We start from the raw sequence: 55,860 nt of genomic DNA on the forward strand, positions 1-55,860 counted from the left end.
ATCGACGCCGAGCCGCACGGCGCGCTGCCGGACGGCGTGCTCGACTCGGTGAGCCTGCCCGCCGAGCGGGACTGGTTGCGCGACACCGATTCTCGCCTGCACCTGGATCGGCTGTTGTTCTGCGCCAAGGAGGCCACCTACAAGGCGTGGTTCCCGCTGACCACCCGCTGGCTGGGTTTCGAGGAGGCGCACATCACCTTCACCGTCGAGGAGAAGGCCGACGGCACCGGTTCGGGCACCTTCCACAGCAAGCTGCTGGTGCCGGGCCAGACCAACGACGGCGGGCTGCCGCTCACCGCGTTCGACGGACGCTGGCTGATCACCGACGGGCTGATCCTGACCGCGATCGCGCACGGCTGATGACCGAACCGACCACCCAGGCGCAGCGCCCCGACGTACTCGGCGGCCTGTTGATCGTCGACAAGGACGGCGGCTGGACCAGCCACGACGTGGTGGCCAAGTGCCGGAAGTTGTTGCGCACCAAAAAGGTCGGGCACGCGGGCACCCTCGATCCGATGGCGACCGGCGTGCTCGTGCTCGGCGTCGAACGGGCCACCAAGCTGCTCGGTCTGCTGACGCTCACCACGAAGGCCTACACCGCCACCATCCGGCTCGGCCAGTCCACCACCACCGACGACGCCGAGGGCGAGACCCTGGCGACCGTCCCCGCGCTGCACCTCACCGACGCCGACATCGCCGCGCGAATCGCGGAACTGACCGGCGACATCGAGCAGGTGCCCGCCACCGTCAGCGCCATCAAGGTGAACGGCGAACGGGCCTACGCCCGCCACCGCGCGGGCGAGGAAGTGCGCCTGACCGCCCGACCGGTGACCGTGTCGCGCTTCGATGTGCTTGCCCGGCGCGATGTTTCGGACGGCTTCGTCGATCTCGACGTCGTCGTGGAGTGTTCTTCCGGCACCTACGTGCGGGCGCTGGCCCGCGACCTCGGCGCGGCGCTTGGCGTCGGCGGTCACCTGACCGCGTTGCGCCGCACCAGGGTCGGCCCCTTCACGCTGGAACACGCGCGAACGCTGGATCGGCTCGCCGAGGATCCCACGCTGAATCTCGGCATCGACGAGGCGGTCCGAATCGCCTTCCCGCACCGGACGATCGACGACCGCGAGGCCGAATCCCTGCGCGACGGACGGTGGTTGGATCCGATCGGCATCGCGGGCGTGCACGCCGCGCTGACCGCCGACGGCACCGCCATCGCGCTGCTCGAGGAGAAGGGCAAGCGCTCCTCGCCGGTCTTCGTCATCCGCCCCCGCGGACTCGTGGACTGACGGTCTCGATCAACCGGGCGAGCAACGTCACGACCGGAGATGTTAGTTGACGCGTGTCTACTAGGGCTCGTACAGCCAGAGTCGCTTCTTCGGCGCCATCTCCGTCGGCCGTTTCCTAGCGGCGCAGGCCGACAACGCGATTCGGGCCGAACCGTACAGTGGTCGTGGGTTCGCCGTCCGAAATCGGCGGCGGCCGTGGGAAGGCAGTGGGCATGAGTGAACATTCGGTCGACACGTTCGAGCTGTGGGACCGCGACAGTGACGGACTCGTCTCCGTCCAGGACATCACCGACGGAATCCGCGCGCTCGGGCTCGAAGTCGACACCGACGCGGTCGAGCGCCTGGTCGCCGCGGCCGATACCAACGGCGACTTCTTGGTCTCCAAGGCCGAATTCGACGCGGCACTGGTGACCGGACGCCTCGAGGTGACCGACGCCGACGCCGCGTTCCGCGTCTTCGACACCAATGGCGACGGGCGGATCTCGGTCGAGGAACTCGAATCCCTCATCCGCCACGTCGGCGCGGGGCTCATCGACGTCCCCGCGGCCGACCTGCTCGCCGCCGCCGACCGAGACGCGGACGGCTATCTCTCCCCGGCCGAATTCCGAGCTCTGCTGGACGAACTCGCGCGCTGAGCTCGAAGGGGACCGATCAACCGCCGAGCAGTGCCCGGGCAAGTCCAGCCGCCTCGGCGGCCAACCCCGGTGGATTCGTGGCGATGAACATCGAGTCGGCCGCGAGATTGCCCAGGACGTGCCAGCTCGGATCCGGTGCGCCGCCGACCACTAGGCGACGGGAACCGGGTTCGGCGCGCAGACCGCCCGCCGGATGCGTTTCGGCCGCGCCCGCCGCGAGCAACGCGCTGATCAGCGATTGGGATTCCGGGGGCGTGGTGTAGGCGGGCGGGTTGACCGCGTTGAACACGGTGTCCGCGGTCCAGCGCCGCCCGTCGTGCACGGTGAAGCCGCCGCCGGAGCGCGCCTCGATCTTGGTGAGACCCGCGCGCAACCGCAGTTGACCGGAATCCAGCAGCCGCAGCACGATACGCGCGTTGTGCGGGACCATCGGCGAGCTCAGGCTGTTGATCGTGCGGAAATGCCCGGTGCGCAGCATCTCTCGGTCATCGTCCGCCAGCAGCGGCCAGGCGATCGGGCCGACGGTGCGGATGACCATGGCCAGCATGCGTCGCCCGAGGTGCGGTGCGTCGACGGCTTCGAGGTGGCGGCGCAGCAGGGCGATCGGATCCCCGTCGTCGGTGATCTCGGCGGCCAAGGTGTCGAAATCCTGTCCCAGGGAGTCGAGTTCGGCGCGCATGAGCGAAATGAGCTGGGCGAAGCGGAGTTCGCCGTGCCCGGCCTGCTCGCGCATCGCCGCGGGCGTCAGGTGTACCGGCTGGAGCCGGACCGGACGCTGCTGGACGAAGGGGAGTCGACCGCTGCGCGAGAGCAGGCTGATCGGTCCGGTGTGTCCGTTGGCGCCCAGTGCGACGGCGATGTCCACCGCGGTCAGTCCGCTGCCGATCACGGCGATGTGCCGGTCGGCGGGGAGTCCGGCAAGGGTGCGGGCGAGCGGGTAAGGCTCGTTCACGTATCCGGGTGCGCCGGTGAGCCCGTAGTGGTCGCGCGGACCGCCGCCGCCGACCGCCAAGACGGCACGGTCGACCGGGACACGGTCGCCGTCCGCGGTGTGCAGCACGGTCTGGAGACCTGCTGTATTCGGCACGGTTCGAGAGATGCGGTCACCGCTCGCGTTGTGCGGCAAGGTTTGTGGAATGCGATCGCCGCTCGCGGTGTGCGGCACGGTGCGTTCGTCGCGGGAGAATCCGGTGACGGCCGATCGCACGACACGAACCGGGCAGCCGGCACGATCCAGCCGCGCGATCGCCTCGCGCGCGGTGTCCTCGAGATATTCGCCGTAGACCGCGCGGGGAACGAGCGGCTGACCAAGCCCTTCGTCGAGGTAGCCCGCGACGTCGCGTCCCGCCAGCCAGCGCTGGTAGTGCCCCGGATCGCCCGCCCGCACCGACATGATGGGCGGCGGCGCGTTCACGCGAACCGCGTCGAGATCCGGCTGGTACGGACGACCCCGCCACGGCACGGGTGCGCCGTCGAACACGGTGACACCACTCGGTTTGTCGTCGGCTGCGGCGAGCGCGTCGAGCAGCGCGACGGCGGCCGCGCCAGCTCCGATGATTCCGATGTGCATGGGGCTCCTTCGATTTCGTGATCGGGACACCCAGCGTCGCGGGGTTTGGGCGGTGCGAACCATCCCGCGATCGAGGGGTTCGCGGTGCCGGGCCCGGAATTTCACCGACCTGCTCGACGCTCACCCCTCATATGCGGGATGGCGGACATGCGACGGACAGCGGACGATGACACCCATGACCGGCACACCCGCCCTCGACGCGCTGCTCTCGAGCATCGCCGCCGCGCCCGACGCGCACGCGCTGTTCGCCGACACCTCGGCTCGCCTGCGGCGGATCACGCCGTTCGACGCCGCCGTGTGGGTGGCGACCGATCCGGTCAACGGGCTCACCACGGCCCCCGTCCGGGTGGAGAACCTGCACGAGGGCGGCTGCGGAACCTATTGGGAATCGGAGCTTTTCGCCGAACACGTGAATCTGTTCCGGGATCTGGCGGTGGCGAAGGTCCCGGTCGCCGGACTGCGCGAGGTGACGGGCGACCGGCCGACACTGAGTGCGCTGTACCGCGGGTTCATGCGTCCGCGCGGTTTCGACGACGAGTTGCGTGCGGTGTTCCGGGTGGACGGCCAGCCGTGGGGCCAGCTGAGCCTGTTCCGCGAGCGCGGACGGTCGCCGTTCGGCGCCGCGGACATCGCCTTGGTCCGAGCGCTCTGCACGCCGATGGCGCAGCGGCTGCGTGCCTTCGCGCTCCCGGCTGTGACGCCACCGTCCGCCGCCACCGCCCCCGGTCTGCTGCTGTTCGGCGCGGGCGGCGAACTGCTCTCGCTCAACGACGAGGCCCGCGACCTGCTCGCCGAGATGCCGCCCGGTCCCGCCGCGCCGACGCCGCTGGGCATCGATCTGCCGCTGCCGATCTGGATCCTCAACACGGCGGGCCGCGCCCGGCTCACCGGCGCTGCCTCGCGGATCCGGGTTCGCACGACCGCAGGGCGCTGGCTGGTGTGCCACGCGACCTGCCTGCGCGACGCCGAAGGGCGAACCCGCACAACCGCTCTCGTGATCGAACCCGCGAAGCCCGCGGAAGTGGCCGAACTGATCGTCGCCGCCTACGAGCTCACGCCGAGGGAACTGGAGGTGACCGAGCTCGTCGCTCGCGGCCTGCCGACCGCCGACATCGCCGCCCGCCTCTTCCTCTCCCCGCACACCGTGCGCGACCACCTGAAGTCGATCTTCGACAAGGTAGGCGTCACCAGCCGCGGAGAACTGGTAGCCAAACTCTTCACCGAACATCGCGAACCCCTCGCCGCCCCCACTACCGTGCGAGTCCTCGACGCGGCGAGCTGACGGTTCTCCCCGCATCGTCCACGCGGGCCGCCGCCCGTCGTCCGGCCGCACGGTGCGGTGGGCTTGCTCGGCTTTGTCGGCTCGGTCCGGTCGCGCCACCGACTGCCCGCTCGATGCGGAGCAGGTTCCTTCTCGGTGGAAGCGTGGGGCCAGACGGCACGGTCCGGTCACGGCTTCGACACGCGGGAGCAACACCCCCGTACACCCGGCTTGACCTGCGTTAACGCGGTTCCCTTGCGGTCGATACTTGGGTAACAGTTGCTCGATTCGGAGGCTTGGCGATGCGTGCGGTGGGAATCGTCGGGGTGATGTGCGCGGTGTTCGCGCTCGTGGCGGGGTGCGCCGGGGAGGCCGAGGAAGCGGAGCGCCCGCGGGCGAGCGCCACCGTCGCCGCGACCACCGTCGACGGCACACCGGAGATCGCCGAGGAGCCCGCCGCCACCAGGGCGCCGCAGCCGCGACCCGCGCCCCCTGCGCCCGCTCCGGCGCCGCAACCGCCCGCTTCACCGGTGCTCGGCACCGCGATCATCGAGACGGTGACCCTCGGCGGCGTCGCGGTGCCCGACGTGCCGGTCAGCGTGTGGCAGATGCGGCCGTGCGATATGGCCCAGCTCGATATTCCCTTGGGCGCCAGCGAAATCGCGCGCTGGGATGCGGTGACCGGTGCCGACGGGCGCGCGGTGTTCGTGGTTCCGGTCGGCTGCTTCCGATTCCGGATGGACCCGCCGCCCGGCACCGATCCGGTGCCCGAGGGCATGCACACGCTGTTCGTGACGGCGGCCGGTCAGGTCGTGACCGGTCAGCTGCGCTTCAACGATCCGGCCCCCGCGGACTGCGCCGCCGAGACCATCGTCGGCGAGCTGGACGACGCGGGCGATCTGACCGCCGAGGGGGCGACGGTCACCGAATGCGACGGCTCCTGGGCGGTGATCGTCTGGGACATCCCCGGCGACAGCCAGCGCATCGTCCACCGCACAGCCGACGGTTGGCGCACCTACGTCGCGTTCCCGCACGACGTCTGCTGGTCCACGGCCGCCGCCGACGGCGTTCCCGCCCGATTCGAGTCCTACTTCCAGCCCTGCTGACCGTCGCGGAACACCGGGCGAGGCGTCGAACCGGATCTCAGGTCGTGAGCCAGATGGCTTCCGCGGCGGGGCGGCCGAGGTCGGTGGTGGCCTCGCCGTCGCCGATGCGGATGGCGATGGTGCCCGCGAAATCGCGGCGTTCGACGACGGCGATGGCGGTGTCCAGCGCGATGCCGACGGAATCGAAGTAGCGCAGCATGTCCGGGTCGGAATCGGAGATGCGGGCGACGCGCCCGGCCTGGCCCGCCTCGAAATCGCTGAGCTGGCGCGCGGGCGGCGTCGGCACCGCGCCGTCCACCGACGGGATGGGGTCGCCGTGCGGGTCGCGGTCCGGGTAGCCGAGCTTGGCGTCGATGCGGGCCATGAGCAGTTCGGAGACCGCGTGCTCTAGCACCTCGGCCTCGTCGTGCACCTCGTCCCAGCCGTAGCCGAGCTCGTTGACCAGGAACGTCTCGATCAGCCGGTGCCTGCGCACCATGGCGACCGCGGCGCGGCGACCGTGCTCGGTGAGGGTGATCGATCCGTAGCGCGCGTGCTCGACCAAGCCCTGATCGGCGAGTTTGCGGACGGCTTCGGAGACGGTGGAGGCCGAGACGCCGATCCGCTCCGCGAGCAGCTTCGTCGAGACCTTCTCCTGCGACCACTCCTGTGCGGTCCAGATGACCTTCAGGTAGTCCTGGGCGACCGAGGTCAGCTCCGGCGCCAGAGTGGCGGTGCTGCCGTGCGGTTCGCCCGGCGCGGAGCTGTCGGTCAGCTCGCGGCGGGTGGCGATGTCTCGTTTACCGGGCACATATCCGAGCTTATGCACATCCGACGCGATTCACACAGTCGGACACCGGGATGCGGCGAACTCGTTCGCCACTCGTGTTCCGCCGGTCGCGGACCGGCCATCCCGCTGCCACTTCGCGCGTTGATCCGCAGGTCGCGGGCGCGGTCGTCGGTGCGGTTCGACGGCGGGAGCGCGGACGAAATCCAGCGGAAGCTCGCGCCGACTCGGCCCTGCGTACGACGAGAGTCCGAGACCCTCGCTTCAGAAGCGCGGCGAGCGCTCGAGGTCGTAGCGTGGACGGTGGTCTTCATCGAAAACCCCTGTCGCGCGGGGTCCTTGCGCGTGGCGGAGGTGCGCCGAGAACCGTTCGGTCGCAGGCCGCGCGCGAAAGTCGCGAGCGAATCGGACCCCGGCCTGGTGGACGGCGGGCAAGCGTTCTGTGACATCTGGTACGCCCGAATACTGTTCGGACCTCGACTTGCGTAGGCTGCGAACGTGCAGAGATGGCGATCGCTCGACGAGGTGCCCGCGGACTGGGGACGGTGCGTACTCACGATCGGTGTGTTCGACGGAGTGCACCGCGGCCACGCGCAGTTGATCAGCCGCGCCGTGAAGTCCGCGGCCGCGCGCGGCGTCCCCTCGGTGTTGATGACCTTCGACCCGCACCCCATGGAGGTGGTGCGGCCCGGTTCGCACCCCGCGCAGCTGACCACCCTGACCCGGCGCGCGGAACTGGTCGAGGAACTGGGCGTCGACGTGTTCTGCGTGATGCCGTTCACCCAGGAATTCATGAAGCTCACCCCCGGCCGCTACGTGCACGACCTGCTGGTCGAGCGGCTGCATGTCACCGAGGTCGTGGTCGGCGACAACTTCACCTTCGGCAAGAAGGCGGCGGGCACCGTCGAGACCATGCGCGAACTCGGTGAGCGCTTCGGTTTCGAGGTCGACGGCGTCAAGCTGCTCGGCGAGCACGCGGTGACGTTCTCCTCCACCTACATCAGGGCCTGCGTCGACGCGGGCGACATGGCCGCGGCCGCCGAGGCGCTCGGCCGACCGCACCGCGTCGAGGGCGTGGTGGTGCACGGCGACGGCCGCGGCCGCGAACTCGGTTTCCCCACCGCCAACGTCGCCCCGCCCATGCACGCGGCGATTCCGGCCGACGGCGTCTACGCGGGCTGGTTCACAGTGCTCGGCCCCGGACCGACGATCGGCACGGTGACCCCCGGTGAGCGGGCGATGGCCGCCATCTCGGTCGGCACCAACCCCACCTTCTCCGGCCGCGCGCGCACCGTCGAGGCGTACGTCATCGACGGCGAGGCCGACCTCTACGGCCAGCACGTCGCGGTCGACTTCGTCGAGCACCTGCGCGGCATGCGCAAGTTCGACACGATGCACGACCTCATCGAGGCGATGGGCCGCGACGTCGAGAACGCGCGCAAGGTGCTCACCGCCGCCGACACGGGAGCCCGGCCCGGCACCGAGTCCTGAGCTCGTAAGCCGCCGGAACACGATTTCAGTTGGGCACTGTGTCCTGGGTTCGGCCGGGCGCTGCGCCCCGAGTTCGGTCGGCAGTCGAATCCCGAGTTCTATCCGGCGCTGCGCTCCGACTCCGGTCGGTCGCCGATTCCTGAGTTCGGTCGGCGCGGCGTCCCGAGTTGGATTGGCCGCTGGGCCGAGCGTCGGGCTCGGCGCTGTGTCCTGGATTCGGGCGGGTGCTGCGTCCCGAGTTCGATCGGCTGCCGGACCGCGAGTCGAGCCGGGCGGCGCATTCTGAATTCGGAGGGGTGCCGCGCCGTGCGTTCGGCCTGGGTGCTGCGTCCCGAGTTCGATCGGCTGCCGGACCGCGAGTCGAGCCGGGCGCCGTATCTCAGAGTTCAGCTGGGCGCTGCATCCTGAGTTCGGTCGGACGCGGTGTCGGCGGCATCCTGATCCTCGGTCGGGACCGTCCACCGGTAGATCTGACCGTCGCGCAGCTCGTAGGAGACCGGTGGTGCACTGGTCGGATTCGCCGCGATGTGCGCGAGGACCCTGGTGCGTCCGCGGATCGTGTCGGGGCCGTCGGTCCACCGCAGATACGGGTGCAGCAGCGGGCGCAGAGCGGCGTAGTCCTCGCGGGCAAGGGTGTCCAGCACATCGCGTACGGCGGGGTCCATCGCTCGATTGCAACACGTCGATCCGGCGTCCGCACCGCGATTGGGTTCGCGCGAGACGCTCCGGTAGGGTGGATCCTCGGGTTTGCTGCGGTCCGCGGTGGCGCCCGCCCCGGGTAACCGGAACCTTCGAACGCGGAACTGAGAAACAGGAGTGGATGCCACGTGGCGCTGACCACCGAGCAGAAGTCGGCGATTCTCGCCGAGTACGGCCTGCACGAGAAGGACACCGGTTCGCCGGAGGCGCAGATCGCGCTGCTGTCCAAGCGGATCGCCGACATCACCGAGCACCTGAAGAAGCACAAGCACGACCACCACACCCGCCACGGCCTGATGGCGCTGATCGGTCGTCGCAAGCGCCTCTCGAAGTACCTGCAGGACAACGACATCGAGCGTTACCGCTCGCTGATCGAGCGCCTGGGCCTGCGCAGGTGATCTCCCGCCGCGCCAACGGCGCGGCATGATTCCCGGCTTCCGCGCCCCGCGATCGAACGACCGCGGGGCGCGGACCGCGAAGCACCGGCCTCCCGCGACTTCGGGATGAGCTCGGTGCTCGACGGCCGCGAGCGAGGCGGCGGGTCCACGCGACACGCTGCCCACCAGAGGCGGTCGTCGTATCGCCAACGGCGAGACGTACAATCTCCCCGTTGGCTATTTGTGTATGAGGGGTGGAGAGCATCCCGTCGTACGACAACATGGACAGCCGTATGCACCCGCCCGCGTGGCGTCGGTCTTCGGTAGTGGCCTCCCGGCGCGTCGCCGGCGGGCTTCGATCGATGACCGCCTCCGCGTCGCCGCGTCCAAGGGGATTCGGCCGGGTGTGCGCGTCGCAGCCAGGAGGGTTGCCGCGCGTCCGTATCCGGATACGGCTGACGACAGCCGGTTCGCGCCTCCGCGCGCTCGAGCCGGCGAGACGAGAGGTTGAGAGAAGAGAATGTCCGAAACAACTGAACGCAAGTCCTCGGCCGTAGAGGTCGAGCCGGGTGTGTTCGAATCCGTCGCGCTGATCGACAACGGTTCCTTCGGCACCCGCACCGTGCGTTTCGAAACCGGTCGGCTGGCCCGCCAGGCCGCCGGTTCGGTCGTCGCCTACCTGGACGACGAGACCATGCTGCTGTCGGCGACCACCGCGAGCAAGTCGCCGAAGGATCAGTTCGACTTCTTCCCGCTGACGGTCGACGTCGAAGAGCGCATGTACGCCGCGGGCCGCATTCCCGGCTCGTTCTTCCGCCGCGAGGGCCGCCCGTCCACCGACGCGATCCTGACCTGCCGCCTGATCGACCGTCCGCTGCGTCCGTCGTTCGTCGACGGCCTGCGCAACGAGATCCAGGTCGTGGTCACCGTCATGAGCCTGGACCCGAACGACCTGTACGACGTGGTGGCGATCAACGCCGCGTCCGCGTCCACCCAGTTCGCGGGCCTGCCGTTCTCCGGCCCGGTCGGCGGCGTGCGCGTCGCGCTGATCGATGGCCAGTGGGTCGCGTTCCCGACCGTGGAGCAGCTCGAGGGCGCTGTGTTCGACATGGTGGTCGCTGGTCGCGTTGTCGAGTCCGGTGACGTCGCGATCATGATGGTCGAGGCCGAGGCCACCGACAAGGTCATCGAGCTGATCGAGGGCGGCGCGCAGGCGCCGACCGAGGCCGTGGTGGCCGAGGGCCTGGAGGCCGCCAAGCCGTTCATCGCCCGCCTGTGCCGCGCGCAGGCCGACCTCGCCGAGCTGGCCGCCAAGCCGACCGGCGAGTTCCCGCTGTTCCCGCCCTACGAGGCCGACGTGTTCGAGGCCGTGGAGGGCACCGCCAAGCGCGAGCTGAACGAGGCGCTGTCCATCGCCGACAAGCAGGAGCGCGAGGCGAAGATCGACGAGATCAAGCTCGACGTGCTCTCCCGCTTGGGTGACGACTTCGCGGGTCGCGAGAAGGAGCTGGGCGCCGCCTTCCGCTCGGTCACCAAGAAGCTGGTGCGCCAGCGCATCCTGACCGACGGCTTCCGCATCGACGGCCGCGGCCTCGCCGACATCCGCGCGCTGTCCGCGGAGGTCGCCGTGGTGCCGCGCGCGCACGGTTCGGCGCTGTTCGAGCGTGGCGAGACCCAGATCCTGGGCGTCACCACGCTGGACATGGTGAAGATGGCGCAGCAGGTCGACTCGCTCGGCCCGGAGACCTCCAAGCGCTACATGCACCATTACAACTTCCCGCCGTTCTCCACCGGTGAGACCGGTCGCGTCGGTTCGCCGAAGCGTCGCGAGATCGGCCACGGCGCGCTGGCCGAGCGGGCGCTGATCCCCGTGCTGCCCAGCCAGGAAGAGTTCCCGTACGCGATCCGTCAGGTCTCGGAGGCGTTGGGCTCCAACGGTTCCACCTCGATGGGCTCGGTCTGCGCCTCCACCCTGGCGCTGCTGAACGCCGGTGTGCCGCTGAAGGCCCCGGTCGCCGGTATCGCGATGGGTCTGGTCTCCGACACCATCACCAACGACAAGGGCGAGGACGAGGTCCGCTACGTCGCGCTGACCGACATCCTCGGCGCCGAGGACGCGTTCGGCGACATGGACTTCAAGGTCGCGGGCACCCGTGACTTCGTCACCGCGCTGCAGCTCGACACCAAGCTGGACGGCATCCCCTCGCAGGTGCTCGCCGGCGCGCTGAGCCAGGCGCACGACGCGCGCACCACGATCCTGGACGTGATGGCCGAGGCCATCGCCACCCCGGACGAGATGAGCCCGTACGCGCCGCGCGTCACCGCGATCAAGATCCCGGTCGACAAGATCGGCGAGGTGATCGGGCCCAAGGGCAAGGTCATCAACCAGATCACCGAGGACACCGGCGCCAACATCTCCATCGAGGACGACGGCACCGTGTTCGTCGGCGCGACCGACGGCCCGTCGGCGCAGGCCGCGATCGACGCGATCAACGCCATCGCCAACCCGCAGCTGCCGAAGGTCGGCGAGCGCTTCCTCGGCACGGTCGTCAAGACCACTGCCTTCGGCGCGTTCGTCTCGTTGCTGCCGGGTCGCGACGGTCTGGTGCACATCTCGAAGCTGGGCAACGGCAAGCGCGTCGCCAAGGTCGAGGACGTGGTGAACGTCGGCGACAAGCTGCGCGTGGAGATCGCCGACATCGACAACCGCGGCAAGATCTCGCTGATCCCGGTCGACGAGAGCGCCGAGGAGTCCGCCGCCACGGATGCCGTCGACGCCGAAAACGAGTAGTACTTGTCGGTGTGACGAAGAAGAAGACGGCAACCCCCCTGCTCCCGACCGGGCAGGGGGGTTCGTCACTACAGCGGCGGGTGGACGAGGCTCGGATGGCGGATACCGGGGTGCGGCGCACGGTGCTGCCGGGCGGGCTTCGGGTGGTCACCGAGCACGTGCCGGGCGTCCGATCGGCTTCGATCGGCGTCTGGGTGGGCGTCGGCTCACGCGACGAAGGGCGCACGGTCGCGGGCGCGGCGCATTTCCTGGAGCACTTGCTGTTCAAGGCGACTCCGACCCGCAGCGCGCTGGACATCGCGCAGGCCATGGACGCGGTCGGCGGTGAGCTGAACGCTTTCACCGCCAAGGAGCAGACCTGCTACTACGCGCACGTGCTCGACGAGGATCTGCCGCTCGCGGTCGATATGGTCTCCGACGTCGTGCTCAACGGGCTGTGCCGTTCGGTGGACGTGGACGTCGAACGACAGGTGGTGCTCGAGGAGATCGCCATGCGCGACGACGATCCCGAGGACCTGGTCGGCGACGCGTTCCTCACCGCGCTGTTCGGCGACCATCCGATCGGTCGCCCGGTGATCGGTTCCGTGGAGTCCATCGAGGCCATGCAGGCCGGTCAGCTGCGGGGCTTCCACCTGCGCAGGTACCGGCCGGATCGGATGGTCGTCGCGGTCGCGGGCAATGTCGAGCACGACCACACGGTGGAGCTGGTGCACCGCGCGTTCGAGAGCCGCTTGGATCCGGAGGCGCAGCCTGCGCCGCGCCGGGAGGGCAGGTTTCGGCCGCACGGCAACCCGGAATTGCAGTGGAGCCACCGCGACAGCGAACAGGCGCACCTCGCGTTCGGTGTCCGCGCGTTCGGCCGCCACGAGGGCGATCGCCGGTGGCCGCTGTCGGTGCTCAACACCATCGTCGGCGGCGGACTGAGTTCCCGTCTGTTCCAAGCCATCCGGGAGGAGCGCGGCCTGGCGTACTCGGTGTACTCCAGTGTGGACACCTTCGCCGACACCGGCGCGTTCTCGGTGTACATCGGCTGCCAGCCCGAAAACCTCGGCAAGGTGGCCGGTTTGGCGCGCGGTGTGCTCGAGGAGGTCGCCGAGCACGGCATCACCGACGCCGAATGCGCCCGCGCCAAGGGCTCGTTGCGCGGCGGATTGGTGCTGGGACTGGAGGATTCGGCGTCGCGGATGAACCGGATCGGGCGCAGCGAACTGAGCTACGGCAACCACCGCAGCGTCTCGGAGACGCTGGCCAGGATCGACGCGGTCACCACCGACGAGGTCACCGCCATCGCCCGCACCCTGCTCGCCCGCCCGTTCGGAGCATCGGTCGCCGGACCGTACCGTCGCACCCGCGACCTCCCCGCCGCGGTGCGCCGCCTCGTCGACCACTGAGCCGCGCGTAAGATCTCGCGCGGTCGGGTGAACGGGGGAGGACAGTGCCGGAGATCGAGCTCGCCGTCGAACGGGCGGGTGTGGCAATGGAATTGGGGCGACTCGACGAGGCGCGCCGGATGGTGCGACGTACGGGCTGGAACTATGCGCAGGCAGGCGCGGCGTTGGCGGCATTGGGCACTGTGCTGATCGGCGTGGTGCTCGCGGTGCTGCGACCGTGGTCGGTGCAGCCGGTGGCCGCGAATATCTTCGTGGTGCTCGGCTGTGGAGTGGCGATCGCCTTCGAGCTCGAGTCCCGCTTGGCGTTCCTGCTTCCGCCGCGGATATGGCTTCGTGGTGGTGTCGGCGTTCTGCGGCTCGTCCTGTTCTCGGTGTTGTTGCTCGGAACGTGTTGGAGCGTCGTCCAATTGGCGGCCGGGTCCTGGTGAGCGCGACCGCGATTGCCGACTGTCGCCGGTGCTGGTTGCGGCTGTGGATCTCGTGCGGGTAGCGGCGCACTGGTGACTTGGCCTGGGGGCGTCGCGGCGGTGGGCAAGCGCCGACTGTTGCTCGTGCCGACTGCGGTTCTGGTGTGGGTATCGTCGATCGGCGGTTTGCAGCTCGTGAACGCGGGCGGTTGGCTCGTTCCGGCCTGTGTGCGCTGAAGTAGAACGGGTAGCGTGCGGTCGATGCATTGCTGTGGGGAGGGGAGTTGATGCGTACAGCGTGGGAGGCGGTCACCCGGGCCAGGGCCGCGCGGGATCTGGATCGGTTGCCGGAGGCTCGGCGCATTCTCGGGGAGGCGTTGGCCGCGGCGCCGGAGGATCCGTTGGTGCTCGCGGAACTGGCCGATATCGAGTACCGGCTGGACGAGCACGTCGCGGCGCTGAGCCATGCGCGGGCGGCGATCGCCGCTGACCCGGATCGGATCGACGCCTATCTGACGGCGGCTTTGGTCCAGCACAGCGAGGACGAACGAGACGAGGCGTTGCGGTATGCCCGCACTGCGGTGCGGATCGCGCCGCACAGCGTCAGCGCGCTGCTCACCCTCGCCAGGATCATCGTCGGTGGGCAGATGACGGACTCGTTGCGCGCCGAGGCACGCACGGCATTGGAGAGCGCGCGTGCGCGGCCGCACCCCTGGACGCGGGCGTTCTCGCCCATGCCGCCGAAAGCTATCGGAAGCTGCCCGATCGTGCCGAGGCGCGGCGCCACGTGGAGCGTGGGCTCGCGGAGGATCCGTTGCACGTCGAACTGCTGGAATTGCGCGCACGCCTGGAGTTCGAGGACTTCTCCACCCGCGACAAGGCGGTCGCGACGCTGCGCGGACTGCTCGGCGCGAGCCCGAACCACGCGCCCGCGCGGCGGCTGCTCGCCGAGATCATGTGGCGGGCGCTGCTGCGGCTGGCCGTTTGGGTGTGGTTCTTCGCGGGCGCGGTAATGGCGCTCTCGATGTGGGCCGGTCCCGGTGTGCTGCGGGTCGTGACGCCGGTGCTGTTCTGCGTCGTGTTCGTCGCCTGGTTTCGCGTCTTCCGTCATCTGCGCAAACAGTTGCCGCCGCGCTATCTGCGCAAGCGGCTGCTGCGCCGTCCCGAAGCGCTGCTCGGGTTGTGCGGGCTGGTCTTCGCGAGTTTGATCGCCGATCTCGGCGCGGTGGTCTTGCGCACCTCGCTGGTCGGCGCGGGCTACGCGCTGCTGCTCCTCGGTCTGTTCGGTGCGAGCCTCGCGCACCTGATGCTGTTCGTGGCGTGGCTGCGCCGCTTCGGCGACGAGACCGATCGCGACGCCGCCGAGGAATACGCGCTGCTGAGCGTCATCGCGGTGGTGTGCTTCGGGCTGGTGGTGCTCGGCGTGCTGGGCGCGCTGCGGTCTTGGTCGCGGGCGCCGGAGGCCCTTCCGGTGCTCGCCGGACTGCTCGGCATCGTGGTGGTGACCTTGCTGCTCGAGCTGCTGCTCGTCTTCGCGGTGGGGCCGAGGTACTGGCGGTGGCCGGTGACCTACTGCACCACCCTGCTGGTGCTGCTCGTGCTCGCTGTCCTCGGCACGAAGTGGAGCTTCGCGTGGATGGCGGTGGAGACGTTCACCGGGTCGGATTGACGGGTCCGGCGCGGGCGGTCAGCGGTGGGCGTTGGCCGTGGCGCCGTCGTAGGCGCGATTGGCGGCGTCGACCACCACGTCCAGCAGTCCGGGAAGCGCGGCGTCGAGGTCTTCGGCGCGTAGCCGCTGACAGGTCTGGCCGTCGACGTTCATGCGCTCGATGACGCCCGCCTCGCGCAGGATCTTGAAGTGGTGGGTCGCGGTGGATTTGTTGATCACGTCGTAGAGCGCGCCGCAGCGCACGGGGGTACCGGCGTTCCGCAGTCGGCGCACCATCTCCAGGCGCACCGGGTCCTGCAAGGCGCCGAGCACCGTGGGCAGCGGTGCGATGGGCGGAGCGGCTTCGGTGGCATCGGTCATGATCTACCTCACTCGGGGGTTTGATGATCATCGAACCGGTTGTATGGTCGATGGAGTTCGATCAATATCAAACTTACCTGATCGGGGGATCGATGGCAGCGACAATGGCGGTGGCCGCCGACGAGCAGACCACGCAACGCTGGGCCTACGCCCTGGTGCTGGTCGCCAGCGGCGTGGCGCTCGGCGTCTCGGGGGTGCCCGCTCCGCTGTACGGGATCTACGAAACGCAGTGGCACCTTTCGCCGCTGACCACCACGATCGTCTTCGCGGTGTACGCCGTCGCCGCGCTCGGCGCGGTGCTGGTGTCCGGTCGCATCTCCGATGTGGTCGGCCGGAAGCCGGTGCTGCTCGGCGCTTTCGCCACTATGATCGCCGGCCTCGTCGTGTTCGTGCTCGCCGACTCGGTCCCGATGTTGTTGCTGGCCAGGGCATTGCACGGGATGGCCGTCGGCTCCACCGTGGTGGCGGGCGCGGCGGCGCTGCTCGACCTGCGTCCGCACCGCGGCGCGCGGTCGGGGCAGCTCAGCGGCGTTGCCTTCAATGTCGGTATGGCCGTGGCGATCCTGGGTTCGGCGCTGCTCGCCCAGTACGCGCCGCATCCTTTGCGCACGCCGTACGTCGTCATCACGGTCGTCTGTTTGGCGATCGCCGCGGGTGTGCTCGCACTGCGCGAACCGCACGGCGCCAGGCAGGCCGGACGCATCCGCATCGCGAAACCCGCCGTGCCGCAAGAGATCCGCGCGGACTTCTGGTTCTCCGCGATCGGTGTGATGGCCGCCTGGTCGGTGCTCGGGGTGCTGCTCTCGCTGTACCCGTCGCTGGCCGCGCAGCAGACCGGTATCCACAATCTGGTCTTCGGTGGCGCGGTCGTCGCCTCGACAGCCCTCTCCGGCGCGACCGCGCAATTGTTCGCGACCGGCATCCCGGCCCGCAGGGCCGCCATCCTCGGCGACACCGGCATGGCGCTTGCCCTGCTGCTCACGGTGCCCGCACTGGCCACCCACAGCTGGGTCGCGGTGCTCGGCGCCGGTGTCGCCCTCGGCGCCACCTTCGGCCTAGGCTTCGGCGGATCGCTACGGCATCTGTCCAACGTGGTGCCACACCACAAGCGCGGGGAGACGATGTCGGCGTACTACCTGCTGGCCTATTCGGCGATGGCATTGCCGACGATTCTGGCCGGGTGGGCCGCGACGACCTGGGGTTTGAAGACCGTGTTCCCGTGGTTCGTGGGTGTGGTCGCGGTGGCGTGTCTGGTGGCCGCGGGGCTGGGACTGCGCGGAAGCCACGAGGAAGCGATCGAGCCCGAGATGGTCTCGAAGTAGACCTCGCCCAGCGTCGGCCGCGCTCGGCGCTCCGGAAATCGACGGTAGTCGAATGGCGGCTACTTGATCTTGAAAAGCCACCAAATGACTACCGTCGAATCCATTTCACTATTGACGGTAGTCAAATGGTGGTCGAGCCCTTGACAGGCCTCCCGAGATCAACCGGTCAAGGACTCCGGCCCGAACCCGTCGAATCACTCCTCCACGGGTGTCTCGTGCACCGTCAGCCAGCGATACCCGAGTTCGAACCCCTCGACAGCACTCAACACAGCGGTCACTCGCCGCGCGGAGTTCTCGTCCTCGGTGAGGTGCCGCTCCAAGAACCGCACCACCACGTTCTCGCCGAAGCGGGCGAGCTCGGTGATCCCGGAAATCTCGATTCGCAACCCCGGCCGCGCGTTTCGCGCTTCCCGCAACCCGGCCAGCAGTGCGTCACGTTCGAGGACCGCGCCGGAAACGCTGACCATGGAGAAACGCTCGTGCTGCGCCGCGGCGAACCGCTCGAAGACTTCGAACGGCGCGGGCGAGCCGAGCCACGCGGCGAGATCGGCGTGCAGCGATGCGATCGAGTCCTCGATGTCCATACCCGTATCCTACGAAAGACGCTGCTTCGCAGCGCTTTCCCATGCTGCGCGGTAGCTCTGCCAGCTGTGCCGCGTACCGCGATCGGGCTACCATGCAGCTCATGCGATGGTGGGGGAGGTCGGTGCGCAGGTTGCACCGTGCGGCGTTGTTGTTCGCGGTGCTCGCCGCGGTGGTCGGCGGATTGGCCGTCGCGGGGTTCACCTGGTGGTTGTTGTGGTTGGGGCTCGGCGCCAAGGCCGAGACGCCGAATCAGCTGGATCTCACCAAGATCGCGCTCTCGGTGACGGCGGGTGTCGGTGGTGCGGTGGCGTTGGTCGTGGCATACCGGCGGCAGCGGGACCTGGAGCGCGGCCGGTTCGCCGAGCTGTTCGGGGCGGCGGCGAGGCAATTGGGTGACGAGGATCCGGCCGTGCGGCTCGCCGGCGTGTACGCGATGGCCGGTGTGGCGGACGAGTTCTCGGCGCCCGTGCGACGGCAGCAGTGCGTCGACGTGCTGTGCGGGTACCTGCGCCTGCCGTACGAACCGGACGACGGAGCCAACCACCTGATCTCGCGCGCCGAGACCGCGCGGGAATCGGATCGCGAGGTCGAGCGCGTCTATCGGGTGCGGCACAACGATCGAGAGGTGCGCGGCACCATCGTCCGGGTGATCGCCGATCACCTGCGGCCGTACGGCGAAGCGTCCTGGTCGCGGTGCGATTTCGACTTCACCGGCGCGGTCTTGGAGAACGCGGACTTCGAAGCGACCGAATTCGGCGGGCGCCGAACCACTTTCGCCAGAGTGCGGTTCGTCGGCGACCGGTTCGCGGATTTCAACCGTGCCCGCTTCACCGGCCACCACGTGACCTTCCGCGACGCGGTCTTCGTCACCCCGATCACGAACTTCGAGAACGCCGAATTCCGCACGGAACGAACCACCTTCGACGGCGCGACCTTCGAGAGCCCGCGGACCTGTTTCGACGAAGCGACATTCGCGGGCGTGCGCACCGGCTTCGTCGCCGCCAAATTCCTCGGTGCGCGAACATCGTGGCGCAGCGCCGTCTTCCGGGCCGAGCTGACTTCCTTCGCGCAGGCGACCCTGGACGGCGAGCACGTGTCCTTCGAGCAGTCGGTCTTCTCCGGCCAACGGCTCGCGTTCACCTCGGCACAGCTCTACGCCACGACCGTCGGCTTCGAGGAGGCCAAGCTGGGTGCCGCCGTTCGCCTGCGCGGCCGCGGTACCCGCGAGATCGATTTCGTCGGAGCGGAATTCCACGGCGCGGTGAGCTTCGCCCGCAGCACCATCGCCGGACGGGCCGCCCACTTCCGCGAGGGCGACTTCTTCGGCGAGATCTCCTTCGTCGCGACTCGCTTCATCGCGGGCGAAACGGATTTCGCCCGGCCGAAGGCGTGGGTGGGCGTGCGTTTCGATTGGGACGACAATCCCACCGCCAAACCGACTTCCGTCAAACCGAATCCCTGGCCACCCGCCCCGGAGCCCGCCCCCGCACCCAGCATTTAGTACTGCCTCAACCGGTACCAAGGACGCCGCCGAGCCCCGAGCATCCCCTCAGCGCAGCGGCGTCCACGGCTAGCGCAGCGCGCGGGACGCTATGGCCCTCTCGAAGTTCCATCCGGCACCTCTGCAGCCATCTTGGCCGTGTCGCCGTCGCCGAGACAAACCGGTATCGGCTTGCCAGAGGCGATGTGGGGCCAGGGATGCCTCCGACCGGACTTCGATTCTGGACCTAGCGCTACGGACTGAGCGCCATGCGCAGCGCGGAAGGAGAACGCAGCGCGGCGGGCGGCGACTCGATGGTCGCCGCCCGCCGCTGTGTGCCGTTGCTCGCGCGGCTCCCCGCTACTCCGGCCAACCGCCGTACGGAACGGTGATCAACTCCAGGTAGTGACCGCTCGGGTCCAGGAAGTACACCCCGCGCCCGCCGTCGTTGTGGTTGATCTCGCCGGGCGTCTGCTGGCGCGGATCGGCCCAGTGCTCCAGCCCGTAGCGCTGGATCTTGGCGTAGGCCGCGTCGAACTCGGCCTCGGAGACCAGGAAGGCGTAGTGCTGGGGTTGGATTTCAGGGTTCTCGCCCGGCACGACCGCGAAGTCGAAACCGACTCCGTTGCTCATCCGTAGCTCGATGAACGGACCCCACTCCTTGCCTACTTCCAGGCCGAGGATGTCGGCCCAGAACTCCACCGAGACGCGATTGTCGCGGCAGCCGACGATGGTGTGATTGAACTGAATGGACAGTGGATTTCTCCTCGAATCGTGACGGTCCCGACCCTGGGCTCGGTACAAGGCGGCCTACAGGAGCACCGTCACGTCGATCGACGATAGCGGTCGATCACCGGTCTCGCCAACCCCCGGTTACCGGAAAATTTTCGGGCGGCGCCAGTTTCGGCGGTGTCGGTTCCGCTCGACGCCGTGCCCGGTAGCGTCGCAGCCATGAAGATTCGTGGGGCGGTCCTGGAGCGGATCGCGGCGCCGGTACCGTTCGCCGAGTCGGCGCCGATCAACGTCTGTGAGCTGGAGCTCGGCGAACCCGGACCCGGCGAACTGCTGGTGCGGATCGAGGCCGCCGGGCTGTGCCATTCCGACCTCTCGGTCGTGGACGGCAACCGGGTCCGGCCGGTGCCCATGCTGCTCGGCCACGAGGCCGCGGGCCGCGTCGAGGCGGTCGGCCCCGGCGACGGCGATATCGCGGTTGGTCAGCGCGTGGTGATGACCTTCCTGCCGCGCTGCGGCGAGTGCGCGGGGTGCGCGAGCGAGGGCCGCACACCGTGCGTGCCGGGCAGCGCGGCCAACAACGCCGGAGAGCTGCTCAACGGCGGACGGCGGCTGCGGCGCGAGGGCGCGGAGGTGCACCACCACCTCGGTGTCTCGGCGTTCGCGACGCACGCGGTGGTGGACCGCCGCTCGGTGGTCCCGGTCGACGACGACGTGCCGCCGGAGGTCGCGGCCGTGCTCGGGTGCGCGGTGCTCACCGGCGGTGGCGCACTGCTGAATTCGGCTCGTCCGGGGCCTGCGGACCGGATCATGGTGGTCGGGCTCGGCGGTGTCGGCATGGCGGCGGTGCTCGTGGCGGTCTCGCTGGGGGCGAAGGACGTGATCGCCGTCGACACCGTCCCCGAAAAGCTGGACCTGGCAAAGGATCTCGGAGCCACCGCCGCTTATACCCCCGCGGAGGTCGCCGAGCAGGGCGTGCAGGCCGAGGTGGTGATCGAGGCGGCGGGCAACGTCCGCGCGTTCGAGACCGCGGTCGCGGCGACCGCCGCGGGCGGGACCACCGTCACCGTCGGTCTGCCCGCCCCCGAAGCCCGCGCGAGCATTTCACCGCTGGCCCTGGTCGCGCAGGGCCGCTCCATCGTCGGCAGCTATCTCGGCTCCGCGGTGCCCTCGCGTGACATCCCGGAGTACGTGCGGATGTGGCGGGAAGGCCGGCTTCCGGTGGAACGGCTGGTGTCGGCGCACATCGGGTTGGACGAGATCAACCGCGCCATGGACGAACTCGCGGCCGGGCACGCGCTGCGGCAGGTGATCGTCTTCGACTGAGCGGTGACGGTCGTCACCGCCTCGTCGCCGGTAGCTCGTTGCTTACCCGGACGTGCGTATTCGACCGAAAAGTAGGTACTTGTCGGCCACCGCCGCCCCGCGCAGACTCGCCTCTTGCACACCCCGCACGGGGACGAAACGGCTTGGGAGGCAAGATGACCGACGACACACGCGTGTCCGTGACCGTGCTTGGTCTCGGTTCGATGGGCAGTGCGGTGGCCGCGGCGTTCGTCGCGGCCGGGCACCCGACCACCGTGTGGAACCGCAGCCCCGGCAAGGCCGCGCCGCTGGTGGCGCTGGGCGCGACGCACGCGGCGACGATCGACGAGGCGGTCGCGGCGAGCCCGTTGATCGTCTCGGTGCTCACGGGATTCGAAGCCACCCTTGATGCGCTCGCCCCCGCGGGGGCGGCGCTGGCCGGACGTACGCTGATCACGCTCAACAGCGGTGCACCGGCGGGCGCGCGCGAGGTCGCCGTGTGGGCCGACGCGCACGGTGCGCGGTTCCTCGGTGGTGCGATCAAGAACGTGCCCGCGGCCGTCGGCGCCGCCGACACGCTGCTGTACTACGGCGGCGACCGCGGCGTGTTCGACGAATACCGTTCCGCCCTGGGCGTTCTCGGCGGCGAGAACGTTCACCTCGGTGACGAACCCGACCTCGCCGCGCTGTACGAGGCGGCCGTCGGCGCGACCCTGTTGCCGACCCTGCTCGGGTTCTTCGAGGGCGCAGCGGTGCTCGCGTCGCGCGGTATCGAGGCCCGCGCGATGGTGCCGTACTCGGCCAAGTGGCTGCGCATGATCGAGTCGCTGCTGCCGCTGCTCGCCGAGGAGATCGACACCGGCGACTACACGAAGCTGGGTTCCTCGGTCGGGCTGTTCCACGATGCCGTCGACAGCGACATGCGGGTCGGTGTCGAAGCGGGCGTCGACATGTCGTGGCATGCGCCGATGGCGGAACTGCTGCACCGAGCGATCGCGCGCGGGCATCGCGAACACAGCGTGACGGCGCTGATCGAGGTGCTCAAGAACCCGGCGGCGTAGCCTCCGCGGCATCCATCGCGTCCACGAAACGGCCGAGCAGCCGGGCGAATTCGGTGCGTTCGCGCTCGGACCAGTCGGCCATGGCGGCCGCGGTCGCCATGGCGCGACGCCGGTGGGCTTCGGTGAGCATTCGGTCGCCGAGTGCGGTCGGCCGCAGCACCGCCCTCCGGCCGTCGCGCTGGTCGGCGACCCGCTCCAGCCAGCCCTCCGAAACTGCTTGGGCGACAAGTCGACTCGCGCGCGGCTGATCGACACCGAGAGCCGGGGCCAGCGCTCCGACGGTGGGATCTTCGAGGGTCGATACGGCGTCGAGCACGCGGAAAACCGCAGGGGGAACTCGACTCTCGCCCGCCAGCGCACCGCGCGTCTGCCTGCGCCGGATGCGGACCATGGCGGCAGCGACCGCCTCGGCGGACGCGTCGCGCTCTTCCATCGGCCTCATCTCCATGTCAGACTACACATAGATGTAATCGTACATGTACATGGAGGCTCGATGGCCGAGCGCAGAATCGGATACCTGCTGAAGGAACTCGACCGCCTGATCGAAGCGCGGTTCGACGACGACCTCGCGGCGGGCGGCCTGAGCCGACGGCACTGGCAGCTGCTGCATTTTCTGTCCGAGGGCCCGCGCTCGGCGGAGGAGTTGCGCGAGGCGCTCTCGCCGTTCTGGAAAACCGAGGGGGAGTGGGGGATCGAGATCGACCGCTTGTCGTCGGCGGGACTGATATCCGCGGACGTCGACGCGCTCGACCTGACCGCCGCGGGCCGGGCCGCCCACGACGAAACCTTCGTCCGCATCGCCGAACGCCGCCGCGCGATGGCGCGCGGCATCGAACCCGAGCAGTTCGAGACCACGTTGCTCGCCTTACAGCGGATGATCGGCAACCTCTCGGCATGATCCCGGAGGTGTGCCAGTGCCCCATCCACAAAGGTTGGCCAACCAACGCCGACCGAAGGTCACCATTGATCGCCCCACCGCACTAAATGTCACCCTCGGTCGGTTCACCGGTGCACGCAGGTCGGGTGAATGAAGGTGACATCCAGTCTGTCTGGCGGGATGAAGGCGGCCTTCGGTCGGTTACCGCGCCAACCATTCGGACGCGGCGCCAGCCGTCGGGCTGGGCGGAGGTCGGCAACCTGCCGGCCCGACGCGAGAGGTCGGCTGCCTGGTGGGCGCGGTCGAAGCGGTCGGCTGCCTGCCGGGCGCGAGCGGGCGAATCGGCTGTTGCCGGACTCGAGCAGGGTCGGCTGTTTGCCGGGCGCGAGCGGGGAGTTCGGTTGTTTGCCGGGCGCGGGCAGGGAAAGTCGGCGTTGTTGCTGGGCGTGGGCGGGGAAGTCGGCTGTTTGCCGGACGTGGGCGACGAGTTCGGCAAACAGCCGGACGCGGGGTGACTTGGGCAGACCAGCTGCTATAGGGCGCGATCGAGGTGAAACCCTGACCAATGCTCGCTTGCGGGCGCGAATGGCTGACTCGGCATAGTCATATGTTGCTATGCGCATTAATCGGGACGTGCGCGCGATGGATAGGGGAATGTATCGCGGCAGCCCGGTCTACGGCCAGCTAAGGACGGGCCCCCGGGCCGCCCTGCCGCAAGCCCGCCCGGACGCCCGGCGAACCCCGCGCACCGCACCCCTCGATAGGCTTGCCGCAACACCAGCGGAACGAGGAGGTGCGGTGACCATTCGGGTCGGAGTGCTCGGAGCACGCGGGAAAGTCGGTCAGGCGATCTGCGCGGCGGTGCAGGCGGCGGACGACCTGGAACTGGTCGCGCAGGTCGACAAGGACGACGCGCTGGAGACGTTCACCGAGAGCGGCACCCAGGTCGTCGTCGACTTCACCCACCCCGACGTGGTGATGGGCAACCTGAAGTTCCTGGTGGAGCACGGTATTCACGCGGTCGTCGGCACCACCGGCTTCGACGAGGCGCGGCTGGCCGAGGTGCGCGGCTGGCTGGCCGAGCGGCCCGAGACCGGCGTGCTGATCGCCCCGAACTTCGCCATCGGCGCGGTGCTGTCCATGCGTTTCGCCGAGCAGGCCGCGCGGTTCTTCGAATCCGTCGAGGTCATCGAGCTGCACCACCCGAACAAGGCCGACGCGCCGTCCGGCACCGCCTACCGGACCGCGAACTTGATCGCCGAGGCCAGGGAGCGCGCGGGCGTTGGCCGCAGCCCCGACGCGACAACCACCGAACTGGAGGGCGCGCGCGGCGCCGACGTCGACGGCGTGCGGGTGCACTCGGTGCGGCTGGCCGGACTCGTCGCGCACCAGGAGGTGCTGTTCGGTACCCAGGGCGAGACGCTGACCATCCGGCACGACTCGATCGACCGCTCCTCCTTCGCGCCGGGCGTGCTGCTCGGCGTGCGGGAGATCGCCGGTCGGCCTGGTCTGACCGTCGGGCTCGATCCGTTCCTCGACCTGTGAGCGAGCGAATCGTCGGCACAGCGGAGACGGCCGCATCGAGCCGCATGTGCGCCGCGACCGCGTCGAAGGCGCGCCCGTGAATGCCGAGGCCAACGCCAGCCGCGGCCAGATCTTCCGCGTCGTGGGACTCATCGCGGCGCTGGTGTTCGCCCTCGGCTTCTATTTCCTGCTGCTCGGCCGAATCGCGTTCGCGCTGATCGGTTCGGGTGAAGCCGCCGGGATCGCGCTGGGTGTCGGCGTGCTGCTGCTGCCGATCCTCGGTGTGTGGGTCACGGCCGCCACCGTGCGCGCGGCGTTCGCCCACCAGCACCTGGCCCGCCGCATTCACGAGGAGGGTCTGGAACTGGACACCTCCACGCTGGCGCGGCGACCATCGGGCCGCATCGAGCGCGGCGCGGCCGACGAACTGTTCGAGCAGGTGAAGCGGGAATGGGAGGCCGACCCGGACAACTGGCGGGTCTCCTATCGCCTGGCCCGCGCTTACGACTACGCGGGCGACCGCACCAGAGCCCGCGAGACCATGCGCCGCGCGGTGGCGCTGGAGAAACTGGAACGCGAGCAGCGCGAAGGGTAGCGAAACGTGGCCCGACTGTTGATCATTCACCACACTCCGTCGCCGCACATGCAGGCGATGTTCGAGGCGGTGGTGTCCGGCGCGACCGATCCGGAGATCGAGGGCGTCGAGGTGGTGCGCCGCGCCGCGCTGGCCGTCACCGCGCCCGACGTGCTCGAAGCCGACGGCTACCTGCTCGGCAGCCCCGCGAACCTCGGCTACATGTCGGGTGCGCTCAAGCACGCGTTCGACACGTTCTACTACCCGTGCCTGGACTCCACGAAGGGTCGCCCGTACGGCCTGTACCTGCACGGCAACGAGGGCACCGAGGGCGCCGAGCGCGGTGTCGACCGCGTGACGACCGGTCTCGGCTGGGTGAAGGTGGTCGCGCCGGTGGTGGTGTCGGGGCCGCCGTCGAAGGAGGACATCGAGCGCTGCTGGGAGTTGGGGGCGACGGTCGCGGCCCAGCTGATGGGCTGACGGCATGAGGTCGGCCCCGATTTTTGGTGTCTGACCACCGGGCGCCGCGGCGGTCATACTGCGTGGTGACGTTGTAGCGGGGGGATTGTGGACGAGTTGCTCGGGATGGGAGTGGCGAGGGTGACGTGGGCCGACGGCGGCGAGCGAGCGGTGCGACGGATCGGGTTGGTCGAAGACCACGAATCGGTCGCGATCGGTCTGGCCGCGATGCTTGCGCCGGAACCTGATCTCGATCTGGTGTGTACGGCCGGAACGGTGCCGGAGCTGCTCGCGGCGGCCGGACCGGCGCCCGCGATGGACCTGGTGGTGCTGGATCTGCGCCTCGCCGACGGCTCCGCGCCGGAGGACAACGTGCGCGCGCTGCGCGAACGCGGCATCGAGGTGCTGGTGTTCACCGGCGCCGACAACGCGTTCCTGGTCCGTTCCGCGGCCCGCGCAGGCGTGCTCGGGGTGGTGCGCAAATCCGAGGACGTTCCGACGGTCGTGGCGGCCGTGCGGCGCGCGGCCTCGGGTCAGCAGGTCGTCACCACCGACTGGGCCGCCGCCATCGACGGCGACCCGCAACTGTCCGACGTGGGCCTGAGCCCGCGCCAGGAGGAAGTGCTCACGCTGTACGCCTCGGGCGAGAAGGCTTCTCGCGTGGCGCGCCTGACCGGCCTGTCCGAGCAGACCGTCAACGACTACCTCGGCCGCATCCGCCAGAAGTACGCCGACGCGGGCCGTCCCGCCCCGACCAAGACCGACCTCTACAAGCGCGCCGTGGAGGACGGATGGCTACCGGTTCCCGAGCGGCATCCGCGCGGATGATCCCGTCCAGCGCGCTGGACACCGCATCGACCGCACTCGAACCCGGACCCGACTCGACGTCGTGCCGGTGGCGTCGACTGCTGCGTGCGGTGGGCGGAAACGACATCGATGAGGCCGCCTCGGACCGGATCCTGCGCAGACTCGGCTTGACCTTCGGCATCGCCGGGATGATCGCGGCGGTGGTCGAGCTGCCGGAAATCGCCGATCAGAGTCGCTTCGCCCCGTTCGGCTGGACCGTGCTCGCGTTCGTGCTGGCGTTCGGGCTGTTCCCGGTGCTCGCCGTCGTGTCGGTCGGCATGAACAGGTATGTCATCCAGTCCGTCGCGGGCGCCGCGGCGGTCGGCTACGTCGTCGCGATGGCGTTGATCCCGTTCGCTTACCGACAGCCCGCGACCGACGCCACCTCGGTGTGGCTGTACCGCGTGTTCGCGCTCGGCGTGCTCGCGGCGGCGCTGGCGTGGCGGCCGGCGGTCGCGGTCGGGTATCTGATCGTCGGCGGCGCGGTGGCGGCTGTCGCCAACAAGTACGTGGTGCCGGACGGGTCGGCCTTGGCGCTGCTCGGTGATTTCGCGCGATCGGTCGGGTTGTGCGCGCTGTTCCTGTGGTGCGCGGTCTATGCCAGGGCGGCGGCCGCTCGCGTCGACCGGGAGTCGGCGATCGCGAGCAGCCGCGCCGCCGCCGTGGCGGGCGCCGCGGCGCGGGACCGGGAGCGGGCCCGTTTCGCGGCGCTGATCCACGACGCGGTGCTCTCCACGCTGCTGGACGCCTCGCGCACCGGCACCGATTCGCCGGTGCTGCGCAAGCAAGCCGAGCGCACCCTCGCCCAGCTCGACCAATTGCGCGGCGGCGAGACCGAACCCGACCGGCTGAACGCGCAGGCGGCGGTCGGCTTCCTGCGCGCGGCGGTGCACGAAGTCAATCCGGGCATCGCGTTCAGCGCGCGGCGCTGGTCCGGGGTGGACGATCTGCGGCTGCCGGTGGACGCGGCGGGCACCATCGCGGCGGCGCTGGCCGAGGCCGTGCGCAACAGTCTGCGGCACGGCACGGTGCCGGGACGCACCGTGCAGCGCTCCGTCACCGTCACCGTGAGCGCGGGCGGGATCCGAGTGGTCTTCCGCGACGACGGCGCGGGTTTCGATCCGGGCGGGGTTCCCGCGGACCGGCTCGGCATCTCGGTGAGCATCCTGGGTCGCATGCGGCAGCTGCCCGGCGGCGCGGCGTTCGTCGAATCGCAGCCGGGGGAGGGCACGTCGGTGACGCTGGTGTGGGGTAGCGATGGTTGACGCCGATTCCGAATTGGGCGTGCGCGATCTGCTCGGCCTGCGCGACGCGGCGGCCTGGCTGTTCCTGCTGATCCTCGAAGCGACCATCGTCCTGTACATGGTCCGCAACTTCTCCGACGCGTCGCCGTTCGCGGCCGTCACGGGGCTGGTCCTGCTCGCGGTCGCGGGCATCCTGGTGCTGGTCATACCCGTCGATCCTTTGCCCTGGCCCGCAACGGTTTTCGTGGCGGCGTCCGGACCGGTGGCGACCGCGTTGACCACCCTGCACATCGAGCACGGATGGTCGAAGCCGGTGTGGTCGGCGTTCGCCTCGTCCTACGTGCTGGCGGTGCTCGTGTTGCGCGGCAGGCTCGGCGCCGCCTGGCTCGGCGTCGCGGGCGTGGCCGCGGTGGTCGCGGCCGTCGGCGCCACGGCCGGGCTGCGCGGCGGGTTCATCGCCGGAACGGTGGTGCCGATCGCGACGGTCGCCGGAGTGTCGGTGTGCGCCGCGATCATGCGGCCGACCCAGCGCTCGCTGCGCCTGTTGCGCGAGGAGGCGACCATGCGCGCGGCGGCCGAGGCCACCATGGCCGCGGAGAACGGCGAACGCGACCGGCAGCTGGCCAGGCTGGACCGGGTGGCGCGGCCGATTCTGGAGCGCATCGCCGACGGCGTCGAGCTCACCGCCGCCGAGCGCGAAGAGTGCAGGCTGCTGGAAGCCGAACTGCGCGACGGACTGCGCGCGCCCCAGCTGGTCACCGACGAACTCAGCAGCGCTGCCCGCGGCGCGCGCTCCCGCGGCGTGGAGGTGGTGCTGCTGGACGACGGCGGTTTCGCCGGTGTGCCGCGCTGGGTGCGGCAGCGGGTGATCGACGCGGCGGTCAAAGAATTGGACGCGGCGAACGCGGGCACGGTCACCGTCCGCGTGCTCCCGATGGGCCGCCGCATCCTGGCGACGGTACTCGCCAACGCCCCCGACACCGCCCGCCGCACCGAGATCGACGCGGCGGGCGAGGTCACCGTCACCACCTGAGCCCGCTCACTCGAGCAGCGGAAACCGACCCGAGGTCAGCAAGCCGGTGATGGCGTCCATCTTCGCTTGCGGCGCGGCGTAATCCGGGTGCCCGCGCAGCACCGCGGCGACATCGTGCAGGCGGATCATCTGCTCCTCGGCCTCGAGCACGGTCCGCCCGCCCGGGCTGACGGGGTGGGTGGCGAACTGCGGTGCCGCCGTATCGATGCGGCCGAGCCGCACCGCGTGCTCGACCCGTCTCGAACAGCGGCACGCCGCCCGCGGGTCGGCTATCCCGCACGAGGAGCCGAGGAACGCGCCGAGACGTTTCTTGGCCCGCTCCAATCGCTTTCGGTACGCGGCGGGAGTGATGTCGAGGATCCACGCCGCGTCCGTCGAGCTCAGTTCGAAGACGTGACCGAGCACGAACGCGACGCGTTCCTCGCGGGTCAGGCATTGCAGCATGCCCTGGCTGCAACTGAGCCGGACCTCGCTGGACAACAGCGCGGCCTGCGGACCGCGGTAGTCCTCGGCGGCCAAACCGTCGACGAGTCCCGCGCCGAACTCGTCCAGGCTGAGCTGCTGCTGTTCCTGGGGCGTCCGCGTGCGGAGGTTGATCAGGTAGTTGACGCCGATGCGATACGCCCAGGTGAGCAGCTTCGCCTCGCCGCGGAACGTGGCGAGGCGGGTGATCACGCGGATCAGGATCTCCTGCGTCGCGTCCTCCGCCTCGGCGGGCCGCCACACCATCCGCAAGGCGAGCCGGTAGATCGGATCTCGGAGCAGGCGAATGATTTCGGCGACCGCGTCCCGGTCACCGTCCACCGCGCGGGCGACCAACTCCGCCTCCGCGCGGCGAGCGTCCTCGGTTGTCGCGATCCCGTCGACCGGGTCGTTGCCTGCCGCGACGTCTGCACTGCGCATCGGGTCATCTTCGGCAGCCTGCCCCGCTCCCGCAAGCCCACGGTGGTCCGGGGCATTGCAGGCCGGTGAGCCTGCCGACGCGAGCGTCGCGAAGGTGGACCCGGGCGAGGCGAACCACGGCCGTTCGATGGCCGTGGTGCGCCGCACGAGCGCCCGGGGCGTCGTGGACCGCGAGCGCGGACTCACGACCGCGCGGCCTGCGACACCAGCGCGTGCTTGCGCAACCACTCGGCGACAGCCGATCCGATCTCGCGCGGCCGATCCTCCGGTGCGTGGTGCCCGGCGGGTGGAATCGAAACCAGCTCCGCGTTGGCGAAAGTCGTTGCGGCCCATCGCGCCGACTCCGCCGAGCCGAGACCGGTGCCGTTCTCCAACACCATGATCAGCGTCGCGATCTCGGGTGTCTCGGCGAGGTACCGGCCGTAGTTTCGCACGATGTCCACCACGTCGGCGGGCTCGCCGCCGAGCGGAATTTCCCTGGGCCACATCAGCAGTGGCTTGCGCGTGGCCGGGGTCGGGTAGGGCGCGCGGTAGACGTCGTGGTCCTCCTTCGCCAGATTCGTCACACCGTGCGGCAGGTTGAATTCGATGAACATGTTCTCCTCCAACACCATTCGCTCGCCCTCCGCGCTGCGGAACTTGCGGAACAGCTCGGCGCCCAGCGGCGGCATCTCGGACCACTCCATCGGCCGCAGGAAGGTCTCGATCAGCGCGATGCCGCGCACCCGGCCGGGATGGCGCGCGGCCCAGTCCATGCCGAGCGCGCCGCCCCAGTCGTGGCCGACGATCACCACCTCGTCCAGGCCGAGGCCGTCGAACCAGGCGTCCAGGTAGCGCGCGTGATCGACGAACCGGTAGTCGATGTCGGGCTTGCCCGAGTCGCCCATGCCGACGAGATCGGGGGCCAGCGCCCTGGTCTGGTCGGTGACGTGCGGAATCACATTGCGCCACAGGTAGGACGAGGTCGGGTTGCCGTGCAGGAACACCACGGGCACGGCACCCGACCCGGTGTCCGTGTAGGAGATGTAGGAATCGAGAACGTCGATTGTGGCCACGGGAGGCTCCTTCGGTGTCGTGGGTGTCGCGTCACGCCGCACCCTTTCGCTGCTCGCACCCGTTTCGACACAGCGCCGCCGCCGGTTGTGACCGCCCGACATGTGACGCTCGACACAGCCGTCCGTCCTCGTCGTCCCACCGGCAGAGCCCGGCCGGAAGTACGCCGACCGAACTTGTCGGACCCCCGTGGCATCCTTCGGATATGCGGAAGATGAGCGCGGCGACCGCGCGGCGGACGGCCCTGGCCGCGCAGGGGTTCGGCAGGCGGCGCCCGGTCGCCGTCACGCGCCGGACCGTGGCCGACGTGCTCGCCAGAACCCAGCTGCTGCAAATCGATTCGGTGTCGGCGGTGGTCCGCGCGCACTACGCCCCGGTGTTCAGCAGGATCGGCGGCTACGACCGCGCGCTGCTCGACGAGGCGGCCTGGAGCCACAGTGCCAAGCGGCCGCGGCGGCTGGTCGAGTACTGGGCGCACGAGGCCGCCCTCATCCCGGTCGAGGACTGGCCGCTGATGCGCTGGCGGATGGTCCAGTACGAGCACGGTCGTTGGTCGGGGATGCGCAAGGTGCTGGACCGCAATCCGACGCTGGGCAAGGACATCCTGGACGTGATCCGGGATGTCGGCGCCGCGACCGCCGGTGAGGTGGAGCGGCATCTGGAGCTGGACAAGCCACGGCCCAAAGGCTCCTGGTGGAATCTCAGCGACACCAAGATGATCTGCGAGCAACTCTTCGCCGCTGGCGAGCTCTCCGTCGACAAGCGCGTCGGCTTCACCAGGCACTACGATCTCGCGGAGCGGGTGATTCCCCCGGAAGTGTTGGCGCGCAACGTTTCCGAGGCGGACGCCGTCGTGGAGCTGGTCCGCAGGGCCGCCACCGCGCTCGGCATCGGTACCGAGACCGACCTGCGCGACTACTACCGCCTGCACCGGTCGCAGACCGAGCCGGCGATCGCGGCCCTGGTGGACGCGGGCGAACTGGAGGAGGTCGAGGTCACGGGCTGGGACAAGACCGCCTACCTGCGGTCAGGGGCCGCCACACCGCGCCGCGTCGAAGGCGCCGCGCTGCTGTGCCCGTTCGATCCGCTGATCTTCTTCCGGCCGCGCACCGAGCGGATCTTCGACTTCCACTACCGCATCGAGATCTACACGCCCGAGCACAAGCGGGTGCACGGCTACTACGTCTTCCCCTTCCTCCTGAACGGGGAGCTGGTCGGCCGCGTCGATCTGCGCGCCGAACGCGCGAAGGGGCGATTGCTCGTGCCGGGCGCGTTCGCCGAGCCGGGCCACGACAACGCGGAGACCGCGGCGGCGCTGCGCACGGCCCTGCGCGAGATGGCGGACTGGCTCGAGCTGGACGAGGTGGTCATCGGGGAACGCGGCGAGTTGGCCGCGTTGCTGTAGTCGGCGCGGCGGGCGTCGCACCGGTCGGACCGGCGCCGGGTGGCTGCGGCGGTGGGCAGCGGCCTTGTCCGCCACATCGCTGTAGTCGGCCCGGCGGCGTCGCGGCGTGGTTTGCCCAGCGCTGGGCCGCTGCGGCGGTGGCCGGGCGCTTGTCAGCCGCAGCGCGCAGGGTCAGATGTCGCGCTTGGGCCCGTATCCCCGCATCTGGTCGCGCAGCGCGCCGTGCACCGCGTTGGACAGCCACGAGTTCAGCGAGACCCCGCTGGCCGCGGCCGCTTCCTCGGCTTTCGCCTTCATCTGCTCGACGAGGCGCAGCGTGACGCGGCTGATGTCTCCGGTCATCTCCTCGAAGGTCGGGTGTTCCTCGGCGGAGGGGTTCTTGCGCACGTCGACCGCCGCGTCGGTGCCGTCCACCGAGATGCGCACGGTGCGGTCCTCCAGCGCCGAGCTGACCTCGCCCGCCAGCTCGGACAGCGCCGCGAGCAGCACGAGCCGGGCCGACGCCTCGGTCGCCGACGCCAGCGCGGCGGCGGTGGCCTGGGTCTTCTCGTCGCCGAGCGCCGCGGCCGCCACCAGGTTCTCGCGCAGCTGCGCGGTGTATTTGTTCAGATCCATGACATCAGTGTGGCGTCATAAATGACATCATTCAAGGAAAAGATTGATGTCGTGGCGGCGTCGGTGGGAGGTGAATCACCCGGGCGGGCAGCCGGATCGCCGGTCAGGGTGTCGAGGGTGCCCTGTGGACCGGGTAGCCTTTCTGACCATGACGAACGGTGAATCGACGCCAACGGAGCTGCGCGCGTCCGGCACAGTAGGTGTCGCGATGGTGACCCCCTTCAGTGCCGACGGCAAGCTGGATGTCGATGCCGGGGTCGCGCTGGCGGCCCGTCTCGTCGACCGCGGTGTCGATCTGCTCGCGATCTCCGGAACCACCGGTGAATCGCCGACCACGACCGAGTCGGAGAAGTTCGACCTGCTGCACGCCGTCGTCGACGCCGTGGGCGATCGCGCCACCGTGATCGCGGGAGCGGGCACCTACGACACCGCCCACTCCATCGAACTCGCCCGCAACGCGCAGCGGGCGGGCGCGCACGGTCTGCTCGTTGTGACGCCGTACTACTCGCGCCCCTCGCAGGAGGGCCTGATCGCGCACTTCACCGCGGTCGCCGACGCAACCGACCTGCCGGTCACCCTCTACGACATTCCGCCGCGCTCCATCATCCCCATAGGTCCCGACACGATCCGCACGCTCGCCGAGCACCCGCGCATTGTCGCGGTCAAGGACGCCAAGGGCGACCTGAACGCGGGCGCCGAGCTGATCGCGAGCACCGGTCTCGCCTGGTACTCCGGCGACGACTGCCTGAATCTGCCGTGGCTGTCCATCGGCGCGGTCGGATTCATCAGCGTCATCGGCCATCTGGTGCCCGAGCGGCTGCGCGAACTCGTCGACGCCTACCAGGCGGGCGATGTGGCGCGGGCCCGCGATATCAACGCGCGCTTGGTCCCGCTGAACCACGCGATGGCGCGCCTCGGCGGCGTCGCGATGACCAAGGGCGGGCTGCGCCTGCTCGGGGTCGACGTCGGCGAGCCGCGGCTGCCGCAGCTGATGCCGAGCACCGACGCGCTGGACCGCCTCGCCGCGGACCTGCAGACCGCGGGAGTGCTGGCATGAACGACCTAGGTGACCCATCCGCCACCGCACAGGAGGTGTCGGCATGACGACTCCACGCCGCCCCCGTCGTACCGCGTCCCGCCCCGCGGGCGCGCCCGAACCCGCTCCCGTCGAACGGGAACGCACCGAAAGACCCGCCGCCGAACCGGTGGCCGCACAGCCGGAGACCGCCGCGCAGCCCGAGACCGCCGCGCAGCCGCGGACTCCAGCGCAACCGGAAGGCGCGCAGCCCGAAGCCCCCGCGCAGCGCCAACCCGAAACCGCGCAGCGCCCCGAGCCCGCCGAATCCCCGCGCGCCGAGTCGGCCAAGAGGTCCGACAGGGCCAAGCGGTCGCAGGCCTCGCAGGAAAAGCAGCCGGAACAAGCACGGCAGAACGGCCAGAGTCGCAGATCCGGCCGCGGTCGCCAGGGACGTCGCGAGCAGCCGCCCGCCCAGCCGCCCGTGGTCGCGGCGCAGGACCGGCTCGGCACCCCGCCGAAGCTGCCCAAGAACGGTCTGCGCGTCTTCGCGCTCGGCGGCATCGGCGAGATCGGCCGCAACATGACCGTTTTCGAGTACGGCGGCAAGCTGCTCATCGTCGACTGCGGCGTGCTCTTCCCCGAGGATCAGCAGCCCGGCGTCGACCTGATCCTGCCCGACTTCCGTCCCATCGAGGACCGGATGGACGACGTCGTCGCGATCGTGCTCACCCACGGTCACGAGGACCACATCGGCGCGGTGCCGTTCCTGCTGCGCATGCGCGGCGACATCCCGGTCATCGGCGCCAAGTTCACCCTCGCGCTGGTCGCCGCGAAGTGCCGTGAGCACCGGCTGCACCCCAAGCTCATGGAGGTCGTCGAGGGCGAGACCACCATCCACGGTCCGTTCGAGTGCGAGTACTTCGCGGTCAACCACTCGATCCCGGACGCGATCGCCGTCGCCATCCGCACCCCGGCGGGCGTCGCCCTGCACACCGGTGACATCAAGCTGGACCAGCTGCCGCTGGACGGACGACTCACCGACCTCGCCGGTTTCTCCCGGCTCGGCGACGAGGGCGTCGACCTGTTCCTGGTCGACTCCACCAACGCCGAGGTGCCCGGTTTCGTCACGCCCGAACGCGAGATCGGTGGCGTGCTGGACAACGTGATCGGCAAGGCGCGCAACCGCGTGATCGTGGCGTCGTTCGCCAGCCACGTGCACCGCATCCAGCAGGTCGTCGACGTGGCCCAGAAGTACGGGCGCCGTGTCTGTTTCATCGGTCGCTCGATGGTCCGCAACATGCAGATCGCCCAGGACCTCGGCTATCTGACCGTGCCCGACGGCGTGGTCGTCGACCTCGACGTGGCCGCGACGCTGCCCGGCGACCGCTTGGTGCTGATCTCGACCGGTTCCCAGGGCGAGCCGCTCTCGGCGCTGTCGCGGATGGCGCGCGGCGATCACCGCCAGATCCACATCCGCCCCGACGATCTGGTGGTGCTGGCCTCCTCGCTCATCCCCGGCAACGAGAACTCGGTGTTCGCCGTGGTCAACGGGCTGTCCAGGCTCGGCGCCACGGTCATCACCCAGCAGAACGCCAAGGTGCACGTCTCCGGACACGCCTCAGCGGGCGAGCTGCTGTACCTGTACAACGCGGTCCGGCCCACCAACGCCATGCCGGTGCACGGCGAATGGCGGCACCTGCGGGCCAACGCCGCGCTCGCGGTGGCCACCGGCGTCCCCGAGGACCGGGTGGTGCTCGCCGAGGACGGCGTGGTGGTGGATCTGGTGGACGGCATCGCGTCCATCGTCGGCCGGGTGCCGGTCGGCCACGTCTACGTGGACGGCCTGTCCGTCGGCGATGTCGGCGAGTCCACGCTGTCGGATCGTCTGGTGCTCGGCGAGGGCGGTTTCATCAGCATCACCGTCGCCATCGACGAGACCACCGGCAAGGCCGTGAGCACGCCGGAGCTGAGCGGACGCGGTTTCTCCGACGACCCGACCGCGCTGGCCGCCGCCGCGGAACTGGTCGAGGCCGAGCTGCTGCGGCTGGCGGGCGAGGGCGTCACCGACACCCACCGCATCGCCCAGAGTGTGCGCAGGGTGGTCGGGCGCTGGGTCGCCGAGGCTTACCGCCGCCGCCCGATGATCGTGCCGACCGTCATCGCTGTCTGATTCCCGACCCGCGAAAGCCCCGGAAGACGTTGTCTTCCGGGGCTTTTCGTTACCGGCTTACCGACGGCTCACTGAGCCTGGCAAGCCGCCGAGTCCAGCTTCGCCGAGCGCACGATGTTGCAGGTGAACTGGTGGGAGACCTTCCAGTCGCTGCCCTCGGCGACGAACTCGACGAACGCGTTCTCCACCGGCTGCCCGTCGATGGTGACCTTCGCGTCGGCCTTCAGCTTGCCGTCCTTGGGATCCTGCACATTGGTGATCTCGACGGTCACCTTGTTGCGCTTGGCCGCGTCGACCAGCTTGTCGACCAGCTGCGGATCGCGCTCGGCGTCCTGAATCCAGCTGATCTTCTCCTCGGAGCTCACCGACGGATCGAAGGCACGGTTGATGCGCTCGTTGAGCAGCGAGGCGGCAGGCTTGGGCAGGTTCGGCGGCGTGGTGGTCGCGGGCGCCTTGCCCTCGACCGCCTTGTCCTCGTTCTTGCCCTCCTCGAACTTGCCCGCGGGCGAGGTACTGGTGTTCGTGCTGGAGGAGTCGGTGTCGGAGCTGCACGCGCCGAGTGCGAACGCCGAAGCGGTCAGCAGGACGGCGACCGCGGCCCGAATGGAGCGGTGTTTCACGATTTTCCCCTGATGGAAGTGGTGTCGCGGTCTCGAAGCGGACGACGCGACGTGTCGGATTTACAGCGAGTAGCCCGCGGTGCAACGCCAGTCGACGACCCAGCCGCCGGACAGGCGCGAGAGTGCCGCCGCGCGGGCGTCGGAATAGTTGGACCGCGCCGACGCGCTCCAGCGCGTGTTGGAGCTGGCGAGCACGCCGCAGCCGTTGGTCCAGGAGACCAGCGTGGAGCAGCCGTACCCGCAGACGTCGACAGCGGCATCCTCTGCGGCGCTGTAACTTCCGTAGTTGTTGGCGATGCCGTAGGCGCCGTCGCTCGACACGGCGATCGCGCCGTAGTACCCGTACGCGGCCTGCGCCGGTGCCGTAGTGGCCAGCATCGAACCGACCGTTGCCACGATGACCGCGGCAGCGGTGAAGAACTTCTTCAAGGTGAATCCCTTCGAACTGAGAGGTCCACGACCCTTATGGACCAGTGACAAGCTACCGAGCAACCATTCGGGAATCCAGTCCAGGCGTTCCTTTTCGGCATCGCGCGGGTCCGGCGGACCGGCCGGGGTACCCGAGCGACCCTCCGGTATCGGTTAGGGTCGGCACGTGAGCATGGCACAACGGGAACGTCAGGCGCTGGTCGTCGCGATGTCGGACGCCGGTCCGGACGCGCCGACCCTCTGCGGCGCATGGACCGTGCGAGATCTCGCGGCGCACTTGATCGTTCGGGAACGCCGTCCCGACGCGGCCCCGGGCATCATGCTGAAACCGTTCGCGGGCTACCTGGAATCGGTGCAGGAGCGCATGGCGCGCAAGCCGTTTCCGGAACTGCTCGAACTCGTGCGGACCGGTCCGCCCTGGTGGTCGCCGCTGAAGCCGGTGGACGCGATGGTCAATCTGAGCGAGATGTTCGTCCACCACGAGGACGTGCGCCGCGCCCGGCCCGGTTGGGAGCCGCGCCAACTCGCCGACGCCGACGAGGCGAAGCTGTGGGACGTGGCGCGCCGGATGGGCAAGATGGCCTACCGCAACGCGCCGGTGCCGGTGGTGCTCGCGACGCCCGACGGCCGCCGGGCCGGAGTGAAGTCGGGCGACGGCGCCGGGGTGACACTCATCGGCAAGCCCTCCGAACTGGTGTTGCACGCGTTCGGGCGCGACAACGTGCGCCTCGAGACCGCGGGCGAACCGGACGCCGTGCAAGCGGTGCTGAAACTCGACCGTTCGGTCTGAACCGGCCGGCACGCGCCGCTCGAGCGGGGCGTTCGACTGTGATCCGGGGCGCTCGAGGCCCGCGATACGGGTGTTGCGGATGGTCTGGATGGGGCGTTTGCGGCTAGCCTGGGTCCATGGCAGGTAAGTCCCGCAGCACCACGACACCTCGTGCGCGGGCGGGATCGGCCCGGGGGAGGACCACCACGGCGCGGTCTCGTTCCACCACACCCCGGGGTGGTTCCGCACCGCGCGGGCGCGCCACACCGGCCCGCAGACCCGTCCGGCGCAAGTCCGACACCGCGCCGCTCGCCGTGTTCAGCCGCGGCATCACCAGCGGCTGGAACATGCTCGCCCGCGGTCTCGGCGCCACCACCCGCACGCTCAGCAGGGCGGGCGAGATCGAACACGGACATCGGCGCGACGGCATCGCGCTCGCGCTGATCGCGCTGAGCGGCGTCATCGCGGCCGCGGTGTGGCTCTCGGCGGGCGGTCCGATCGGGCATTGGGTCGAAGAAGCGATCCGGGCGGTGTCCGGTTCCGCCTCGGCCGGATTGCCGTTCGTCGCTACCGGCATCGCGATCATCCTCATGCGCACCGAACCGCATCCCGAGATCCGGCCGCGGTTGGTGCTCGGCGGGCTGCTGGTCGGCCTGCCGCTGTTGGGCATCTGGCATCTCGCCGCCGGCGCGCCCACCGACGCGCACGGCCGTTCCCGCGCCGCGGGATTCGTCGGCTTCGTGGTCGGCGGCCCGCTGGCGGGCGGACTCACCGCGTGGCTCGCCGTGCCGATCCTGTTGCTCGCCATCGTCTTCGGCGTGCTGCTGCTCACCGGGACCACGGTCCGCGAGGTACCGCAGCGGCTGCGCGAATACTTCGGCACCGCCGCGGGCGGCGACGAGTACGGGGAGTTCGAGCCGCAACGCGACTACGACCCGGCCGATTTCGACGCCGACGGTTTCCCGGTGCACCGCACCGCGTCTCGGCGCCGCGGCCGCACCCCTGCCGAGAACTATCCGCCCGACGAATTCGCCGGATCGGACGCGGTCACCGAATCGCTCGGCGAGCCGCCGCTGCGCGATGCCAAGCCGATCGCCACCGAACCGCCGCCGGAACCCCCCAAGCCGAAGAAGCGCGCGGCGCCGAAGGTGCAGGATCAGACTCCGCCGCCGCTCAAGGAGCCGGAGTTCGTCGCCGACCGGGTGATCGAGGGCGACTACACGTTGCCGCCGCTGACCCTGCTCACCGACGGCGATCCGCCCAAGAAGCGCAGCGCCGCCAACGAATCGATGATCGAGGCGATCACCGAGGTGCTGGTGCAGTTCAAGATCGACGCGGCGGTCACCGGATTCGTGCGCGGCCCGACGGTCACCCGCTACGAGGTGGAGCTCGGCCCGGGCGTGAAGGTGGAGAAGATCACCGCGCTGGCTCGCAACATCGCCTACGCCGTCGCCACCGAGAACGTCCGGCTGCTCGCGCCGATCCCCGGCAAGTCCGCCGTCGGCATCGAGGTCCCCAACTCCGACCGCGAGCTGGTGCGGTTGGCCGACGTGCTCAAAGCGCCGTCCACCCGAAACGACCACCACCCGTTGGTGATCGGTCTCGGTAAGAACATCGAGGGCGAATTCGTCTCTGCCAATTTGGCGAAGATGCCGCATCTGCTGGTCGCGGGTTCCACGGGATCGGGTAAGTCCAGCTTCGTCAACTCGATGCTGGTCTCGCTGCTGCAGCGCGCCACGCCCGACGAGGTGCGGATGATCCTGATCGACCCCAAGATGGTCGAACTCACCCCGTACGAGGGCATTCCGCACCTGATCACGCCCATCATCACCCAGCCGAAGAAGGCCGCCGCCGCGCTGGCCTGGCTGGTGGAGGAGATGGAGCAGCGCTACCAGGACATGCAGGCCAACAAGGTGCGCCACATCGACGACTTCAACAAGAAGGTGAAGTCCGGTGCGATCACCGCGCCGCTGGGTAGCGAGCGGGTCTACCGGCCCTACCCCTACATCCTCGCCATCGTCGACGAGCTCGCCGACCTCATGATGACCGCGCCGCGCGACGTCGAGGACGCGATCGTCCGCATCACCCAGAAGGCGCGTGCCGCGGGCATCCACCTGGTTCTGGCGACCCAGCGCCCGTCGGTCGACGTGGTCACCGGTCTGATCAAGACCAACGTGCCCTCGCGCCTGGCGTTCGCGACCTCCTCGCTCACCGACTCCCGGGTCATCCTGGACCAGCCGGGCGCCGAGAAGCTGATCGGCATGGGCGACGGCCTGTTCCTGCCCATGGGCGCGGGCAAACCCACCCGCCTGCAGGGTGCGTTCATCAGCGACGAGGAAATCCACGCCGTCGTCGACTTCGCCAAGAACCAGGCCGAACCCGAGTACCAGGAAGGCGTCACCGCCGCCAAGGCCGGGGAGAAGAAGGACGTCGACCCCGACATCGGCGACGACCTCGACGTGCTGCTGCAGGCCATCGAACTGGTCGTCACCTCCCAGTTCGGTTCCACCTCCATGTTGCAGCGCAAGCTGCGCGTCGGTTTCGCCAAGGCGGGCCGCCTGATGGACCTCATGGAGACCCGCGGCGTCGTCGGTCCCAGCGAAGGGTCCAAGGCGCGGGATGTGCTCGTCAAGCCGGACGAGCTGGAGGGGTTGCTGTGGTCGATCCGCGGTGGGGGTGGGGAGCCGGGCGACGGCGAGGAGTAGGCGTTTCCTACGCCGTCCGCTGCGGCTGCGTCGACTTCGGGCACTCGATCACCACGGGTGCGCCAGGTGGACGGACGCATCGGTGGGCGGCGGGCCGTAGCTGCTGGTGCAGACCGTGGAGGTCGCCACAGGTGACCGCTGTCGGTGGCGTCAGGATGGATCCGAGATCGCCGGTGGGCGAGAGGTTGCGGGCAGCCGACCATCGTGACGGCGGTTCCGGGGTCACCAGAGGTTCGCGTGGTGCACGATCGCGTCGGTGATAAGGGCGATGCCCAAGAGGCCGAAGATGATTCGCACCGAGAGCGGGCCGTAGCGGGTCAGGTTGCGGACGATCGCGCGGTACACGCGGCGGGCGCGGGCGCTGTCGCGGAGGGAGAGGGCGAGGATCAGCAGCGGCGGGAGCAGCGCGAGCGCGCAATAGGCGACGATGATCAGCGGCCACAGCGGCGGCAGCGGGTCGTGCGCCGACAGCATCGCCAGGCCCGCCAGATACGGCACCGCCGTCGGCGCCTGAGCGAAGCCGATCGCGACGCCGACCAGCGCCAGCACCCAGGGCCGTCGCCGGGCTCTCGTCGCCCACGCGGGCGGGTCGCGGCGCGCGCCGGACGGCAGCACGGCGAGCACGAGCAGTACGGCGCCCACCGCCAGCTCGCCCCAGTAGCGGATGGTCGGCGTCAGCTCGAAGCCGAGCAGCGAGGTGAGCCAGGTGATGCCGAGGACGGCGCAGATGCCGAACGTGGTGGTCATCGCGAACACGCCCGCGACGAAACTGAGCCCGCCCGGCAGCGGTGACCTGCGCCCGAGCTTGCTGTCGTACACGATCGCCACCGTGACGCCGACGAGCAGCAGATCGAGCGAGTCGAGGAAGGCGAAGCCGGTCAGCGCCAAGAGCAGAGTCACCATGACCACACCGAACATACGCGAGGGGCCCGAGGCCGTAGCTTGGCGCCGGTATGGCCTCGACAGGATTTACGCCCCGGTCGGCCGTGCGGGTCAGTTCTTGCGCGCCCGCAGGGTGTAGCTGAGCGGGAGACGCTCGGGGTGCTCGATCATGCGCCACTCGCCGTGCTCGTCGCAGGTCATCCGGCCCGGTAGAGCGTTCCACGGCACGCTGCGGTGCTCGGTCAGGCCGGTGATCGTCATGCCGTTGGCCAGCAACGCCGAGACGACCTCGCCGAGACCGTGGTTCCACTCGTGGGTGGTCGTCTGCTCGATACTGCCGCCGGTCTCGACGTAGGTGGTGTCGTCGGAGAACACCATCGGTTCGGACGTTTCGAAATACGGGTAGCCGAGGGTCGATCGATCGGTGACGGTCTCATCGATGGTCCACAGCATCGGATGCCCTTCGCGGAGAAACAGGCGGCCGCCCGGCCGCAGCAACCCAGCCACGGTCCGCGCCCACCGCTCGACGCTCGGCAACCAGCACAGCGCGCCGATGCCGGTGAACACCAAATCGAACCGCTCCGCGCCCAGCGCCGAAACCGCTTCGTACACATCGGCTTCCACGAAGTCCACGTCCGACTGCGTTTGTTCCGCGAGCTTACGGGCCTGCGCGAGCGACGCCGCACTGAAGTCGAGCCCGGTCATGTTCGCGCCCAGCCGGGCCAGCGAAATCGTGTCGGTACCGATATGACACTGCAGATGCACCCCGCGCAGCCCGCGAACGTCCCCGAGCAGCGGCAGATCGAACCGCACCACGTCGCTCAGAAAATCCGGCTCCGCCAGAAACCGCGACACCCGATACTCCGGCGCCGCCACATGCATCGCCGCCCGCTCATCCCAATTGGCCCTGTTCAGGACCCGATAGTCATCGGCCACACCCTCGACTCTCGCACCCCAACCCCGCTTGCCGCACCCGAATTTTCGCGCTCCCAACCGTGAGCGACCACGGATACTCCAGCGCTAAGCTGGGGCGGTGGGTGTCGGAACGCTGGAGACACTGAAACAAGCGCTCCACAAATCCTGGTCCGCGGACACCAGCAGCGCTGCGGACTGGACCGAAGCCAACCCCTCCAAGGGCCAATGCGCCGTCACCGCATGCGTGGTTCAAGATTATCTCGGCGGGGACATTCTCAATACGGTCGCCACATTGCCGAACAATCGAACGATCTCGCACTATTTCAACCTCGTCGAAAACAAGACGATCGACCTGACCCGTGAACAGTTCCCCGAAGGGACCACATTCACGCCGCCGAAACCAAAGCCAGGCCGCTTCCCCTCGACCCGCGAGTACTGCCTCTCCCACGAAAGAACCCGGCGGAGATACGAAATCCTCCGCAGTCGAGTCGCCGACTTCGTGTCGGAGAGCTCAGGGCTCCAGGTAGAGCCGTTCACAGGGTAGGCGCGGCAACCCTGCGGTGTCGGTCAACGCGACTGTGACGGCGTCGGCGTAATGGTGGGATTGATATTCCTGCACGAACAGCAATGCGGCGGTCAGGCAGGCGGCGAAGTCCAGACGCAAGCCGTGCAAAAACACGCACAGGTGCACATCCGGTTCGTCCGGCAACGGCGATGCGGCAGTACTCATAACGCGCGCCGACGGGCCGGAGTCAGGAAGGAATGCACCGAGTGCAGCACCGCGCGCCCAGAGGGCCGAAACACCGAATGCGCGGCCGTGATCCACCCGCGATAGTCCGAGCCCTGATCGGTCGGTGAGGGCAACGCCACCCGATCACCGTTGCCCAAGATCGCGATCCGGCAAGTGCGTAACCATGCTGACTCGGCGGCGATCATTGTCGCCGGAATGTCCGAGCGCACAAGGAATGTCCAGGTATGCGAGTGGGGATGGGTCACGATCGGCCCGCCGCCCTGCTTCCTGGCGTCCAGGTCGGCCTTGACCATCTGTCCAACCTCCGACGGTATAGCAACGGCCCAAACCATGCCCGCGGTGAAACCGATTCTGCCCGTGGCGGGGTCGAGCACGGCGGGCAGTTGGCACACGCTGCGGTAGTAGTCCACCCGTGAACGCGGCGTATCCCCTGCCAAGGCGTTGCGGGACTGCTGCGGAGTCTCTATATCGTCCAGACCCATCTCATCGCGCGAATCCATCGGCGGAACCCTCCCTGCTATGCCAACAATTGGGAGCACCCGCCGCCGGGGATGAGGGGCACCACATCGACCCGGCGGCGGGGCCGGATCTGACGTTATGAGCAGGGCCACAAAGGATTTGTCCTGAAAGGACAGACGCCGAATCCGTCAGCTCGTCGCCCCGAGGTCCGGCGCTATCCCGAGACGCCAAGCCAATCCACGGAGATTTCGGCCTCCCGCGTCTCGGCGAGCGATGCGGAGCTGATCCGCGATGGCTTCGCGAACGAAGAAGTCGGTGCGAACTTGTTGCGGTGCAATATCTTCGGCTTTCAAGAGCATCGCGAGTCCGCTGTCTCGACGCTTCGGCTCTGCCAGCAATGTCCGTCCGGCCTCCGCGTAGAAATGGGCACGGCGAGAAGGCGACGGGATGGCATCGACGGGCAGGTCTCGCGCCAGCTCCACGGCATGCGCCCCGTCTCCCAGTTCCATGCCGATGGAGGCGCGCCACATGCCGACATTCGTTCTGCCGAACCACAGTCGGGCGAAACTGCCCACTTCGTCATCCATCCGCACCGCGACTGCTTCGGCCTCGGCAAGATGGGTGTTGGCGGTGTCCCGGTCGGACTGCACCGCGCTCGCGAGTGCCGCGGACAGGTGGAGCATCCCGTACGCCTGCAACGCCGAAGCGTCATCGAGATGTGGCCTCAGCCGATCAGCGGTGTACACGGCGCGTGTGTACTGCTGCGAGCGTGAGAGCGAACCTGCGATGCTGCCACGCAACCACACCGCGAACCCGATCCAAGCCGGTGACTCGAGCTCTTCGGCGCAGGCGTTCGCCGCCTTGACGATCATGATCGGTAAGCCTCGGACGCCGAGGCGCTTGGTAGTCTGCGCCAGCGCGTAATGGCAACGGATGATGCCGACCAGCACCTCACGCCGCCACTGCGGTCGTCGGACATACGCCGAGTGCAGCTCGGTCAACAGTTCGGGGGCCAGGGAACAGGCGGCGGCGTAGTCCGTGGACTCACGCACGACTTCCAACTCGGCCAAATCCGCGGCGATCTCAGGCCATTCGCGTACTTCTGTTCCCGGGTCGATGCCGAGTTCGCAAACCTCCAAGGCGTTCTCGACGGCGATCAGACCGGCGTACGCTTCGGCCGCAGGCCCATCGGCGATCTCCCACGGCTGACCGTTGAACTCCGAGGGCGACACCTTCAGTGCCCTCGCCAGCGCCTCGAGAGTGGCCCGATTCGAGAGCGGTTGCTCGCCACGTTCGATGCGGCCCAAGTACCCATAGCTGATACCGGCCAGACCCGCGACAACTTCGAGGCTTTGCCCGCGCCACGCACGGATCTCGCGCAACCTGCGCCCGAGTTCGTTCGGTGGAACGTCGTTCATAACGTACTCCTCCGCCGATGGCTCCCACTTGCGACGTTACCGGCTGATTCCTTCCTTGCGGTGGCAGTCGGGACTGCAACCGACGCCGCAAGGCGGGACCTTACGGCTTCGGCGAGTGGGCGTCCGGTATGCGCCGGAATTCACGACAGCAGTCGAGCGAACGTCAAATGTCCTAACCGATCGCGGTCGAACCCGGTTCGGGACGGGAAGGGCGGACGCCGGACGTGGGCGGGCCGGGGGTGTGACTACGTCATCGTCGGCGTCAGTTGACAGATGTGGGGGTGGGGGTGCGGGACCGACAGTGGAGTCCGCACAACCCGTTTCCCCGAAAGGACAACGACATGGTCGACATTCGACGTTCCCGCATGCGGCGGATGGTCGCGGCGATCGCGGCCGCGGTGGCCGCCGGTGGCCTCGCCGTCGCGTGCACCGCGAGCACCACGCACGCCGGGCCGACGGAGGACGCGCCGCGGCCGACGGTCGTGTTGGTGCACGGTGCGTTCGCGGACGGATCGAGCTGGAACGACGTCATCGACAAGCTCCGCGAGGATCGGTATCCCGTTGTCGCGGCGGCGAATCCGCTGCGCGGGCCGGCCGCCGACGCCGCTGCGCTGCGGGGATTGATCAGTCACATCAAGGGTCCGGTCGTCTTGGTCGGGCACTCCTACGGCGGGTCAGTCATCAGCGCCGCCGCGGCAGGGAGCGATCAGGTGAAAGCGTTGGTCTACGTGGCGGCGTTCCTGCCCGCGCCCGGTGAGACCGCGCTCGAGCTGACGAACAAGTTCCCCGGTTCCACCCTGCCCGGCACGCTCGATCCGGCCCCGTTCAGCGATTCCAACGGCAGCACCGGCACCGACCTGTACATCCAGCAGGACAAGTTCCACGCACAGTTCGCCGCCGACGTGCCCGCCGACCGCGCCGCCTTGGCGGCCGCGGCCCAACGTCCGATCCTCCAGGCCGCACTCGAGGAGAAGGCGACCGCCGCCGCGTGGACCGACAAGCCGAGCTGGGATGTGGTCACCACGCAGGATCTCAACATCCCCGCCGCGGCGCAGCGGTTCATGGCCGAGCGGGCTGGTTCCCACGTCACCGAGGTCGCCGCATCGCACTCGGTCGCGGTCTCGCATCCCGATCTCGTCGCCGACGTGATCGAGCAGGCCGCCCGCGACACCGCCCACTGACGATCGCGAAAGACATTCGAGGAGAAGACGAATCATGGTTATGAAACTGGAAGTCGTGGTCCTGCCCGTCGCCGACGTCGACCGCGCCAAAGCGTTCTACACCGAGCGGCTCGGGTTCCGTCTCGACGCCGATTTCCCAGTGGACGAGGGCTATCGCGTGCAGGTCACCCCGCCGGGCTCGGAATGCTCGATCATCTTCGGCACCGGTGTCACCGCGGCGGCGCCGGGAACCTCGCACGGTCTGCACCTGATCGTCACCGATATCGAACAGGCCGTCGCGGAGCTGACCGAACGCGGGATCGCGGTCGAGGGACCGTTCCGCGACGCCACCGGCGTCTTCCATCACGCCGGAACCGAAAGCCGTGTTCCTGGCGCGGATCCGCAGCGCCGCAGTTACGGGTCGTTCGCCGCTTTCACCGATTCCGAGGGCAACGGCTGGTTCCTCCAAGAAGTCACCCAGCGCGCACCCGGCCGCTGATCCGATCGTCGAAGGTGAAACCCGTGTCCGACAAAGAAATTCGTATCTATGACGTCGTGGTCATCGGGGCAGGGCCGGTCGGTGAGAATGTCGCCGACCGCACTCGCGCCGCCGGGCTGAGCACCGTGATCGTCGAATCCGAACTGATCGGCGGCGAATGTTCGTACTGGGCCTGCGAACCAAGCAAGGCCCTGCTGCGCCCCGCCCTGCTCTACCGCGACGCCGCACGCTTCCCCGGCGTCGGCGCCGCGATCACCGGCCGCCTCGACACGGCCGCGGTCCTGAAGCACCGCGACCGCATGGCGGCCGACTGGAACGACCGGGACCAGGTCGACTGGCTCGACTCCGTCGACGTCGACCTGATCCGCGGCCACGGCCGCCTCGACGGACCCCGCCGGGTGACGGTCCACACCCCCGAGGGCGACACCGTCCGGCTCACCGCCCGCCACGCGGTGGCCGTGTGCACCGGGACCGCCGCGGCCCTGCCGCCACTGGAGGGCCTGGACGTGTTGCGGCCGTGGACGAGTCGCGAGGCCACCAGCGCGCGGCACGTGCCGGACCGGCTCGCGATTCTCGGGGCGGGCGTGGTCGCCACCGAAATGGCCGCCGCGTGGCAGGCGCTCGGCGCGCGGGTCACGCTCATCGCCCGCGAGTCTCGGCTGTTGAGTCACGTGGAAGACTTCGCGGCGGACTTGCTCGCCGAACGACTTCGCGAAGCCGGTGTGGAACTGCGGTTCGGTACCACGATCACCGCCGCGGAACGCGCCGGTGGACCGGACGACGGCATCCATCTCACCCTCTCCGACGACACCCGGCTGGTCACCGACGAGCTGTTGCTCGCCACCGGACGCGCACCCCGCACCGAGGACATCGGCCTCGACACCGTCGGCCTGACACCCGGCCAGTGGCTCACCACCGACGACACCTTCACCGTGACCGCCGTCGACGGTGTGTGGCTGTACGCGGTCGGCGACGTCAATCACCGTGCGCTGCTGACCCATCAGGGCAAGTATCAGGCGCGCGTCGCCGGGTCGGTCATCGCCGCCCGAGCGCGCGGGCTGGCGCTGGACACCGGCCGGTGGGGCGTCCATGCCGGGACCGCCGACCTCGAGGCGGTGCCGCAGGTCGTGTTCGCCGATCCGGAGATCGCGGCGGTCGGCCTCACCACCGAGGACGCCGCCCGCGCAGGCCGCGTCGTGGACGTGGTCGATTACGACATAGGCCGGGTCGCCGGTGCGATCCAGCACGATCCCGGCTACCGAGGACATGCCAGGGTGCTGATCGATCGACAGCGCCAGGTGATCGTCGGTGCCACCTTCGCCGGACCGGGCGTCGCCGAACTGCTGCATTCGGCCACCATCACCATCGCGGGCGAAGTTCCCCTCGCCCGGCTCTGGCACGCGGTTCCGCCGTTCCCCACGATCAGCGAAGTCTGGCTTCGCCTGCTGGAAACCTATCGAGACCAACAGGATTCGCCGATTCCAAAGGACCGATGATCACTTACGACCGGCTCCACATCGGCGGTTCGTGGACCGAACTGACTCGCTGTTCCAGCCGAAACAGTCCAATGACTGAATTTCGCCGGATGGTAATGTGGTCGCGTGCTCATCGAGGAAGTCGACAGACTCTAGCCGCCGGTCGAAGGCGGCGCATCGATCGCACATTCCCCTCGGTGTCCCATATCGGGAACAGCCTGAGGCTTTGTCGTGCTCGCGCCCTCTCGCCTTCGTCTGCCTCCGCACAGTTCCGAAACCAGCGCCCCGGTCACCGCGACCTCGGCGCTCTTTGCGGCCGCTCGTTCGCGAGCAGGAAAGAGTCGACGACCCATGTCCACACCCACGCACTCCGCGATCACGTTGCGGAATCTGTCCTTCGAATGGCCCGACGGAAACGTCGCGCTCGCCGGCGTCAACGGGACCCTGACCACCGGGCGCACCGGCTTGGTCGGCCGCAACGGCGCCGGTAAGTCGACGCTGTTGCGGCTGATCGCCGGAATACTGACGCCGACCTCCGGGCGCATCGAAACCACCGGCGAGGTGGGCTATCTGCCGCAGACGCTCACCCTCCGCCGCGACGACACCCTCGCGCACCTGCTCGGGATCGCGGGCAAACTGGCGGCGCTGCGCGCGATCGAATCCGGCGCCACCGACGAAGAGCACTTCGAGACGATCGGCGACGACTGGGACATCGAATCCCGCGCCGACGAAGCGCTGCACGAAATAGGCTTCGGCGCAGCCGATCTCGATCGCAAGGTCGGTCAGATCTCGGGTGGTGAAGCCGTGCTCGTCGCGATCACCGGGCTGCGCATCCAGCGCACACCGATCACCCTGCTCGACGAGCCGACCAACAACCTGGACCGGGAAACCCGTACCAAGCTCACCGAATTCGTGGACGCCTGGCCCGGCACCCTCGTGGTGGTGAGCCACGATCTCGAGCTGCTCGAGCACATGGACGCCACCGCGGAACTGCACGGCGCGACACTGGAGGTGTTCGGCGGCCCCTACAGCGCCTGGCACCAGTACGTCGAGCAGGAACAGGCGGCGGCCGCGCAGGCGGCACGCAGCGCCGAGCAGGCGTTGAAGGTCGAGAAACGGCAGCGTATCGAGGCCGAGACCAAACTGGCCAGACGGGAGCGGACGGGGCGGGCGACCCAGCAGAACGGCGGAATTCCGCGCATCCTGGCGGGCAACCGAGCCAGCAAGGCGCAAGCCTCGGCGGGCGCCTTGCGCACCACGCTCGACGCGAAAGTCCAAGCGGCCCAAGCCGTATTGGAGACCGCGGCGGCTCGGGTGCGCCGGGCGGAACACATCCATCTCGAACTGCCCGATCCCGATGTGCCGCGCAGCCGTCGCATCGCGGAACTGCGTGACGGTGACCACGGCGTCGTCATCCAAGGGCCGGAACGGGTCGCGCTGATCGGCCGCAACGGTGCGGGCAAGTCGACGCTGATCGAGGACCTGCTGCACGGTCGCCGACCGGAACGCGCCACCCTGTTCACCGACCGGGTGGGGCATCTCCCGCAACGCCTGGACGGACTGGACGAGCAGGCAAGCGCCCTCGAGAACGTCCACTCGGTGGCGCCGACCACGCCACCGGCCACGATCCGCAACCAGCTGGCCCGGCTGCTCTTGCGCGGCAGTAGCGTCGAACGCCCGGTGTCGACGCTGTCCGGAGGTGAACGCTTCCGAGTTTCGTTGGCGCGCTTGCTCCTCGCCGATCCGCCCGCGCAATTGCTGATCCTCGACGAGCCGACCAACAACCTCGACATCGCCAGCGTCGACCAGCTCGTCGAGGCCTTGGCCGACTATCGAGGGGCGATCCTCGTCGTCAGTCACGACTATCCGTTCCTGCGCAGGATCGGCATCGACACCGTCGTCGAACTCGATTCCAGCGGCCGCTTCCAGCAACGTGGTGCGCTGTAGTTCCCGTTTCGTAGTGCGGGCCTGAGTTGCCGAAACCGCCGGGCCGGTAGTGCCTCACCGGCCCGGCGGTCGTCCTCAGAGGCGGTCGGCGTCGATGATCGCCTGGGCGAACGGGTGGGGTGACTCCTGCGGAACGTTGTGGCCGATGCCGTCGAGGACGCGGTGCTCGTATTTGCCGGTGAACTTGGCGGCGTAGCGTTTTCCGTCCTTGGCCGCGCCGTCGAAGTCGCTGCCAATGGTGATGGCGGGCACGGTGATGGCCGGTCCGGTGGCGAGTTGCTGTTCGTAGGCATCGTATTGCGGCTCGCCGGGCGCCAGGCTCAGCCGCCACCGGTAGTTGTGGACGACGATGTCGACGTGGTCGGGGTTGTCGAAGGCGGCGGCGCTGCGGTCGTAGGTGGTGTCGTCGAAGTTCCACTGCGGGGAGGCGCGCCGCCAGATCAATTTGTTGAAGTCGTGCCGATTTCGGGTGTAGCCGAGACGGCCGCGTTCGGTGGCGAAGTAGTACTGGTACCACCATTCGAGTTCGGCTTCCGGCGAGAGCGGCTGCTGCTGGGCCGCCTGCTGCGTGACGATGTATCCGCTGACCGCGACGATCGCCTTGCAGCGCTGCGGCCACAGCGCCGCGATGACGTCGACAGTCCTTGCACCCCAGTCGAATCCGCCGAGTACCGCTTTGTCGATGCGCAGGGCGTCCATGAAGTCGACGATGTCGCGCGCGATGGCCGACTGCTGGCCGTTGCGGACGGTCTGCGCGGACAGGAAGGTGGTCGGGCCGTAGCCGCGCAGGAACGGGACGAGCACTCGATAACCGGCGGCGGCCAAGAGCGGACCGACATCGGCGTAGCTGTAGGGGTCGTAGGGCCAGCCGTGCAGCAGGATGACGGGTTGTCCGGTGCCTGGCCCGAATTCGGCGTAGGCGACATCGAGGACACCGGCCTCGACGTGCCGCACAGGGCCCAACGTGGTGTTCGCGCCCGATCCCGCCCGCAGATCCGGGCCGCCGGGTGCGGCGGGTGCGGTGGGGGAGTCCGTGGCGCAGGCACTCAGCGATGCCGCGGCAAGGCCCGCCGCGCCCGCGGCGAGCGCGCCACCGAAAAGTCGTCTGCTGATGTCCATCTGCACTCCTGCGAAGCTGTCGTCACTGGGCCGGTGTGCGATGCGGTCTCTACGTTTCGCGACCGTACCGCCAACTCCGCCGACGCTAGGCAGCGCGCGGTTGTCGTCGCGAGCGTCGAATGACGTAATCGGTGTCGGTCGGAGGCGACTACCGTGGCGTCTCGGCGTCGGTCGGCAGTAGCGCCGCGAGGTCACCGCGCGAACTGATCCCGAGCTTCGGGAAGATGCGATGCAGATGGGTGCTGACGGTCCGATGCGACAGGTACAGCCGCTGTCCGATCTCCCGGTTGGTCAGGCCCTGGGCCGCCAGCTGCGCGATGCTCAGCTCGTGCGGGGTGAGCTGTTCGCGGGCGTCCGGGCTGCGGTTCGGGCTCGATTCGCCCGCGCTGCGCAATTCCAGCCGTGCCCGTTCGCTCCACGCGGCGAAGCCGAGGGCGTCGAAAATCTCTCTGGCCGTGCGCAAATGGGTTCGTGACTCGACGACCCGGCGCTGGCGCCGCAACCATTCGCCATACGCCAGGTGCAGGCGGCCGCGTTCGGCGGGCCAGCCGGTGAGATCGGCGGCGAGCGCGGCGGCGAACCGCTCCTCGGCCGCGTCACCGGCGAGTACCGCCCGCGCATAACGCATTCCGATGTGTAGGGCGGGCGACGGTGTGGACGCCGCCGTGGGTTCCAGTCCGCGCAGCATTTCCGCCATGGTGTCGGTCTGTCCCGCCCGGACTGCGGCCTCGGCGAGTTCGGCGAGGAAATACGCGCGTAGGGCCGGTGCGTGGGACGGGTCGCGCGGATCGTGGATGCGGCGCAGATCGGTGAAGGCATCGTCGAATCGGCCCTCGCCGAGGGCGATGAGCCCGCGGGTGAGCTGGACCGTGGCCAGTACGGGGCGAGCTCCTGCGGCGAGACCGGCGCGTTCGGCGTCCGCCGTGAGTAGCACGGCCTGCGCGTAATCGCCACGCAGAGCGGCGATTTCGGCCTGTACCGCCTTGGCGAGTCCGTGCATGAACGGCTGGCCGGTTTCGTGGGCCAAGGCCGCGGCCTCGGCCGCGACGGGCGCCGCACCGGCGAGATCCCCGAGCCGGGTCAGGCTCCACGCCTGCACCGTGAGCGCGCGCGGCAGCAACCCCAGCCGCCCGGCGACGCGCAGACCGGGAGCGGCGGCGGCGGAGAACTGCGCGGCGAGGTCGAACGCGCCGACCTGGAGTGCCGCACTCCCGAGGAAGCGATCGACTTCCGGATCACGTCCGGTGGTCGCGGCCAGCGCACCGAGGTGGCCGAGTACCCGGTCGCCGCGCTCGAACGGAGCGACGTACGCGTCGACCGCGACCATGCGCGGATCGCTGTCCGGGATCGCCAGCGCGTCGGCGACCGCGAGCAAGGATCGGCGGGCGTCGGGACCTGGCTCGTTCCAGAAACACCGCATGGCAGCGCCCCACAGGATGCGCAGCGCGGCGTCGGCGTGCCCGGCCGAGGCGACGGATGCCGCCAGCTTCGCCAATTCACCGATGCGCGACGGATGTTCGCGCATCCCGTCCTCGAATCCGCTGAGCAGCCAGTGCGCGGTGGCCTCCTGCGCGGCCGTCAACGGAAGCGTCCGCGCGGCGTCCACGAGTCGCTGCGCGGTGTCGCGCCGACCGGCATCGACGGCGGATTCGGCCGCCCGCAGCAGGCGGTCCGCGCGCCGGTCCGGACGGTCGCTGAGCGCGGCGGCCCGTTCCAGCGCCGCCACCGCGCCCTCGCGGTGGCGTGCCCGCTCGGCGACGGCTTCGAGTTCGGCGGCCACCTGTTCATCCGGACCCACGGTCCCGGCCGCCCGGTGCCACGCCTGGCGATCCGGTAGCGCGCTGAGCGTCGCGGCGAGCGCGAGGTGGGCATTGCGGCGCTCGTCGGCGGTGGCTCGGGCGGCGAGCGCCGACCTGATCAGCGGATGCCGGAAGGTGACGGTGCTGGAATCGACGTCGATCAGCCGGGCCGCCACCGCCGGGGTGAGGGTATCCGGACCGACCGGCGAACCCAGGAGAATTCCTGTGGCAGTGAGCGTTTCGGCGAGCGAGTCGCTGTCGTCGAGTGCTGCGATCAGCAACGCGGCTCGGCTGTGCGAAGGAAGTGCGCCGCTGCGCGCTGCGAAGGTTTCTTCGAGGCGGTCCGTCAACGGCAGTGCGTGGACAGGGTCGGTGAGATCCGCGACAGCGGTGGGCAGTTCGGACAGTGCCAGTGGATTGCCCTGGGCCTCGGTGAGCACCCGTAGACGGAGCGGAGCCGACAGGTCGGGTGCGGTGTTGTCGAGCAGCGCCCGCGCGTCGTCATCGGACAGCGGCCCGAGCCGCATGACGGTCAACCCGGCGTCGTCCAGCGGCGACCGGTGACCGTCTCGGCGGGTGGCGATCACGGCAACGGGCTCGGCCGCGATCCGGCGAGCGAGGAAGGCGAGCACCTCGGACGTCGCGGGATCGAGCCAGTGCACGTCTTCGGCGACGACCAGCAGTGGCCGCTCGGCCGTCGCATCGCCCAGCAGGGTCAGCGCGGCGAGGCCCACCAGGTAGGGGCTCGGCTCGGAGTCGCCGTCCGAGAGGCCCAAAGCGGTTGTCAGAGAGTGGAACTGGCGTGCGGGCAGGGTGTCGAGTCCACGGCGGAGCGGGTACAGCAGGCGGTGCAGTCCGGCGTAGACGAGGGTCTGTTCGGCTTCGACGCCTGCGGTGCGCAGCACCGTGACCCCCGCGACGGCCGCGGCCGCGATCGTCTCCTCGACGAGCGCCGACTTCCCGATCCCTGGCTCTCCCTCGATCAGGATTCCGCTCCCCTCGCCCGGGCCGTCCAGCAGTGCGGCCAGGTCTTTCAGCTCGGTGTCTCGTCCGAACATCGGCATCGTGCGGTACCTCTCCTCCGGGCCATCCTGACCCGTCGCGACCCTATCGAAACAGCGAATACGTCAGCCCAGCGTCATCTGACCGATGCGGCGCCGTGCCCGCGGCGGCGAAGGTACTTCCATGGCTACCGTTCGTTTTCACCTCCTGTCCACCCTGTCTCCCGCCGAGGTCGTGCGGGTGCTCACCGACTTCGGACCCGCCCGCGCCGAGCTGTGGCCGTCCATCGACGCCGAACACTTCGTCGTCCACGACCGCGGCGACACCTGGGCCGAGGTCACGGAGGGCACCGCCGCCGCCTGGGAACGCGCCCGCTACCAGTGGGATCCGGCCGGCGACACCGTCACTATCACCACGCTGGACTCCAAGCTCTTCGGCGCGGGCGGCGGCTGGGTCTTCCGCGCCACGTCCGAGGCGATCGGCACCCGCGTCGATGTCGAACTGACCAGAACCCCACGCAAGGTCAAGGGCAAGCTCCTGGCCGCGCTGCTGCCGCTGGTGGGACCGTCCACGCTGCGCAAGTCGTTCGCCGGTCCGCTGAAGGCCGCGTGATCTCGGCGCCGCACGCGATGCGCGACGCCGAATGGCTCGCACCCGGTGTCCACGCCATCGATTCCGGCAACGTCGCCCAGCGGGATCACGTCGGTCCAGGAATTCTCTTCTCCCGGGAGAGGTGATCGGCATGCCCTCGCTTCGTGCGCTGCCGTGGCCCGATCGAGCCAGTGTGGCAACGGTTTTCGCCGGGCCGGTGGCTCTGTGGATCTGGGCGGAGATCGCGGTGCTGCACGGACGGGGGCCCGCAGCGCTGTTCCCGCGAGAGCGGAACTCATTTCCCTGATTCGAATGGAACTTCCATGAATACCACTGCGGCACTGCCCGCTTCGACGTCCGAGCGCTTGTCGCTGATCCGCCTGTATCTGGGCCGCGGGATCCTGGCGATAGTGTGGGCCGCTGCTTTCGCCGCGGCCCACGACCCGCTGAACGCCATCGCGCTCACCCTCCTGATCGCCTACCCGCTCATCGACGCAGTGTCTTCGGCGATCGACTGGCTCGCGGTGCCGAATGACTCCCAACGTCGCGTGACCGCCTTCAACGGCGTCCTCAGCGCACTGACCGCCATCGCCCTCGGTGTAGCTGGAACCGCGGGCGGCGTGGCCGCGGTGCTGGCCGTATTCGGTGCCTGGGCAACGCTATCCGGTGCGGCACAACTGGCCGTCGGCCTCTACCGCCGCGGCCCGGCTCTGGGTAGGCAATGGCCGACCCTGCTCTCCGGCGGTCTGTCCTTCCTGGTCGGCGCCTTCTATGTCGCCCAGGCCGCGGGCGAAGCGCCATCCCTGGATGTCTTGTCCGTCTACGCCACCGGTGGCGGCGTCTTCTTCATCGCGCAGGCCGCGCTGTTGGTCTGGAAGTCCCGGTCACAGCGATAGACGCGCTGACAGAGTCGCTCTCGGCGGTTGGCGCGAGAGCGACCCTGTGAGTCGGCGGCTGTGCGGGTGTTGGGCCGGACCCGTCGCGAGTTGTCGCGGCGCGGCCGGACCTCCGCTCAGGCGTCGAGCGCTGCGGTGATTTTGCGGGTCATCGCGGCCACGGCGGGGCTTGGCTCGCTCCCACGGGACCGGGCGGCTGCTTCGATGGCGACGAGAACCGTGTCGCGGAAGTTGGCGGCCTCGGCCGGATCCCGCTGCTCGAGCAGCTCGACGGCCGCGGTCAGGGCGGGCAGCACGTGGTCGGCGAGTGCGGCGACGGACTTGCCCTTCAGCTCGATGTCCCTGCTCTTGGCGGCGAGCACATGCCCGACCAGGCCGGTCGCCGAGGTCAGTGCGATCGAGCCGTTCGCGA

Annotated in this window: 55 protein-coding genes (2 of these 55 only partly in view); 34 read left to right on the top strand and 21 right to left on the bottom strand. The window is 69.4% G+C overall.

Annotated elements, in window-relative coordinates; all coding sequences use genetic code 11:
- From npt to CRP45_RS26970, 3 genes are all read left to right on the top strand, one after another.
- Nucleotides 1–360: the 3' portion of a 4'-phosphopantetheinyl transferase Npt gene (gene npt, locus CRP45_RS26960; protein WP_097247526.1), read on the top strand. 309 nt of this gene lie to the left of the window's left edge; the window shows 360 of its 669 coding nt (coding positions 310–669); the start codon falls outside the window, past its left edge; it ends in the stop codon at nucleotides 358–360.
- A complete protein-coding gene (gene truB / locus CRP45_RS26965; RefSeq protein ID WP_097247527.1) occupies nucleotides 360–1,283 on the top strand; it encodes a tRNA pseudouridine(55) synthase TruB in 924 nt (307 codons plus the stop codon). The genes npt and truB overlap by 1 nt, the downstream gene beginning before the upstream one ends.
- Nucleotides 1,284–1,495: 212 nt before the next feature.
- The gene (locus tag CRP45_RS26970; protein WP_097247528.1) at nucleotides 1,496–1,918 is read left to right on the top strand and encodes an EF-hand domain-containing protein; all 423 of its coding nucleotides are present in this window, start codon (nucleotides 1,496–1,498) and stop codon (nucleotides 1,916–1,918) included.
- Between the two features lie 16 nt (nucleotides 1,919–1,934).
- Here the strand turns inward: CRP45_RS26970 and CRP45_RS26975 are convergent, their stop codons facing one another.
- Nucleotides 1,935–3,488: an FAD/NAD(P)-binding protein gene (locus CRP45_RS26975; RefSeq protein ID WP_097247529.1), complete on the bottom strand. Its 1,554-nt coding sequence runs from the start codon at nucleotides 3,486–3,488 to the stop codon at nucleotides 1,935–1,937.
- A gap of 175 nt (nucleotides 3,489–3,663) precedes the next feature.
- Between CRP45_RS26975 and CRP45_RS35015 the strand changes: the two genes are divergently transcribed.
- Nucleotides 3,664–4,770, top strand: coding sequence for a LuxR C-terminal-related transcriptional regulator (locus CRP45_RS35015; RefSeq protein WP_179831032.1), 1,107 nt, complete (start codon nucleotides 3,664–3,666; stop codon nucleotides 4,768–4,770).
- Between the two features lie 281 nt (nucleotides 4,771–5,051).
- Entirely contained in the window at nucleotides 5,052–5,855 is an 804-nt protein-coding gene (locus CRP45_RS26985; RefSeq protein ID WP_245910466.1) for a hypothetical protein, read from the top strand.
- A 37-nt stretch (nucleotides 5,856–5,892) separates the two neighbouring features.
- On the opposite strand, the gene CRP45_RS26990 is transcribed toward CRP45_RS26985, so the two are convergent.
- A complete protein-coding gene (locus CRP45_RS26990) occupies nucleotides 5,893–6,561 on the bottom strand; it encodes a metal-dependent transcriptional regulator (protein ID WP_174554793.1) in 669 nt (222 codons plus the stop codon).
- A 558-nt stretch (nucleotides 6,562–7,119) separates the two neighbouring features.
- Between CRP45_RS26990 and CRP45_RS26995 the strand changes: the two genes are divergently transcribed.
- A complete protein-coding gene (locus CRP45_RS26995) occupies nucleotides 7,120–8,112 on the top strand; it encodes a bifunctional riboflavin kinase/FAD synthetase (protein ID WP_097247531.1) in 993 nt (330 codons plus the stop codon).
- A 386-nt stretch (nucleotides 8,113–8,498) separates the two neighbouring features.
- On the opposite strand, the gene CRP45_RS27000 is transcribed toward CRP45_RS26995, so the two are convergent.
- Nucleotides 8,499–8,777 (bottom strand): nuclear transport factor 2 family protein, encoded by a 279-nt coding sequence (locus CRP45_RS27000; protein ID WP_179831033.1) that lies wholly within the window; start codon nucleotides 8,775–8,777, stop codon nucleotides 8,499–8,501.
- 162 nt (nucleotides 8,778–8,939) lie between these two features.
- On the opposite strand from CRP45_RS27000, the gene rpsO reads away from it, so the two are divergent.
- The 4 genes from rpsO (at nucleotide 8,940) to CRP45_RS27020 (ending at nucleotide 13,798) form a co-directional block, all read left to right on the top strand.
- A complete protein-coding gene (gene rpsO, locus CRP45_RS27005) occupies nucleotides 8,940–9,209 on the top strand; it encodes a 30S ribosomal protein S15 (RefSeq protein ID WP_067782467.1) in 270 nt (89 codons plus the stop codon).
- A 499-nt stretch (nucleotides 9,210–9,708) separates the two neighbouring features.
- A complete protein-coding gene (locus CRP45_RS27010) occupies nucleotides 9,709–11,979 on the top strand; it encodes a polyribonucleotide nucleotidyltransferase (protein ID WP_067782470.1) in 2,271 nt (756 codons plus the stop codon).
- Nucleotides 11,980–12,074: 95 nt separating this feature from the next.
- Nucleotides 12,075–13,370 (top strand): M16 family metallopeptidase, encoded by a 1,296-nt coding sequence (locus CRP45_RS27015; protein WP_097247532.1) that lies wholly within the window; start codon nucleotides 12,075–12,077, stop codon nucleotides 13,368–13,370.
- A gap of 44 nt (nucleotides 13,371–13,414) precedes the next feature.
- Nucleotides 13,415–13,798: a hypothetical protein gene (locus CRP45_RS27020; protein ID WP_097247533.1), complete on the top strand. Its 384-nt coding sequence runs from the start codon at nucleotides 13,415–13,417 to the stop codon at nucleotides 13,796–13,798.
- Between the two features lie 487 nt (nucleotides 13,799–14,285).
- Here the strand turns inward: CRP45_RS27020 and CRP45_RS27025 are convergent, their stop codons facing one another.
- A complete protein-coding gene (locus tag CRP45_RS27025) occupies nucleotides 14,286–14,597 on the bottom strand; it encodes a hypothetical protein (RefSeq protein ID WP_143861552.1) in 312 nt (103 codons plus the stop codon).
- On the opposite strand from CRP45_RS27025, the gene CRP45_RS27030 reads away from it, so the two are divergent.
- Nucleotides 14,592–15,446 (top strand): hypothetical protein, encoded by an 855-nt coding sequence (locus CRP45_RS27030; RefSeq protein WP_143861553.1) that lies wholly within the window; start codon nucleotides 14,592–14,594, stop codon nucleotides 15,444–15,446. The two genes, CRP45_RS27025 and CRP45_RS27030, sit on opposite strands and share 6 nt — an antisense overlap.
- Nucleotides 15,447–15,464: 18 nt before the next feature.
- On the opposite strand, the gene CRP45_RS27035 is transcribed toward CRP45_RS27030, so the two are convergent.
- A complete protein-coding gene (locus CRP45_RS27035; protein WP_097247536.1) occupies nucleotides 15,465–15,806 on the bottom strand; it encodes an ArsR/SmtB family transcription factor in 342 nt (113 codons plus the stop codon).
- A gap of 50 nt (nucleotides 15,807–15,856) precedes the next feature.
- On the opposite strand from CRP45_RS27035, the gene CRP45_RS27040 reads away from it, so the two are divergent.
- Nucleotides 15,857–17,128 carry an MFS transporter gene (locus CRP45_RS27040; protein ID WP_342747042.1) on the top strand — a complete coding sequence of 424 codons (1,272 nt, stop codon included), beginning with the start codon at nucleotides 15,857–15,859 and terminating at the stop codon, nucleotides 17,126–17,128.
- A 194-nt stretch (nucleotides 17,129–17,322) separates the two neighbouring features.
- Here the strand turns inward: CRP45_RS27040 and CRP45_RS27045 are convergent, their stop codons facing one another.
- Nucleotides 17,323–17,712 carry a hypothetical protein gene (locus CRP45_RS27045; protein ID WP_097247537.1) on the bottom strand — a complete coding sequence of 130 codons (390 nt, stop codon included), beginning with the start codon at nucleotides 17,710–17,712 and terminating at the stop codon, nucleotides 17,323–17,325.
- Nucleotides 17,713–17,813: 101 nt separating this feature from the next.
- Here CRP45_RS27045 and CRP45_RS27050 point away from each other — a divergent pair, with 101 nt between their 5' ends.
- Entirely contained in the window at nucleotides 17,814–19,214 is a 1,401-nt protein-coding gene (locus tag CRP45_RS27050) for a pentapeptide repeat-containing protein (RefSeq protein WP_097247647.1), read from the top strand.
- A gap of 339 nt (nucleotides 19,215–19,553) precedes the next feature.
- Here the strand turns inward: CRP45_RS27050 and CRP45_RS27055 are convergent, their stop codons facing one another.
- The gene (locus CRP45_RS27055) at nucleotides 19,554–19,949 is read right to left on the bottom strand and encodes a VOC family protein (protein ID WP_097247648.1); all 396 of its coding nucleotides are present in this window, start codon (nucleotides 19,947–19,949) and stop codon (nucleotides 19,554–19,556) included.
- Between the two features lie 195 nt (nucleotides 19,950–20,144).
- Here CRP45_RS27055 and CRP45_RS27060 point away from each other — a divergent pair, with 195 nt between their 5' ends.
- The gene (locus CRP45_RS27060) at nucleotides 20,145–21,251 is read left to right on the top strand and encodes a zinc-binding dehydrogenase (RefSeq protein ID WP_097247649.1); all 1,107 of its coding nucleotides are present in this window, start codon (nucleotides 20,145–20,147) and stop codon (nucleotides 21,249–21,251) included.
- Nucleotides 21,252–21,406: 155 nt separating this feature from the next.
- Entirely contained in the window at nucleotides 21,407–22,291 is an 885-nt protein-coding gene (locus CRP45_RS27065) for an NAD(P)-dependent oxidoreductase (RefSeq protein ID WP_097247538.1), read from the top strand.
- Here the strand turns inward: CRP45_RS27065 and CRP45_RS27070 are convergent.
- Nucleotides 22,272–22,724, bottom strand: a complete 453-nt coding sequence (locus CRP45_RS27070; protein WP_097247650.1) for a MarR family winged helix-turn-helix transcriptional regulator — start codon at nucleotides 22,722–22,724, stop codon at nucleotides 22,272–22,274. The genes CRP45_RS27065 and CRP45_RS27070 overlap by 20 nt on opposite strands.
- A gap of 60 nt (nucleotides 22,725–22,784) precedes the next feature.
- Here CRP45_RS27070 and CRP45_RS27075 point away from each other — a divergent pair, with 60 nt between their 5' ends.
- The 7 genes from CRP45_RS27075 to CRP45_RS27105 all read left to right on the top strand — a co-directional run bounded on the left by CRP45_RS27075 (nucleotide 22,785) and on the right by CRP45_RS27105 (nucleotide 28,848).
- Nucleotides 22,785–23,189: a MarR family winged helix-turn-helix transcriptional regulator gene (locus tag CRP45_RS27075; RefSeq protein ID WP_097247539.1), complete on the top strand. Its 405-nt coding sequence runs from the start codon at nucleotides 22,785–22,787 to the stop codon at nucleotides 23,187–23,189.
- 777 nt (nucleotides 23,190–23,966) lie between these two features.
- Nucleotides 23,967–24,713 carry a 4-hydroxy-tetrahydrodipicolinate reductase gene (gene dapB, locus CRP45_RS27080; RefSeq protein WP_097247540.1) on the top strand — a complete coding sequence of 249 codons (747 nt, stop codon included), beginning with the start codon at nucleotides 23,967–23,969 and terminating at the stop codon, nucleotides 24,711–24,713.
- Between the two features lie 76 nt (nucleotides 24,714–24,789).
- A complete protein-coding gene (locus tag CRP45_RS27085; protein WP_067782818.1) occupies nucleotides 24,790–25,287 on the top strand; it encodes a hypothetical protein in 498 nt (165 codons plus the stop codon).
- 6 nt (nucleotides 25,288–25,293) lie between these two features.
- Complete coding sequence (locus tag CRP45_RS27090; protein ID WP_067782493.1) at nucleotides 25,294–25,746, top strand: flavodoxin family protein; 453 nt, start codon at nucleotides 25,294–25,296, stop codon at nucleotides 25,744–25,746.
- Between the two features lie 120 nt (nucleotides 25,747–25,866).
- On the top strand, nucleotides 25,867–26,553 hold the full coding sequence (locus CRP45_RS27095) for a response regulator transcription factor (RefSeq protein ID WP_245910470.1): 687 nt from the start codon (nucleotides 25,867–25,869) through the stop codon (nucleotides 26,551–26,553).
- Nucleotides 26,517–27,836 (top strand): ATP-binding protein, encoded by a 1,320-nt coding sequence (locus CRP45_RS27100; RefSeq protein WP_245910471.1) that lies wholly within the window; start codon nucleotides 26,517–26,519, stop codon nucleotides 27,834–27,836. Before CRP45_RS27095 ends, CRP45_RS27100 begins: the two co-directional genes overlap by 37 nt.
- On the top strand, nucleotides 27,829–28,848 hold the full coding sequence (locus tag CRP45_RS27105; RefSeq protein ID WP_097247542.1) for a hypothetical protein: 1,020 nt from the start codon (nucleotides 27,829–27,831) through the stop codon (nucleotides 28,846–28,848). The genes CRP45_RS27100 and CRP45_RS27105 overlap by 8 nt, the downstream gene beginning before the upstream one ends.
- 6 nt (nucleotides 28,849–28,854) lie before the next feature.
- Here CRP45_RS27105 and CRP45_RS27110 read toward each other — a convergent pair whose 3' ends face one another.
- The gene (locus tag CRP45_RS27110; RefSeq protein WP_097247543.1) at nucleotides 28,855–29,751 is read right to left on the bottom strand and encodes an RNA polymerase sigma factor; all 897 of its coding nucleotides are present in this window, start codon (nucleotides 29,749–29,751) and stop codon (nucleotides 28,855–28,857) included.
- 182 nt (nucleotides 29,752–29,933) lie between these two features.
- Nucleotides 29,934–30,806: a haloalkane dehalogenase gene (locus tag CRP45_RS27115; protein WP_097247544.1), complete on the bottom strand. Its 873-nt coding sequence runs from the start codon at nucleotides 30,804–30,806 to the stop codon at nucleotides 29,934–29,936.
- 203 nt (nucleotides 30,807–31,009) lie between these two features.
- Between CRP45_RS27115 and CRP45_RS27120 the strand changes: the two genes are divergently transcribed.
- Nucleotides 31,010–32,209 carry a winged helix-turn-helix domain-containing protein gene (locus CRP45_RS27120; RefSeq protein WP_097247545.1) on the top strand — a complete coding sequence of 400 codons (1,200 nt, stop codon included), beginning with the start codon at nucleotides 31,010–31,012 and terminating at the stop codon, nucleotides 32,207–32,209.
- A 171-nt stretch (nucleotides 32,210–32,380) separates the two neighbouring features.
- On the opposite strand, the gene CRP45_RS27125 is transcribed toward CRP45_RS27120, so the two are convergent.
- On the bottom strand, nucleotides 32,381–32,824 hold the full coding sequence (locus tag CRP45_RS27125; RefSeq protein ID WP_097247546.1) for a toxin-antitoxin system HicB family antitoxin: 444 nt from the start codon (nucleotides 32,822–32,824) through the stop codon (nucleotides 32,381–32,383).
- Between the two features lie 148 nt (nucleotides 32,825–32,972).
- Here CRP45_RS27125 and dapA point away from each other — a divergent pair, with 148 nt between their 5' ends.
- On the top strand, nucleotides 32,973–33,881 hold the full coding sequence (gene dapA / locus CRP45_RS27130) for a 4-hydroxy-tetrahydrodipicolinate synthase (RefSeq protein ID WP_067782509.1): 909 nt from the start codon (nucleotides 32,973–32,975) through the stop codon (nucleotides 33,879–33,881).
- 43 nt (nucleotides 33,882–33,924) lie between these two features.
- Nucleotides 33,925–36,012 carry a ribonuclease J gene (locus CRP45_RS27135; RefSeq protein WP_097247547.1) on the top strand — a complete coding sequence of 696 codons (2,088 nt, stop codon included), beginning with the start codon at nucleotides 33,925–33,927 and terminating at the stop codon, nucleotides 36,010–36,012.
- 68 nt (nucleotides 36,013–36,080) lie between these two features.
- On the opposite strand, the gene CRP45_RS27140 is transcribed toward CRP45_RS27135, so the two are convergent.
- Nucleotides 36,081–36,632, bottom strand: a complete 552-nt coding sequence (locus CRP45_RS27140; RefSeq protein WP_067782514.1) for a WKL family lipoprotein — start codon at nucleotides 36,630–36,632, stop codon at nucleotides 36,081–36,083.
- Nucleotides 36,633–36,692: 60 nt separating this feature from the next.
- Nucleotides 36,693–37,061 (bottom strand): DUF4189 domain-containing protein, encoded by a 369-nt coding sequence (locus tag CRP45_RS27145; protein WP_084482702.1) that lies wholly within the window; start codon nucleotides 37,059–37,061, stop codon nucleotides 36,693–36,695.
- 166 nt (nucleotides 37,062–37,227) lie between these two features.
- On the opposite strand from CRP45_RS27145, the gene CRP45_RS27150 reads away from it, so the two are divergent.
- The gene (locus tag CRP45_RS27150; protein WP_097247548.1) at nucleotides 37,228–37,851 is read left to right on the top strand and encodes a TIGR03085 family metal-binding protein; all 624 of its coding nucleotides are present in this window, start codon (nucleotides 37,228–37,230) and stop codon (nucleotides 37,849–37,851) included.
- A 116-nt stretch (nucleotides 37,852–37,967) separates the two neighbouring features.
- On the top strand, nucleotides 37,968–40,535 hold the full coding sequence (locus CRP45_RS27155) for a DNA translocase FtsK (protein ID WP_101750205.1): 2,568 nt from the start codon (nucleotides 37,968–37,970) through the stop codon (nucleotides 40,533–40,535).
- A 222-nt stretch (nucleotides 40,536–40,757) separates the two neighbouring features.
- On the opposite strand, the gene CRP45_RS27160 is transcribed toward CRP45_RS27155, so the two are convergent.
- Both CRP45_RS27160 and CRP45_RS27165 read right to left on the bottom strand, forming a co-directional pair.
- A complete protein-coding gene (locus CRP45_RS27160; protein WP_097247654.1) occupies nucleotides 40,758–41,438 on the bottom strand; it encodes a GAP family protein in 681 nt (226 codons plus the stop codon).
- 90 nt (nucleotides 41,439–41,528) lie between these two features.
- On the bottom strand, nucleotides 41,529–42,353 hold the full coding sequence (locus CRP45_RS27165; RefSeq protein ID WP_218841195.1) for a class I SAM-dependent methyltransferase: 825 nt from the start codon (nucleotides 42,351–42,353) through the stop codon (nucleotides 41,529–41,531).
- 97 nt (nucleotides 42,354–42,450) lie between these two features.
- Between CRP45_RS27165 and CRP45_RS33545 the strand changes: the two genes are divergently transcribed.
- Complete coding sequence (locus CRP45_RS33545; RefSeq protein WP_143861554.1) at nucleotides 42,451–42,876, top strand: YunG family protein; 426 nt, start codon at nucleotides 42,451–42,453, stop codon at nucleotides 42,874–42,876.
- Here CRP45_RS33545 and CRP45_RS27170 read toward each other — a convergent pair.
- The 3 genes from CRP45_RS27170 to CRP45_RS27180 form a co-directional block, all read right to left on the bottom strand.
- Nucleotides 42,844–43,062: a hypothetical protein gene (locus CRP45_RS27170; protein ID WP_143861555.1), complete on the bottom strand. Its 219-nt coding sequence runs from the start codon at nucleotides 43,060–43,062 to the stop codon at nucleotides 42,844–42,846. The genes CRP45_RS33545 and CRP45_RS27170 overlap by 33 nt on opposite strands.
- Entirely contained in the window at nucleotides 43,059–43,583 is a 525-nt protein-coding gene (locus CRP45_RS27175; protein WP_097247550.1) for a DNA-directed RNA polymerase subunit beta, read from the bottom strand. Before CRP45_RS27175 ends, CRP45_RS27170 begins: the two co-directional genes overlap by 4 nt.
- A 147-nt stretch (nucleotides 43,584–43,730) precedes the next feature.
- Entirely contained in the window at nucleotides 43,731–44,960 is a 1,230-nt protein-coding gene (locus CRP45_RS27180) for a helix-turn-helix domain-containing protein (RefSeq protein WP_097247551.1), read from the bottom strand.
- Nucleotides 44,961–45,301: 341 nt separating this feature from the next.
- Here CRP45_RS27180 and CRP45_RS27185 point away from each other — a divergent pair, with 341 nt between their 5' ends.
- From CRP45_RS27185 to CRP45_RS27200, 4 genes are all read left to right on the top strand, one after another.
- Entirely contained in the window at nucleotides 45,302–46,141 is an 840-nt protein-coding gene (locus CRP45_RS27185) for an alpha/beta fold hydrolase (RefSeq protein WP_097247552.1), read from the top strand.
- Between the two features lie 34 nt (nucleotides 46,142–46,175).
- Nucleotides 46,176–46,619, top strand: coding sequence for a VOC family protein (locus CRP45_RS27190; protein ID WP_097247553.1), 444 nt, complete (start codon nucleotides 46,176–46,178; stop codon nucleotides 46,617–46,619).
- Between the two features lie 23 nt (nucleotides 46,620–46,642).
- The gene (locus tag CRP45_RS27195; protein ID WP_097247554.1) at nucleotides 46,643–48,115 is read left to right on the top strand and encodes a dihydrolipoyl dehydrogenase family protein; all 1,473 of its coding nucleotides are present in this window, start codon (nucleotides 46,643–46,645) and stop codon (nucleotides 48,113–48,115) included.
- 330 nt (nucleotides 48,116–48,445) lie between these two features.
- Complete coding sequence (locus CRP45_RS27200; RefSeq protein ID WP_097247555.1) at nucleotides 48,446–50,041, top strand: ABC-F family ATP-binding cassette domain-containing protein; 1,596 nt, start codon at nucleotides 48,446–48,448, stop codon at nucleotides 50,039–50,041.
- 75 nt (nucleotides 50,042–50,116) lie between these two features.
- On the opposite strand, the gene CRP45_RS27205 is transcribed toward CRP45_RS27200, so the two are convergent.
- Nucleotides 50,117–51,160, bottom strand: a complete 1,044-nt coding sequence (locus CRP45_RS27205; protein ID WP_097247556.1) for an alpha/beta fold hydrolase — start codon at nucleotides 51,158–51,160, stop codon at nucleotides 50,117–50,119.
- Nucleotides 51,161–51,308: 148 nt separating this feature from the next.
- The gene (locus CRP45_RS27210) at nucleotides 51,309–54,023 is read right to left on the bottom strand and encodes an ATP-binding protein (protein ID WP_097247557.1); all 2,715 of its coding nucleotides are present in this window, start codon (nucleotides 54,021–54,023) and stop codon (nucleotides 51,309–51,311) included.
- Between the two features lie 121 nt (nucleotides 54,024–54,144).
- Between CRP45_RS27210 and CRP45_RS27215 the strand changes: the two genes are divergently transcribed.
- Nucleotides 54,145–54,573, top strand: a complete 429-nt coding sequence (locus CRP45_RS27215) for an SRPBCC family protein (protein WP_097247656.1) — start codon at nucleotides 54,145–54,147, stop codon at nucleotides 54,571–54,573.
- Nucleotides 54,574–54,875: 302 nt separating this feature from the next.
- Nucleotides 54,876–55,448 (top strand): hypothetical protein, encoded by a 573-nt coding sequence (locus CRP45_RS27220; protein WP_097247558.1) that lies wholly within the window; start codon nucleotides 54,876–54,878, stop codon nucleotides 55,446–55,448.
- Nucleotides 55,449–55,564: 116 nt separating this feature from the next.
- Here the strand turns inward: CRP45_RS27220 and CRP45_RS27225 are convergent, their stop codons facing one another.
- A protein-coding gene (locus CRP45_RS27225) for a hypothetical protein (protein WP_097247559.1) crosses the window boundary here: on the bottom strand, nucleotides 55,565–55,860 show its 3' portion. It continues 109 nt past the right edge of the window; 296 of the gene's 405 nt are visible here — the last part of the coding sequence; its start codon lies beyond the right edge, outside the window; it ends in the stop codon at nucleotides 55,565–55,567.

This window comes from Nocardia amikacinitolerans (genome assembly GCF_900215415.1).
Lineage (GTDB): Bacteria > Actinomycetota > Actinomycetes > Mycobacteriales > Mycobacteriaceae > Nocardia > Nocardia amikacinitolerans.

Coding starts and splice junctions, on each gene's coding strand:
- truB (WP_097247527.1), top strand. CDS start 360: ATGACCGAACCGACCACCCAGGCGCAGCGCCCCGACGTACTCGGCGGC.
- CRP45_RS26970 (WP_097247528.1), top strand. CDS start 1,496: ATGAGTGAACATTCGGTCGACACGTTCGAGCTGTGGGACCGCGACAGT.
- CRP45_RS26975 (WP_097247529.1), bottom strand. CDS start 3,488: ATGCACATCGGAATCATCGGAGCTGGCGCGGCCGCCGTCGCGCTGCTC.
- CRP45_RS35015 (WP_179831032.1), top strand. CDS start 3,664: ATGACCGGCACACCCGCCCTCGACGCGCTGCTCTCGAGCATCGCCGCC.
- CRP45_RS26985 (WP_245910466.1), top strand. CDS start 5,052: ATGCGTGCGGTGGGAATCGTCGGGGTGATGTGCGCGGTGTTCGCGCTC.
- CRP45_RS27000 (WP_179831033.1), bottom strand. CDS start 8,777: ATGGACCCCGCCGTACGCGATGTGCTGGACACCCTTGCCCGCGAGGAC.
- CRP45_RS27010 (WP_067782470.1), top strand. CDS start 9,709: ATGTCCGAAACAACTGAACGCAAGTCCTCGGCCGTAGAGGTCGAGCCG.
- CRP45_RS27015 (WP_097247532.1), top strand. CDS start 12,075: ATGGCGGATACCGGGGTGCGGCGCACGGTGCTGCCGGGCGGGCTTCGG.
- CRP45_RS27035 (WP_097247536.1), bottom strand. CDS start 15,806: ATGACCGATGCCACCGAAGCCGCTCCGCCCATCGCACCGCTGCCCACG.
- CRP45_RS27040 (WP_342747042.1), top strand. CDS start 15,857: ATGGAGTTCGATCAATATCAAACTTACCTGATCGGGGGATCGATGGCA.
- CRP45_RS27045 (WP_097247537.1), bottom strand. CDS start 17,712: ATGGACATCGAGGACTCGATCGCATCGCTGCACGCCGATCTCGCCGCG.
- CRP45_RS27050 (WP_097247647.1), top strand. CDS start 17,814: ATGCGATGGTGGGGGAGGTCGGTGCGCAGGTTGCACCGTGCGGCGTTG.
- CRP45_RS27060 (WP_097247649.1), top strand. CDS start 20,145: ATGAAGATTCGTGGGGCGGTCCTGGAGCGGATCGCGGCGCCGGTACCG.
- CRP45_RS27065 (WP_097247538.1), top strand. CDS start 21,407: ATGACCGACGACACACGCGTGTCCGTGACCGTGCTTGGTCTCGGTTCG.
- CRP45_RS27070 (WP_097247650.1), bottom strand. CDS start 22,724: ATGGAAGAGCGCGACGCGTCCGCCGAGGCGGTCGCTGCCGCCATGGTC.
- CRP45_RS27075 (WP_097247539.1), top strand. CDS start 22,785: ATGGCCGAGCGCAGAATCGGATACCTGCTGAAGGAACTCGACCGCCTG.
- CRP45_RS27100 (WP_245910471.1), top strand. CDS start 26,517: ATGGCTACCGGTTCCCGAGCGGCATCCGCGCGGATGATCCCGTCCAGC.
- CRP45_RS27105 (WP_097247542.1), top strand. CDS start 27,829: ATGGTTGACGCCGATTCCGAATTGGGCGTGCGCGATCTGCTCGGCCTG.
- CRP45_RS27110 (WP_097247543.1), bottom strand. CDS start 29,751: ATGCGCAGTGCAGACGTCGCGGCAGGCAACGACCCGGTCGACGGGATC.
- CRP45_RS27120 (WP_097247545.1), top strand. CDS start 31,010: ATGCGGAAGATGAGCGCGGCGACCGCGCGGCGGACGGCCCTGGCCGCG.
- CRP45_RS27125 (WP_097247546.1), bottom strand. CDS start 32,824: ATGGATCTGAACAAATACACCGCGCAGCTGCGCGAGAACCTGGTGGCG.
- dapA (WP_067782509.1), top strand. CDS start 32,973: ATGACGAACGGTGAATCGACGCCAACGGAGCTGCGCGCGTCCGGCACA.
- CRP45_RS27135 (WP_097247547.1), top strand. CDS start 33,925: ATGACGACTCCACGCCGCCCCCGTCGTACCGCGTCCCGCCCCGCGGGC.
- CRP45_RS27155 (WP_101750205.1), top strand. CDS start 37,968: ATGGCAGGTAAGTCCCGCAGCACCACGACACCTCGTGCGCGGGCGGGA.
- CRP45_RS27160 (WP_097247654.1), bottom strand. CDS start 41,438: ATGGTGACTCTGCTCTTGGCGCTGACCGGCTTCGCCTTCCTCGACTCG.
- CRP45_RS27170 (WP_143861555.1), bottom strand. CDS start 43,062: ATGAGTACTGCCGCATCGCCGTTGCCGGACGAACCGGATGTGCACCTG.
- CRP45_RS27175 (WP_097247550.1), bottom strand. CDS start 43,583: ATGGATTCGCGCGATGAGATGGGTCTGGACGATATAGAGACTCCGCAG.
- CRP45_RS27180 (WP_097247551.1), bottom strand. CDS start 44,960: ATGAACGACGTTCCACCGAACGAACTCGGGCGCAGGTTGCGCGAGATC.
- CRP45_RS27185 (WP_097247552.1), top strand. CDS start 45,302: ATGGTCGACATTCGACGTTCCCGCATGCGGCGGATGGTCGCGGCGATC.
- CRP45_RS27190 (WP_097247553.1), top strand. CDS start 46,176: ATGGTTATGAAACTGGAAGTCGTGGTCCTGCCCGTCGCCGACGTCGAC.
- CRP45_RS27200 (WP_097247555.1), top strand. CDS start 48,446: ATGTCCACACCCACGCACTCCGCGATCACGTTGCGGAATCTGTCCTTC.
- CRP45_RS27205 (WP_097247556.1), bottom strand. CDS start 51,160: ATGGACATCAGCAGACGACTTTTCGGTGGCGCGCTCGCCGCGGGCGCG.
- CRP45_RS27210 (WP_097247557.1), bottom strand. CDS start 54,023: ATGCCGATGTTCGGACGAGACACCGAGCTGAAAGACCTGGCCGCACTG.
- CRP45_RS27215 (WP_097247656.1), top strand. CDS start 54,145: ATGGCTACCGTTCGTTTTCACCTCCTGTCCACCCTGTCTCCCGCCGAG.
- CRP45_RS27220 (WP_097247558.1), top strand. CDS start 54,876: ATGAATACCACTGCGGCACTGCCCGCTTCGACGTCCGAGCGCTTGTCG.